Here is a 53,871-nt window from a genome sequence, read left to right as displayed (position 1 = left end):
TCGTTGTCATCGCGCTCGACACGAACCAAGCGGGCCCGCTCGTCAGCACCTGGGACACGATCATGGGACGCAGCGCCGGCAGCCTGGGACATATCCGCGCCGATCAGCTCCGTGCCGTCGCACCGTGGATCAGAGAAGCCGTCACGCAGGGCGACATCGTCGTGTTCGCTGGCCACCACAACTGGCAGTCGCTCGAATTGCAGACACGGTTGCTGATGTACGGGATGATGTCCGACGTTCGTAACCCGCTCGTCTACCTTTCCGGCCATACGCATCGTGGCTTCTGGGCGGAACACCGGCTGCCCGGGCTGCGTCCCGTGCTCGAACTCAACGTAAGCTCGCTGTCGGACTGGCCGATCGCCTACCGGCGCGTCAGCTTCGCCTACGACGACCGCGCGAACCGCCTGCTGGTCCGGGGCGACTTGATGCCCACGGCCGGGAGTGCGGTCCGTAGCGACGACGAATTGCTCGCAGCCTGGGTAGGTCAGGCCTGCAGGCAGTCGCTCATCGACGTGGACGAGATCATGGCGCACGATAATGCCATCGTCAGACAGCAGAGGAACTCTCGAGGCAGCCTCTTCGGGTGGCTGATGCAGTCGATCAGGCCGGATTGCGACACCTGCGATCTTCCACTGTTCCAGCAGGCGCAGCTCTACATGGACGAGATGCTCCGCGCCCTTGTGCAGGCTAGCTCATACACGCCGGCGGACGTTCGGGCGCACAACCGCGCAAGATTGCCGGCGTGGTGCGGCGGCGAAGATTTTGCGCAATGCACAACCCGACTCCTCTCCCAACAGAACAATACGTATGAAGGTCAGCTGAGCCTTTTCCGGCGCAAGGCGGAGATGGTGGAAATTGTCCAGCGATACATGGACGAGATAGAGACACCCGCGACGAAGGCATACATGACGTGCCGCGCCGTCATTGCTGCGAAAATTGACTTCGATGCGATATCCGAAGGCAGAAATGACTTTCGCAGCGAAGAGAATCGACGAACCGAGCACTTCTTCCGAAATGAAGCGAGCATTGGAATGTCTTGATACGTCGAGTTCCGTGGCCGCGTCATGCCGCGGACGCCGACACTGCAACTCCGCTCGATCGCGTCGCCTACGGAAGCGGGAAAGCAGGCGGCCTCACGACGGAGACGGGCAGAAGGCGCTGCCCCTGAATCGCGCGACGCCGCCGTCCAGCGTGACACGAGAGGCCTGCCATGAGCCCGACTGATCCCGACTTCGAGGACCGCATCGCTTCCCGCTTCCTCGAAGTGCTGATTCGAGCCGGCCTGATCCTGGCCATGGTCATGCTGTGCTATCAGGTGTTCTCGCCCTTCCTGGCGCTTATGGCCTGGGCGCTGATCCTGGCGGTGACGCTGTATCCCTTGCAGCAGGCCATCGCCGGCAGGATCGGTGGGAGGAAGGGGCTGGCATCGACCCTGCTGGTCCTCCTCGCCATCTTGCTGATCGTCGCGCCGACGGCACTGCTGATGAGCTCGCTCGGCGATTCGGTGCAGCACGTGATCACCGGCGTGCAGACCAACTCGCTCGCGATACCGCCGCCGCCTGATTCCCTGGCGACCTGGCCGGTCGTCGGCAGCCGCGCGCATGCTGTCTGGGCCCAGGCATACGCAGATCTGCCCGCGCTGGTGCGGACCCTGCAGCCCAAGATCGGCGAATTGGCGGCGGCCGCGCTAGGCTTCATCGCGAGCATCGGCGGCGGCATGCTGCAACTGCTGGCATCCTTCGCCATTGCCGGCGTCATCATGGCGTTCGGCGAGGCAGGCGGCCGCGCCAGCCAGGCGATCTTCGCGCGGCTTGCCGGCGAAGCGCGCGGACCGGCACTCGTCGCGCTGTCGGTCGCCACCATTCGCGCCGTCGCCCTCGGCGTCGTCGGCGTCGCCTTCATCCAGGCCATCATCGTCGGCCTTTGTATGCTGGTTGCCGGCGTTCCCCTGGCCGGCGTGCTCGCCCTGATCGTACTCGTGCTTGGTATCGCGCAGGTCCCCGCCGTCATCGTCACCCTACCGGCCATCGCCTACATCTGGCTGAGCGGCGCGTATGAAAGCGTGCCGGCGATTGCCTATACCGTACTGCTGCTGGTCGCCGGCATGACCGACAACGTGCTCAAGCCGCTGCTGCTTGGCCGTGGTGTCGATGCACCGATGCCGATCATCCTGCTGGGCGCGCTCGGCGGGATGGCGACGGGCGGGATTCTCGGGATGTTCGTCGGGGCCACGCTGCTGGCGTTGGGCTACCAGATATTCATGGGCTGGGTGGCGGGCGCGCGCGCCAGGGTGTCGGCGCACGACTTCGATTCCCGACCGGGAGCGCCGCGTTGACGTTGCTTGCCGTGACACGCGCAGGGTCTTCGCCGACCAGGCCGTAACTGCGCTATGGAACTCGCTGACGCCTACGCCTTCTCCACCTGTCCCAGCGCCGTCAGCACCGCCGCGTGCAGCCTCTCATCCTTCTCGATATCGAAATGCGTCAGGCCGAGCGCGTCCACTTCCACATTCTCGATCTGCCCTGCAAAGCCCGGCGTAGCGGCGAGTGCATGGCCCCACGCCCCTGAGGCCAGGTAGAAGTTCAGCACCCGCCGCGGACCCGGCCGCACGTCATGCACCCACACCGGATCGAAGGTGACGAGCAGGTCTAATGCCAGCCCTGCCTCGCCTGTCGCGTCCGCCAGGCGGATTGCGTCGTCAGCGCCCAGCGAATGGCCAACTGCCGCAACCGGCCGTTGCAATTCGCCGCTCCGCTCGGCCGCCATCAGCCGCGCGGCGGCATCCGACCACTCCAGATGGTTGCCGAGTTCGACCCCGTACCCCGCTGTGACCAGCCTTGCCGCCAGCCGGTCCATCCCGGTCGAGAAGACGTTGGCCAGCCCGCGCAGCAGCACGACATGGCCGCGTCCGGGCTGCTTCCTGTCCGGTCCAGGCACCGCACAGCCCACGAGCCCGAGTGCCAGGGCCGCGGCAGCCGGGCCCAAGGCGCGTCGTCGCATGGCCCGCCACCTCCTGGCCTAATGAAGGAAGGGCACCACGCGCCACGTGCGCGCGGCATAGGCGTCCCAATCCGCCCCGAAGGTCGCACGCATCAGGGACTCCTCGCGGCCGATGCGGAAGGCGTAGAGCGTGCCGAAGCCGATCAGCCCCGCCGGTCCCGCCACCCAGTTCTGCAGCAGCAGCGCCTGTGCCACCGCCCAGAGCCAGAACGCCGCGTACATGGGATGGCGGAGGTAACGATAGACTCCCTGCGTAACAAGCGCGTGCCCCTCGCGCACGACGAGCGTGACCGACCAGTTGCGGCCGAGCGTCTTGTGCGTCACCTGGAACAGGGCCAGCGCGGCTGCGAACACCACCGCCCCCACCCAGGCCCGCACCGGCGAGAAGGCCTGATTGGCGAAGGCCGGAAAACCCGTCAGCACGTAGGACAAGGGGATCAGCCCGAGTCCGGTCGTGGAGATCGACAGCAAGGCCCATTCGCGGGCGTCGCGGGCGTTGCGCGCCAGCGCGATGCGCCGCGTCTTGCGCGCGAAGGGTCGGCGGATGATCCACCAGCCCACCATGCAGCCGAGGTGCAGGAGCTTGGCGACGAGCGGCGTCACGCGGCCGCCTTCGCGATCGCCGCGGCGCCGAGCGCCCCGCTGGGCCCGAGCCCGCGGTCCGGCCAGACCACGCCGACCGGCAGCGGCCCGCAGACGGCCAGCCCGAAATCCCAGAAGTACCGCCGCCCGTTGCCCATGACGTATTGCCGGTGGATCCGCAGGAAGCGCCAGCGTGTGCGCCGCCAGGTCGCGTCATCCAGCATGTCGCGGGGATGCACGCTTTCCAGGACCGGCCCTCGCCCCGTGATGCCCAGCGGGCCAAGCGGCCCTGTTCGCTCGAAGGACAGCACGTCCCGACGGGAGGCGAACTCGATCCAGTCGAAGCCCTCGCTGCGCGCGAGCAGCGCCAGATCCGCCCGCAGCGCCGTGGCACCGCGCATCAGCGCCACCTTCAGCACCGAGGAGCCGAGCCCCACCAGCACCAGCCGCGGCATCCGCCGCAGCAAGCCCGGATCGTGCCGCAGCGCCTGTGCCAGCGCCTGGACAGCGAAGACGCTGCCGAGGCTGTGGCCGGCCAGCAGCACTTCGTCCACCGCCTCGCCGCGGGTGGCGAGGATGGCGCGCGCGAAGCACGCGATGCGAGCCTGCTGCGCGGGGTCGCAGCCGCCGGCGAGGTCGCGGGCCAGCGCCCAATCCGCGAGCAACACCGGAAACGACAGCCGCCATGCAGCAAGCGCCGCGAGCAGAAGCGACAGCGTGGCGGGCAGCAGCGACCAGGGAGCCCCTGCACCCACACCGAATCCCGCGAACAGCAGCGCGGCGGCGATGCCTAGGAACGGCAGCAAGGCCGCGAGCGCGAAGAGAGCGTAGCGCCAATGTGCAGCGGCGTAGCGCGCGACGGTCCCATCCAGCAGCACCGCCGCGACCGCCGCGCCGCCTCGCCTGACGAGGGCAGGCCAGCCGCGTGCGAGTTCTCCCGCGATCAGGTCATCCCAGGCCAGCAGGCGGATCTCCGCCGCGCAGCGCCAGTCCGCACCCCGCGCGCTTGCCGCGAAGGACGGCATGGTATCGGCCCCACCCGGCGCAAGCGGCCCGACCGCGGCCTCCAGCGACCAGAGCCCGGCCGTGCGGGCAAGCGTCCGGGCGAACCGGTCGCGCTGCGCGACGGTCGGCAGTGGCTCGAAGCCTGGAACGAACAGGACGATCCGGCTGCGGACCGGGGTCCTTTCAACCATGCCGCGGATGAAAGCATACTTCCGCCAGATGGTGAGTCACGGACGACGGCGCTGGCATCGCGCCAGACGCGGCTTCCCGTGGCAAATCCCGTGCATCTCTGTCTATGCGGCCGATTGCGGGAGGCTTGGGGTACACATCGATTGCAAGACGCGCCCGAGGTTCGGTACGACACTGGCGAGCCGTGATCATTCATGGCCGGGTGAGCGGCGACGACCGCTTTCCGCACCCAAAGCCGATGCTCAGCACGCGTGGATGTGTTGTCGCCCTCTGCAGGGCCGGTGACGTCGTACCGGTCAGCCTGCCCGCGCCGCTCGCATCACCAAGGCCGCCAAGGCCATGACCGGAATCAGCAGCGCCCAGAACCCGAGCGCCGCATAGCCGAGCGCACCGAGGATCGCCCCGGCCGCGAAGCTGCCGACCGCCGGCAGCATCCGGCGCAGCCGGGCGCCGGCCGCGGCTTGCGCATCGGCGGACGCGCCGGGCAGGTCCGTGAGGTCGATCACCACCTGTGTCGTGTTGCCTGTCATGATGGTCGTCGGCGGAGCGGTCGGCATCAGGATGCGGGCGCCGGCGTTCTGGATGCCCATGGCGACGACCCCGGCCATGCCGGCCAGGATCGCAAGCGGCGCATCGGCGTCGCGCACCGGGCTGGCCAGTAGGCCGAGGAGGAGGAACAGCACGAGGAAGGCGATCTCCGCGACAAGCAGGTGCCGCAGGCTGCCGGACGCGCGCCCGCGCAGCATCAGGCGCGTGCAGGCGACGGCGGCCGCGAAGACCGGCAGCGCCAGCAGCTTGCCGACGACGCCGCCGGCCGAAAGGCCGGCCGCCTCGGCACCGATCAGCACGAAGTTGCCCGTGACATGCGCCGTGAACAGGCCCTGCAGCGCGACGAAGCCCACCACGTCCACGAAGCCCGCCGCGAAGGACAGCATCGCCCCAGGCAGGGCATCCAGCCGCGGCGGCGCCGCGCCGCTCACGGCTCCGTTCGCCGCAGGAAGAGCCGCGCGACGAGCAGGAAGCCGCCAACCAGGCCCAGATGCTCGAAGAACGCATTCGCGGTCATGAAGCGCTCCATGCCCGGCGGCAGCACCCAGAAGCGGTTGGCGACGAAGGTGGCGGCGAGGGTGAAGGCCGCCAGCGCCAGCGCCAGCGCGCCCGCCCAGCGCAGCCGCCCCGAGAGGATGAGGGCGGAGGCGCCGAGCTCGACCGCGATCGTCAGCGCCGCGGTCACCGGCGGGACGGGCAGGCCGAAATGCGCGGCCTCCGCGATCGCGCCGGGGAAGTCCAGCAGCTTGTTGAGCCCGCCCTGGATATAGGCCGCGCAGAGGCAGAGCAGCGCGAGCCAGCCGAGGATCCGGCTCTCGGCGATGCGGCGCATCAGACGGCCCAGCAGGCGCAGCCGAGCGCGCCCCAGAAGGCACCCTGTTCGCGCACCGGCGCGCCGCGTGCCCAGGCATGCGCATGGCCGTGCACGCCGCAGGCGGTGCCGCAGCCGCAGTCGGCCGCGAAGCGCGCGGGGTCCACCGCCTCCGCCCGCCTCTGGTAGCCGCCGAAGCTGCGCACCGGCGACCATTCGGGCAGCACCGGCGGCGGCGGCGGGGCGAGCCCGGCGAAGTCGCCCGCGCCGAAGACGGGCTTGCCGCCGAGCAGCGTCAGCACGCTCTCGATGTCCTGGATCGCGTCCTCCGGCACGCTGAAGTAGTCGGCCGAGAGGACGGCAAGGTCGGCGAGCTGCCCGACCACGATCTGGCCCTTCTTGCCCTGCTCGGTGGAGAACCAGGTGTTGGCTTCCGTCCAGAGCCGCAGCGCCTGCTCGCGGTCGAGCCTGTTGCGCTCGGGGTAGAGGCGGAGCCCGCCGAGGGTGCGGCCGGTGACGAGCCAGGACAGGCTGACCCAGGGGTTGTAGCTCGCGACGCGGGTCGCATCCGTGCCGGCGCCGACGGGCACGCCGGCCTCCAGCATGCGGCGGATCGGCGGGGTGCGCTCCGCCGCGGCCGCGCCGTAGCGCTCCACGAAGTATTCGCCCTGGTAGGCCATGCGGTGCTGCACGGCGATGCCGCCGCCGAGTGCCGCAATGCGATCGATGTTGCGGTCGCTGATGGTCTCGCAGTGGTCGAACATCCAGTGCAGCCCGCCGAAGGGTTTCGCGCCGTTCACCTTCTCGAAGACATCCAGCGCGCGCGAGATCGTCTCGTCATAGGTCGCGTGCAGCCGCCAGGGCCACCGGTTCTCGACCAGCCGGGTCACGACGGCCTCGAGCTGTCCTTCCATGGCCGGCGGCATCTCCGGCCGCGGCTCGCGGAAATCCTCGAAGTCGGCGGCGGAGAAGACGAGCATCTCGCCGGCGCCGTTGTGGCGGTAGGTGTCGTCGCCCTCGCCGGGCCGGACCAGGCGGCCCCAGCGGGTGAAATCCTCCAGCTCCTCGCCGGCCTTCTGGGTGAAGAGGTTGTAGGCGATGCGCAGCGTCAGCTCGCCATCCGCGTGCAGCTTGCGGATAATCTCGTAGTCGTCGGGGTAGGCCTGGAAGCCGCCGCCCGCGTCGATGACGCCGGTGACGCCGAGGCGGTTCATCTCCCGCATGAAGTGGCGCGTGGAATTGAGCTGCTGCTCCTCCGGCAGCTTCGGGCCGCGCGCAAGGGTGGCGTAGAGGATCAGCGCGTTCGGCTTGGCCAGCAGCAGCCCAATGGGATTGCCCGAGGCGTCACGCACGATCTCGCCGCCAGGCGGGTTCGGCGTGTTCCTGGTGTAGCCCACGGCGCGCAGCGCCGCGGCGTTCAGCAGGGCGCGGTCGTAGAGGTGGAGGATGAACACCGGCGTGTCCGGCGCGGCCGCGTTCAGCTCCTCGATGGTGGGCAGGCGCTTCTCGGCGAACTGGTGCTCGGTGAAGCCGCCGACGACGCGCACCCATTGCGGCGGCGGCGTGACCTGCGCCTGGCGGCGCAGCATCGCCATCGCGTCGGCCAGGCTGCGCACGCCGTCCCAGCGCAGCTCCATGTTGTAGTTCAGTCCGCCGCGGATGATGTGCATGTGGCTGTCGATCAGCCCGGGGATGGCGCGCCGGCCGCACAGGTCGATCACCTGCGTGGTCGGCCCGGCCGTCGGCATGATCTCCCGCGCCGGCCCGACGGCGGAGAAACGTCCGGCGGTGATCGCCACCGCCTCCGGGTCCGGGTTGCCGCGATCGAGCGTGGTGAAGCGGCCGTTGGTCAGGATGATGTCGGGCGCGCTCTGCGCCATCGCGGGGGCTCCCGTGAATGAGGAGAGGGCGGCGGCGCCGAGCGCGGCAGCCGCCTGGCGGCGCGTGGGCGCGATCATGCGCGCGGTTCGTTTGCGGCGTCACGCGCCGCCTGGTGCGAGGGCAGCTGCGCGAACATGTGCTTCGCGCACTCCGCCCGCACGGCGGAGACGGCGATGCCCTCTCCGGCCAGCAGGCGGCGCACGACGGGGACGAGCTGCTCGCCGGCCAGCATGCCGAGCAGCCCGAGCAGCGCAATCACCGGGGGCGCCGGCGAGCGCACGTTGAGCAGGCCGTAGATCGCGCCGACCAGCAGCCCGACGGCGACGGCGAGGAGATAGGCCTTCATGCCGGCCTCCACCGCCTCAGCCCTCGACCAGGCGCTTCAGCACCTCCTCGTACATGATGCGCTGGATCGCCGCGCCGGTCGGGCTCGCCCAGTCCGTCGCGAGCTCCGCCATCACCTGGTTGGTCGAGGTGATCGTGACGCCGTGGCTTCGCATGCGTTCGACCGCCGCGGCGTCGGCGGCGCTGGTCGGCGAGCCGCCGGCATCCACCACGACCTGCACGGCGAAGCCGTCCTCCGTCGCGCTGATCGCGGGATAGACGATGCAGACGTCGTTGGTGAGCCCGGCCATGATCAGCTTCTTCCTCCCCGTCGCGAGGACCGCGTCGCGGAAGGGCGCGTAGGTCCAGCAATCCACGACGCCGGGGCGCTTGACGCGCGCCGCGTAGGCGTCGGGCGCGATCTCCTCGAGGTCGGCGAAGAGCCGGCCCTGGAATCGGTCCTCCTGGCTCGAGGTGAGGACCAGCGGCATACCGGTCTCCACCGCCGTGCGGGCCAGCGCCCGCGTGTTCCTGACGATCTCGTCGTGAGGCGTGCTGACGGCGAGCTTCACCGTGCCGACCTGGTGGTCGATCAGCAGCATCGCCGCATCGGCGGGCGTGAACAGCGCCTTCACCGCTCAGTGCCCTTCGCCGCCGCCGAACATGGTCTTGGCGTAGATCAGGCCGAGCCCGTAGCCGCCGCCATGCGCGATCGAGGTCGCGACGGTCTGGTTGTAGGTCTCGCCCCGCGCCCAGTCGCGCTGCAACTCGAGCAGGTACTGAAGGCTCGTCATCGGGCGCGCACCGGCCTGGATCATGCGCTGCATCGCGCGCTCATGCGCCTCGTCCGTCACGTCGCCGCAGGCATCCGCGATCACATAGGCCTCGAAACCCTGGTCGAGCGCCGACAGCACCGGGCCGACGATGCAGACGCTGGTCCAGAGGCCCGCGAAGACGATCTGGCCCTTGCCGATCGCGTTCACGCGCTCCGCGATGCGCGGATCCTCCCAGGTGTTCATCGTGGTGCGGTCGATCGCGTCGGCGCCGGGGAAAGCGTCCTTGATCTCGGTGAAGATCGGGCCGGAGAAGCTCTTCTCCGCCACGGTGGTCAGGATGGTGGAGACCTTGAACTCGGCCGCGGCCTTGGCGACCAGCGCAGCGTTGTTCCGGAGCAGCACCGCGTCGATGGACTTGGTCGCGAAGGCCATCTGCGACTGGTGGTCGATCAGGATGAGGGTATGGTCGGCGGGCGACAGCAGCGTGGCGCCGGGCCTGGCGACGGCGGTGGGCATCGGGTCTCTCCTCGTGCTGGCCGCGGGGCGTGCCACGGCACCGCGATCGATGTAGAGTGCAGACGCGATACGCGTCCAATATCGTTTGGGCAGCGACCGATACCCAGGAAGCATCATGGAACTGTGGCAGGCGCGTTACGCCCTGGCGGTGGCGGAGACGCTCTCCTTCCGGCGGGCGGCGGAACTGCTCGGCATCTCGCAGCCGCCTCTGAGCCGCGCGATTGCAGCGCTGGAGGCGGAGCTGGGCGTCGCGCTTTTCACCCGCGGCCCGCGCGGCGTTGCCGTCACGCCGGCGGGCGAAACCTTCCGGCGCGAGGCCACGGTGCTCGTCGCACAGGGGGCGCGGACGGTGGCGGCCGTGCGCAGCACCGGGCCGGCGCCGGTCAGCCTGCGGATCGGCTTCGAAGGATCCTCGGCGCATGCGGTCCTGCCACGGGCGCTGCTCCGCCTGCGCGCGAGGCACCCCGACGCATCGATCACGCTGCGGGAGATGTCCACCACCGCCCAGGTGCGCGCGCTGAAAGCGGAGGAGATCGATGTCGGCCTCGTGGTTGCGCCGTTGAAGGATCCCGCGCTGCTGCTGTCCGAGGTCTGGCGGGAGCCGCTCGTGCTGGCCACGTCGACCGATCACCCCTTGGCACGCGGGGAGCTGGCTGCGGTGAATGCGCTGGCGACGGAACGCTTCGTCATCGCCACGCAGCACGAGGGATGCGGCTTGCAGTTGGCGATCGACGCTCTCTGCCGGGCGGCGGGGTTCGTCCCGAAGCGCGCGCTGGAAACCAGCGACACGATGATGCTGCTGGACCTCGTCGCCGCGGGCGTGGGCGTGGCGATCCTGCCCTGGGCGGTCGCCTCTCGTGCCGGTGACTGTATCGCCACCCTGCCGCTTCGGCCCGCGGCGACCGTCGCTCTCGTCCTGGCGCAACGCCGAGGCTCTGGCCGGCGCGGAATCCGGACCGATTTCCAGAAGGAGCTCGCCGGCGTGGCGGCGGAAGCCACCCGAGAGAGAGGCAAAGATAGACTAACCGCAGCGTGACCTGCGGATTTCCCCGCTATGCTATTCGGCCGGCGTGGGGGTCTGCAATCGGCCCAAGTGCGCGGTAGCCCCGCCCGCCGCAGGGTCTACCGCCGAGTCCGACCCGAAGCGGACTCTCCTGTGCGATGACGGGCGTTCGTGGATCAGATATCCCACCACGCGCCGTCTGGGCGGGGCACCTGATGATGGCCGCCGTGGTCCCGCGCCAGCAGCTTGCACGGCATGAACACCACGCGGCAGCCGCACCGCAGCTCGATCGACCAGTCCTCGAGCTCGGCCAAGGTGGTGGTCGATGTCGGAAGCGCCGCCATGCCGCATCGTAGCCCAGGTGCGGCGAGCGCGGCGCCTGTCAACCAGTGGAATCGCCTCGGCTGTCACCCTGACCAGACCGTCAACATGCCCCTGCCACTGTCTCAGCGCGGCGAGGACCTCCGACCCGCAGTCGTGCTGAGCTCGTCCTCGGATCCTTCAGGTGTAGGCCCGCGCGCTCCCCTCAGCCCCGCTGACCTTAGCCTGGTCAGCGGCGCGTTTTTTGCAGCGCAAAGCAGAAGCCTGGTCAACTCGGCGCCGGGCTGCAAACGGTAGACGGCCAAAGGGTGCAGCGGGTCTATCATTGGTAGGCTCTGCGGTCAGGTTAGCGATGCGCCGCTCTATGTCGCGATAGATGCGGGGCGAACGGGTCGGAAGATCCGCCAGCCCGGTCCCGAGGCCATCGGCCGGGATCACCACATTACGCCCGGCAGCAAGCGCCGCCTCCATCTGCTGAAACGCCGTGAAAATGGCGTCGCGCACCTGGAACAGGTCGGCGTCTGCATCGGTGAAGTAGGCATCTTGCCCGCGCTCCGGCTTCCACTTCGTCGGCACGCCGATGGCGTTCGGCTCGCCGCGCATCGCAGCGGCCTGCCCGCCAAAGCCGCGCCGCTCCATGTTGTCTCCGAACACGAACAGCCTATCCGGCTGCTCCCGCACCATCTCGCGGGTAACGCGCGCCTCACGGATCACCCGACCACGGGTCGACTTGTCCTCAGTCACGGCAGAGCCTCTAGTCAGACTTGCTCATGCGCCTCGACGCTCTGCCAGCGCTACCACCGGCGCCGCTGCGCCGACCAGGCCGGCGACGTGCCCTTGCCATAGGCTTAAGGCGGCCAGGACCTCTGGCCCATAATCGTCCCGGGCATAGGTCCGCTCGAGCTTCGTCCGGTGCGAGACGTGGTTTATCGCGGCCTCGGCGTGGTCGGGCGAGACGCCGAGCCGCGCCAGGCCGGTGCGCACCGTGCGCCGCAGATCGTGCCAGCGCCAGGCCGGGATCTTCGCCGCAAGGTCCATGCGCGCCTTCAGGCGGCCGAAGCCCTTGAAGCCGCTGCCTCCGTCACGGCCGAGCAGACGGATGCTCCGCATCCGGCGTCTCGTTCGGCCACACCGCGCGCAGCTCCACGAGCGCGAGTGGCGACAGCGGCAGCACGTAGCCGATCCCGTTCTTCGTCCGGTGGCCAGGGATGGCCCAGCGCCCGTCCCCGAGGTCGAGCTCGCCGGCGGCGATGTCGGCGACCTCGGCCTCGCGCGCGCCCGTGAGGATCAGCAGCCGCACGAAGGCACTGAGCTTCGGCGGCTCGCGATCGGCGGCGCGCCAGACCAGCTCGGCTTCGCTGAGCGCGCGCGCGCGCGCCGCCAGCGGCGGCGCGATGACGCCAGCACCCTTCCGGGGCAGCAGCGGCGCCGGGATCCAGCCCTGCATCTCGGCGAAGTTCAGGAAGGCCGAGACCATCCGGTAGAGGAATGCCGCGGCGCCGGCGCCGTCGCGGCCTGGCGCGCCGCTCTTGCCCTTCTCGCCCGGTTTCGGCTTCGCCTTCGGCCGAGCAGCTGCCGCACGCCAGCCGGCTATGAGCCGGGTCCAGTCCTCGCGCGTGGTCTCCGCCAGGACGCGATCGCCGAGCTTGGGCACGACGGCCTGGTCGCAGACGCGCTTCACTCGGCCGCGTACTTCAGGGACCACGGCCCGGCCGGATCCGCCTTCCTCGCGGCCTGCCACTCCGCCAGGCGGCTGGCGACCGTGCCGGCGCCGCGCCGCTCGGCCTGCTCGCGTCGCCGCGCCTCCCGCGCCTGGCGCTTCTCGGCGACCGGGTCGCCGCCGCTCTGCACCGCGGCGATCGCCGCCTTCGCTTCCTTCCGGGCCTTCGCAATGCCCATCGCCGGCCAGGTGCCCAGCTTCGGCCGGGTGTGCTTGCCGTCCGTCCTGCGCGTCCGGACGCTCCAGGTGGCGGCGCCGGTGGACGTCATGCGCAGCACGAGGCCGGGCTATCGGGCATCCCGCACCTCGAGCCTGCCATCCTGCGGCGGCTGCAGCGTGCGCAGCCAGGCGTCGGTGATGTCCCGCTTCATCGCTTCCCGGGCCGCGCGGAGGGGGCCCATGTGCCCCCGTCCAGCTTGGCCGTGCCCCCAATTCCGCCCCCATTTTCGCCGGGGGCACAAGGGCAGCGCTACTGGGTGATATGGCCAGATACGCTGGGAGCCGCTAAGACACTGTTCTGGTGAGGGACCGCGTCGACCCGCGCGCGCAAACCGGCTTCCGAGGCTGCCAGGAAGCCGCTTCCCAAGCTGAATGTCGTGGGTTCGATTCCCATCGCCCGCTCCATCCCCGGCTTGCCGGGGGCGCAGGATACCCCGCCTATGGCCCAGACCCCCGACATCGTCATCCTCTCGGCCGTCCGCACCGCCATCGGCGATTTCGGCGGCGCGTTGCGCGGGCACCCGCCGACGAAGCTCGGCGCCCTCGTCGCGGCCGAGGCAATCCGCCGCGCCGGCGTAGCACCCGACGCCATCGAACACGCGGTCTTCGGCACCGTGCTGCATACCGAACCCGCGGACATGTACCTGGCCCGCGTCGCTGCCATCGGCGCGGGCGTGCCCGTCGCCACTCCCGCACTGACCGTCAACCGGCTCTGCGGCAGCGGCCTGCAGGCGATCGTCAGCGCCGCCCAGATGGTCGCGCTGGGCGAGGCGCGGACGGCGCTCGCCGGCGGGGCGGAGTGCATGAGCCGCGCGGGCCACCTGCTCTCTTCCGCCCGCTGGGGCCAGAAGATGGGCGAGGCCACGGCGACGGACATGCTGCTCGGCGCGCTGAACGATCCCTTCGGCAACGGCCATATGGGCATCACGGCCGAGAACGTCGCCGCCCGGCATGGCATCGGGCGCGAGGCGCAGGACCGCTTCGCCGCGGAGAGCCACCGCCGTGCCGCGCGCGCCATCGCCGAGGGCCGCTTCCGCGACCAGATCCTCCCTGTCGAGGTCGCCGACCGCAGAAGCACGCGGGTCTTCGACACCGACGAGCATGTCCGCGCCGATGTCGACGAGGCCTTGCTGGCCTCGCTGCGGCCGGCCTTCCGGCGCGACGGCAGCGTCACCGCCGGCAATGCGTCCGGCATCAACGACGGCGCCGCGGCGCTGGTGCTGATGGCGGGCGAGGAGGCCGCGCAGCGCGGGCTCAAGCCCATGGCGCGCATCGTCGCCTGGGGCCATGCCGGCGTTGATCCCGGCGTGATGGGCATCGGGCCCGTGCCTGCGACCCGCTGCGCGCTGGATCGCGCCAGGCTCTCTGTGGCCGACCTCGACGTCGTCGAATCCAACGAGGCCTTCGCGGCCCAGGCCTGCGCGGTCTCGGCCGAGCTCGGCCTGGCCGCGGACAAGGTCAATCCCAACGGCGGCGCAATCGCGCTCGGCCATCCCGTCGGCGCGTCGGGCGCGATCATTGCCACGAAGCTGGTGCACGAGTTGCAGAGGACCGGCGGGCGCTATGGCCTGGCGACCATGTGCATCGGCGGCGGCCAGGGCATCGCGCTGATCGTCGAGCGGCTGTAGAGCGGCGGCCGACGGCGCTTCGCCGGGCCGCCGCGCCAAAGCGCCTGGTCAGGCGTCGAGCCGGATGCCGAGATCGCGGATCAGCGGCCGCCAGACCGCGTTCTCCGCCCGGATCAGCTCGGCGCATTGCGCGACGGTGAGCGCTTCGGTCTCGGCACCCGTGCTGGCGAGCTGGCGCTGGACCTCGGGGGTCGCCATCGCGCCGCGGATAGCGGCGTTGATGCGTGCCACCGTCTCCGCGCTGGCCGCGCGCGGCACGGCCACACCCTGCCAGCCATCGGCGACGCAATTGGCGATGCCGGCCTCGGTGGCGGTGCGGATGGCGGGATGTGCCTCGGCGCGCTTCGCGCCGAAGGTGATGAGCGCCCGCGCGCGGTTGGTGCTCAGCAGCGGCGTCGCGTTGGTCACGTCGGCGACCGCGCAGTCCACGCGGCCCGCAATCAGGTCCTGCAGCACGGCGGGCATGCCGCGATAGGGCACGTGTTCCAGCTGCAGCCCCGCGCGAACGCGCAGCAGCTCCATCGCCATGTGGTGGGGGCTGGCGACCGCCGGCGTCGCATAGGTCAGCTGCCGCGCCTTGGCCGCCTCCAGGAACTGCTCGAAGCTCTGGATCGGGCTTTCCGGGCGCACCAGGATGAAGAAGGGGAAGCGCGCGATGAAGCCGGCCATGACCAGGTCGCGGTCGGGATCGAAGGGCAGGCGCGCATAGAGCGCGGGGTTGTAGATCATCATCCCGTTGTCCACGTGCAGCACGTTGCTGCCGTCGGCGGGGCCGGAGAGCACGGCCTCGGTCGCGACGATCCCGCCGCCGCTCGGCCGGTTCTCCACCACGATGGCCGGCGTGTTCGGACCTGACAGCGTGCGCGCGATGAGGCGCGCAAACAGGTCGGACGCGCCGCCCGCGCCATAGGCCACCATCCATCGCGTCGGCCGGTCAGGCCAGGGGGCCTGCGCGCCGGCGGGCAACGCTGCCAGCGCCAGCGGGCTCGCAATCAGGCTGCGGCGAAGCATGGGTGTCTCCCTTCCCGTGGCGCCTATCGTTGCGGGAGAACCGGCGGCCGCGCCAGCCCTTCCTGCCGCAGCCGCGCGACCAGTTCCGCCAGGCGCCGGCGCTTGTGCGCCGCGACGTCCATGCGGTCCCAGGGCAGGAAGCCGCTGCTGGTCTGCATGCCGATCTTGCCCTCCGCCATGTGCCGCCCGACGATCGCCGGCGCGCGGTAGCGCGCATCGCCGAGCGCGCCTTCGAGGTAGCGGCTGGCGTGATGCAGGATGTCCACGCCGCCCCAGTCGATGAATTCCAGCATCCCCAGCACGCCGAAGCGGAAGGAGAAGCCGTAGCGCAGCGCGCGGTCCACGTCCTTCGCGGTGGCGACGCCTTCCTCGACGATGCGCGCGGCCTCGTTCATGGCCAGCGCCTGGATGCGCGGGATGATGAAGCCGGGCGAGGGCGCGCAGCGCACCGGCACCTTGCCGACGGACTCCAGCAGCGCCATCAGCCGCGCCGTGACGTCTTCGTCGGTGTGCCGCCCCGGCGAGACCTCGACCAGCGGCACGAGATAGGCCGGGTTCAGCCAATGCGCGTTGAGGAAGCGCTCGGGGTTCGGGACGGCGGGCGACAGGTCGTCCACCATGATGGTGGAGGTGGTGGAGGCGAGGATCGCATCGCGCGCCATGTGCTGCGCGGCCTGGGCCAGCGCCTCGCGCTTGAGGTCCGGGATCTCCGGCACGCCCTCGAAGACGACGGGCATGTCGCGCAGCACATCGGTGTCGGCGGCCGGCACGACGCGGACGCGCGACGCGATCGCGTCCACCTGCACGGCCTCGCCGAGTCCGAGATCCGCCAGCATCGCCAACGTGTCCCGCACTTCCCCGATCGCGGCGCCTGCCAGCCGCGCGAAATCCTCCGCCGAGCGCGGCTTCAGATCCAGCAGCACGACGTCATGGCCAGCATAGGCGAAGGACACCGCGATGCCGCGGCCCATGCGCCCGGCGCCGAGGCAGGCGACGGGCGGGCGCTCAGAAGCCATGCGCCAGCACCTTCGCGCGCTCGGCCGCGTCGTCCGGCAGGCCGCAGGACGAGAGTGGGCGGGCGCGCGAGAAATCGTCGCCGCAGACCGCGCCGCCGATGGCCAGAAACGCCGCGGCGAGTGGCGTCGGCACATCAGCCGCGCGCCCGGCGTCGCAGAGCAGCGACAGGCCGAGGGCCACGTCCTCTCGCATGTAGCGGTGGTTCGCCAGCACGATGCGCTCGCGCCAGTCGCCGCTGTCGGTGAGCCTGTCATGGCTGCCGCGGCCGTACATCCATTCCGGCCCTTCCTTGGCGTAGTGGTCCGCCAGCGGGAAATGCGGCGCGCCATAGCCCAGCGCCTCGCGGATTGCGATGCGCTCCGCGTCCAGCGCGTCGGTCACGCGCCGGATGGCGGGCTGGGTGCCCTCCTTGTGGATGTCCCACTTTTCGAAGTGTTCGAGCGGCCCGGCATTCATCGTGATCAGCGGCGGATGGATGATCGGGCCCGCGTTCATCAGCGCGCCCGACAGCGCGTCGCCGCAGTTCTCGATCACGCCGGGGAAGGCGGCGCCGATGACGTTCAGCGCACGCTCGCTGAGATCCAGCGGGAACACGCCGACCGGCAGGCGCTTCGCGCGCACCGTGATCGCGACCTTGTCCGGCCCGTGCTTGCGCGCGAGCCAGGGCAGGGTCCCGGTCTCGGCGAAGGCGACGCGGGCGTCGCGGCGATGCGCGTGCAGGGCGCGGGCCAGCATCACCGTGCCCAGCGTGCCCGGCGTGACGAAGACGACCTGCCGGTCCGCCAGATGCGGCGCGAGCCGCGGCCCGAGCGCCGGATGCGTCGTCGCCGGCGCGGGGCAGAGGATCAGCGTCGCTCCGCGCACGGCCTCGCCGAGATCGGCCGTGATCAGCGCGGGCCTGACCTCGCGCTCCCCGCGCACGTCCTTCAGCAGGATCGCGCCGCCCGCCGCGTTCTGGCGCGCGGCCTCGGCGGCATCGGTGCGCCACAGCCGGACCTCGTGGCCGGCCTCCGCGAAATCCGCGGCGGCGGCGAAGCCGCCATTGCCGCCGCCGAGGACGGCGATGCGCATCACGGCCATGCCGCGGGTCCCTCATGCGTCACGGCGCCGCCCGGCGCCTGGCCCACCAGCCTCGCGTATTTCGCCAGCAGCCCCGCGCGATGCTTCGGCGCCGGCGGCGTCCAGGCCGCGCGGCGGGACGCAAGTTCGGCGTCGCTCACCAGCACATCCATCCGCCGCGCCGTGCAGTCGATCCGCACGCGGTCGCCGTCGCGCAGCTGCGCGAGCGGGCCGCCCACCGCGGCCTCCGGCGCGACATAGCCGATGCACATGCCGCGCGTCGCGCCGCTGAAGCGGCCATCGGTGACGAGGGCCACCTGCTCTCCCATGCCCTGCCCGTAGATCAGCGCGGTGACGCCGAGCATCTCCCGCATGCCCGGGCCGCCGACGGGCCCCTCGTTGCGGATCACCAGCACCTGGCCGGCTTCGTAGGCCCGCGCGCGCACGGCCTCGACGCAGGCTTCCTCGTTCTCGAAGACGCGGGCGGCGCCTTCGAAGACCAGCGATCTCAGCCCCGCGACCTTGATTACCGCGCCGTCGGGGCAGAGGTTCCCGCGCAGGATGGCGACGCCGCCGTCGCGCGCGATCGGCGTTGCGGGATCGCGTACGACCTGGCCGTCAGGCGCCTCCGCGCCCGCGTATTCCTCGGCCATCGTCCGGCCCGTCACGGTCAGGCAGTCGCCATGGATGTGGCCGCTGCGGATCAGCGCGCCGATGATCACCGCGGCACCCCCGGCGTCGTGGACGTCCTTCGCGGTGAAGCGCCCGCCGGGGCGGAGATCGCCGATCAGCGGCGTGCGCGCGAAGACCTCGGCGACGTCCTCCATGGTGAAGCGGATGCCGGCCTCGTTGGCGATGGCTGGCAGGTGCAGCGCGGCGTTGGTGGACCCGCCGGTCGCGGCGACGATCGCCGCGCCGTTCTCCAGCGCCTTGCGCGTGACGATGTCACGCGGCAGCGGCCCGCCGGCGGCGAGCATCGCCAGCAGCCGCTTGCCCGCATCCTGCGCGACCGCACCGCGCACGGAATAGACGCCGGGGATCATGGAGGTGTTGGGCAGCGACAGGCCGATCGCCTCGCCCACCATCGCCATGGTGTTCGCCGTGAACTGCCCGCCGCAGGCGCCGACCGTGGGCAGGCAGGCATGTTCGATCGCCGCCGCCTCAGCCGCATCCATCGTGCCGGCCATCACGGCGCCCACGGCTTCATAGGCATCGAGCGCCGTCAGGTCGCGCCCCCTGTGCCGACCCGGCAGCGCCGAGCCGCCATAGAGGAACACGCCCGGCACGTTCACCCGAAGCATGCCCATCATCACGCCGGGCAGCGTCTTGTCGCAGCCGCCGAAGCCGAGCAGCGCGTCATAGGCCATGCCATGCACCGTCGCCTCGATCGTGTCGGCGACGAGCTCGCGGCTGACCAGCGAGAACTTCATGCCCTCGTGGTTCATGCTGATCCCGTCCGAGACCGACGGCGCCGCAAACGCCCGCCCCACCCCGCCGGCTGCGGCGATGCCGAGCCGCGCGGCCTCCACCTGGAAGCCATGCGTCTGGTTGCAGGGCGTCTGGTCGCCGCCGAAGTGCACGATGCCGACCAGAGGCTTCGCCAGGTCGTCCTCGCTCAGCCCCATCGCGCGATAGAAGGCGCGGTGTGGCGCGCGGTCGAGGCCCTCGGTCGTGATGCGGGAACGGTTGCGCATGACGGGCAGGCTAGGCGGAATCGCGCGGCTTGCCAGCCCGGCGCGTGACGGCGAAGGTTGCGGCAACGACCGACGGAGACGTCCCATGCTCAGCCGCCGCACGCTCGGCCTCGCCGCGCTCGCCCTGCCGGCCGTTGCGCAGGCGCAGAATTTCGAGCGCCAGATCCGCTGGATCGTGCCCTATGGCGCGGGCGGTCCGACCGACACCTTCGCGCGCCTGATCGGGCGGCAGATGCAGGCCAGGCTCGGCCAGGCCGTCCTGGTGGACAACCGCCCCGGCGGCGGCGGCGTGCTCGCGACCGAGACGCTGCTGCAGCAGCCTGCCGACGGGCACACCCTGCTGCTGGTGGACAACGGCATGGTCGTCTACTCGCCCGCGCTCTATGCCCGCCTGCCCTATGATCCCGACCGGCAGCTCACCGGCGTCGGGCTGATCGCGCGCTTCCCGCTGATCCTGATCGTGCGCAACGAAAGCCCGATCCGCGACTGGGCGCAGTTCCTGGCCGCGGCGCGGGCGAAGGCGCCGACCTTCGGATCGGGCGCGGTCGCCAGCCCGCAGCATCTCGGCATGGAGTATCTCGCGCGCCGCGCGCGCTTCGACGCGATGCATGTGCCCTACCGCGCTTCGCCCGCCGCGGTGCAGGACCTGGTGGCGGGGCAGATCGACTGCATGCTGACGGACAGCGCGACCTCGATGGGCGCGATCCGCCAGGGCCAGGCCCGGGCGCTGGCGGTGCTGACGCCGGCGCGCCTGCCCGCGCTGCCCGACGTTCCGACCTTCCGCGAGCTCGGCGTGGACATCGACCCGGCTTACGCCTGGATGGCGCTGTGCGTCGCCGCGGCCACGCCCGCGCCGATGGTCGCGCGCCTCAACGCCGTGCTGAACGAGGCGATCGCGACGGAGGAGGTGATGCAGGTCGTGCGCAACCTCTCGGCCGAGCCGGTGCCCGGCGACGCGGCCGCCTTCAACGCGCAGATATCAGCGGAATCCGCGCTGTGGCGGCCGCTGATCCGCGAGCTTGGGATCAAGCTGGACTGAGGTCCTTTCGCTTCTTCTTCGCCGCCTTCCCCGTCGGCAGCCCCGCCGCGTCCAGCGCGGCCAGGCGCGGCGGCAGGGCGGCGCGGACCACTGGCCGCTCCGCCTTGTCCTTCTTCCATCGCTTCTTCTCGGGCTTTGTCATGCCGCACCCCAGGCACCAGCCCGTGGCCTCGTCATAGCGGCAGACGTCGATGCAGGGGCTCGCCATGCCCCCGCAACGCCGCCCGGCGCCGCTCGTCTCAGGGCAGGAAGCGACAGGCGACGGTCAGGTCGACGATGCCCTGCGTCGTCCTGCGGCGGGGAGGGCGGCTCGCATCGGAACAGCGGTTCCCGGCGGTTTGCCCGCAGGTGGACGGCACACCAGCGGATTGCAACCGCTTTACCTTTCGCGCGTGCCCGGATAAGCGCCCCGGGGACGACCAGCACCGGGGGGACACACCGCGCCATGCCGACCGACCTCGAGATCGCGCGTGCCGCGACCCTCCGCCCGATCACCGAGATCGCCGCCCGCGCCGGCATCCCCGCCGACGCCCTTGAGCCCTATGGCAAGTACAAGGCGAAGCTCGACCAGCGCTTCGTGGCGGAGGCCTCCGCCCGCCCGCCCGGCAAGATCGTGCTCGTCACCGGCATCAGCCCGACGCCGGCCGGCGAGGGCAAGACGACCACGACGGTCGGCCTCGGCGACGCGCTGAACGCCATTGGCACGACGACGATGATCGCGCTGCGCGAGCCCTCCCTCGGCCCCTGCTTCGGCGTGAAGGGGGGTGCTACGGGCGGCGGCTACGCCCAGGTGCTGCCGATGGAGGACATCAACCTCCACTTCACCGGTGATTTCCACGCCATCACCGCGGCGAACAACCTGCTCGCGGCGATGATCGACAATCACATGTACTGGGGCAACGAGCTCGGCCTGGATCCGCGCCGCGTGACCTGGCGCCGGGCGATGGACATGAACGACCGCAACCTCAGGGACTGCGTCGTGGGCCTCGGCGGCGCGTCCCAGGGCGTCGTGCGGGAGGACGCCTTCGACATCACCGTCGCGTCGGAGGTCATGGCCGTCTTCTGCCTGGCGCGCGACATGGCGGATCTGCAGGTGCGGCTCGGGCGCATGATCGTCGGCCGCACGCGGGACGGGAAGGCGATCACGGCCGCCGACATCAAGGCCGACGGCGCAATGGCGGTGCTGCTGCGCGACGCGCTGTCCCCGAACCTGGTGCAGACGCTCGAAGGCTCCCCCGCGCTGGTCCATGGCGGGCCCTTCGCCAACATCGCGCATGGCTGCAACAGCGTGGTCGCGACGCGGCTCGCGCTGGGGCTGGCCGATGTCGTGGTGACGGAAGCCGGCTTCGGCGCCGACCTCGGCGCGGAGAAGTTCCTCGACATCAAGTGCCGCCTGGCGGGGCTCGAGCCCGGCGCCTGCGTGATCGTGGCGACCATTCGAGCGCTGAAGATGCATGGTGGCGTCGCCAAGTCGGAACTGGGCAGGGAGGACGTGGCCGCGGTCGAGCGCGGCGTCGTCAACCTCGCCCGCCATGTCGAGAACATGCACAAGTTCGGCCTGCCCGTGGTGGTGGCGCTGAACAGGTTCACCTCCGACACGCCGGCGGAGATCGCCGCCGTCCAGCAGGCCATGGCGCGGCTGGATACCGAGGCGATCCTCTGCACCCATTGGGGAGATGGGGCGGCGGGCGCGACGGCGCTCGCCCACGCGGTCAAGGCGCGGCTCGACCGCGGCGCCGCTCGCTTCGCGCCGCTCTATCCCGATGCGATGCCGCTGGCCGACAAGGTCCGGACTGTCGCGAAGGAGGTCTACCGCGCCGCCGACGTCTCGATCCCCGCGCCGGTCGCCCAGAAGCTCTCCCGCTGGGAGGCCGAGGGCTTCGGCAACCTGCCGGTCTGCATCGCGAAGACCCAGTATTCCTTCAGCGCCGATCCCACTGCGCTCGGCGCTCCAACCGGCCATATCCTGCCGCTGCGCGACGCCAGGCTCTCCGCCGGCGCCGGTTTCGTCGTCGCGATCTGCGCGGAGATCATGACCATGCCCGGCCTGCCGCGGAAGCCGGCGGCCGAAGCCATCCGTCTCGATGGCCAGGGACGGATCGAGGGGCTGTTCTAGCTACTTCTTCCCAGGCAGGAGCAGGCGCGCAAGCTCATCGGGCACCGGCTCGGACAGGGTCGTGTCGTAGAGCCGCGCGAGCTCCTGCCGCAGCCAGCAGTCGAAGGCGACCTCGCCGGGGTCGCTGTCCTGGCCCGCCTGCCGGGCGGGCGCCGCCCGCGGAGGCGGCGCGCCATGGGGGTGAAGCTGCGCGCTCATGGCCCTGCAGCGCCCGGCACGGCTGCCAGTTCCTGGCCGTTCCCCCTCCGGCATCGTTTCGTGATCGTTGTTGCCGATCGGCAACAGTCGCCTTCGGATGGACGCATCGGCGCGCGATGCCTATCAATCCGCGCGCGTGGCTCCCGGTGCCCGGCCCGCCCGGCGGGCGCGTTGCGGCCCTGCACCGCTGCGCCATGGAAGGACCCCTTTATGGCGGAGGACGCCGACCAACTGCTGAGCGAGGGCGCGGCGCGGCATGCACGCGGCGACCTCGACGGCGCGGCGCGGCTCTACCGAAAGGTGCTGGCCCGGCAGAAGGACGACCCCAACGCGCTGAACCTTCTCGGCGTGATCGCGCGGCAGCGCGGCGAACTGGTGCGCGCGTTGGACCTGTCCGCGCGCGCGGTCGCGCTGCGGCCGGACAGCTTCGTGTTCCTGGCCAATCACGGCGCCGCGCTGGCCGAGGCCGGGCACCTGCCGCAGGCGATCCGCGCGCTGCGCGCCGCGCTGGCCCGCCGGCCTGACGAGGTGCAGACCCTACGCAACCTCGGCCAGGCCCTGACCGCGGCGGGGGAGGCCGGGGCGGCGCTCGCGCCGCTGGCGCGCGCGACCGAGCTCGCCCCCGCCATGGCGGAGGCCTGGCTGGCGCTGGCCCATGCCCGCCGCGAGGCCGGCGCCGAGGGCGCCGCCGAGGCCGCCCGGCATGCGATCGACCAGGCCGGCAGGGACGGCGCCATCGCGGAGCAGGCGCGCTTCCTGCTTGCCGCGCTGGGCGAGGAAGCCGCCCCCGATCGCGCCCCGGCCACCTATGTGCGGGAGCTCTTCGACCGCTACGCCCCCCGCTTCGACCAGGATCTGGAAGGGCGCCTGGCCTATCGCACCCCGGCGCTGCTGGCGGCGCTGCTGGAGGGTGCGGGCGTGCTGCCGGACGGCGCGCGGCGCGTGCTCGACCTCGGCTGCGGGACGGGGCTGTCGGGCGTGGCGCTGAAGCCCTTCGCGAAGCGGATGACGGGCCTCGACCTCTCGCCGCGCATGCTGGAGGTGGCGCGCGGCCGGGGCCTGTATGACCGGCTGGAGGAAGCCGACCTGCTGGCCTGGCTGCCGCGCCAGCGCGCGGGCTTCGAGCTGGTGGTGGCGGCCGACGTACTGAACTACCTCGGCGACCTCGCCCCGGCGCTGGCCGGCATCCGGGGCGTGCTGGTCCCGGGCGGGATCGCCGCCTTCAGCGTCGAGACCGGCGAGGCGCCGGTCGCGTTGGGCAGCGGGCTGCGCTACCGCCACGACCCCGCGCATGTCGCGGCCCTGGCGGCCGCGGCCGGCTTCGAGGCATTGGCCCGCCGCGACGCCACGCTGCGCGAGGAGAAGGGCGCGCCGGTCGCGGGCACGCTCTTCGTCCTGCGCCGGCGCTGATCACCCCGGCCCGCGCGCGATCCCCACGACCTTCGCCGCCGCCCTTCTCCCTCCCCCGCAGTTGCGGGGGAGGGGAGGGATGGGGGCCTTGCGCGCGCCGTCACCCCAGCCCGCGCGCGATCGCCGCGACCTCTGCCGCCGCCACGCTGGTGGGGTGCCGCGTCAGCAGCGGCATCTGCGCGCGGATCGCGTCCACCACCTTCGCGTCCCGCCGGATCACCCCTGCCAGCGGTATCCCGCGCCCCAGGAACTTTCCCGCCGCCGCGTCCAGCGCGGCATGCACGCGCTGCCCGGCGCCGGCGCTGCCCGCCAGGTTCACCACCAGACGCGCTGCCGCCGCCGGCGCGTCGCGCGCCAGCAGCTTCAGCACGGCATAGGCGTCGGTCAGGCTGGTCGGCTCCTCCGTCGCAAGCAGCAGCGGCACGCCGGCCCGCGCCAGCATCGCGCGCTGTGCCCCACCGATCCCGGCGCCGAGGTCCAGCACGACCTCGTCGAAGCCGGCCGCGAGCTGGGCCGGCAGATCGAGCGCGGCGTCCAGCGCGCCATCCCGCGCCTCCGCCAGCGACGCCGCGCCGGACCGGCCGGCCAGCAGCGCGAAGCCCGCCTCATGCGCGATCAACGCGTCGGCGATCGTCGCCCTGCCCGCCAGCACATGCGCGAGATCCACCCGCGGCGACAGCCCGAGCTGCACATCGGCATTCGCCAGCCCGAGATCGGCATCCAGCAGCACCACGCGCCGCCCGCGCTGCGCCAGCGCCTGGGCCAGCGTGATCCCGAACCAGGTCTTGCCCACGCCGCCCTTGCCCGAGGCGATGGCGATGATCCGTCCGCTCACGCGCGTCCTTCCCCCTGCAGCCGCGCCGCGAGCCAGGCGGGCGTGAGCCTCACCAGGTCCGCCGCGACATCCGCCCCGATCCCGGCCTCCGTCAGCGCGAGATCGGCCTCCGCCGCCGCCGCCAGGATCCCGCCGAGCCGCCGTGCCGCATCCAGCCGCGTCGGCAGCAGCAGCCGGCAGCCCAGCAGGTGGAAGGCGCGCGCGGTTTCCGCCGCTTCCTCGGCGTCGAGACCCGCCGGCAGCACCAGCACGGAGGCAGCCCCCGCCGCTTCCGCCAGCGCTGCCTGGCGCCGCGCGGCCGCGGCGTCGAACGGATCGCAGGCCGGCAGGTCCACCAGCGCGAGTTGGCCCGCCGCGCGCCGGGCCAGCGCCTTGCCCAGCGCCACTGGCGTCGTCGCGACGGCGAGCGGCAGGTTCAGCACCCGCGCGAAGGCCGCGAGCTGTTCCGCCGCGCCGGCGCGCCGCCCATCGGCCGAGACCAGCAGCGGCGGCGCGTTCGCCAGCACCAGCCGCGTCGCGAGCTTCGCGCAGCTGAGCGTCTTGCCTGCGCCCGCCGGGCCGCCCAACAGCACGGCGCCGTCCTCGGGCAGCGTCGCGAAGCGCAGCACGCGCGACAGCGCCTGGTCGAGCGACGCGCCGGCCAGCCGCGTCGCCAGCGCCGCCGGCACGTTGTGCCGCCGAAGCGCCGCCGGCATTGCAACGCTCGGCGCGGCATCCGGCGCGATCACCAGCGGCTCGTCGTCCTGCGCCATCGCGGCCGTGATCTCGACCCCGCCCGCGATGCGCCGCGTGCCGAGGATCACGGCCTCCTCGCCGAGCTCCGCCCGCATCGTCGCCAGCGCGTCGGTCATCCGCGCCGCCTGGATCGTGCGCAACCGCACTACGTGGATGCGACGTGCTGGCGCACGTCGCCCTCAAGCGCCGGCGGGCCTGCGGCCCTTGGCTCGCCGGACTTCCGGCGGGCCGCCTTCGTCGGCCGCACGTCGGTGCGTATGGGCAAGGAGGTCATCCGCCGACCGTGCCGAGCGAACGGATGCGCGCGCGCGGATGGATCTCGCCATGCGCCAGCACCGCGGTCTGCGGTCGGAAGCGCTCCACCACCGCGCGGACATGCGCGCGGATCGCGCCGGAGCAGACCAGCACCGCGGGCTCGCCGGCCGAGCTTGCGGCGTCAAAGGCGTCCTTCAGCCCGCCCATGAAGGCCGAGAGCCGCGAGGGCGCCATCGCGAGCTGCTTCTCCTCACCGGGGCCGACCAGCGATTCCGCGAAGTCTCGCTCCCATTCCGCCGAGAGCGAGAGGACGGGGATGATTCCGTTCGGCCCGCGTGCCGCATCGCTGATCTGCCGCGCCAGGCGCAGCCGCACGGCCGCGACGATCCCCGGCACGCTGCGCGTTCCGGCGAGCGCGGCTTCCTGGATGCCTTCCAGGATCGTCGGCAGGTCGCGGATGGACACGCGCTCCGTCAGCAGCATCTGCAGCACGCGCTGTACCGTGCCGAGCGACGCCTGCGACGGGATGAGGTCGCTGACAAGGCGCTTGTGCTCCGGCGCGATCTCATCCAGCAGCTTCTGCGTCTCCGCGAAGGAGAGCAGCTCGGCCATGTTCTCGTTCACGACCTCGGTCAGGTGCGTCGCCAGCACGCCGGCGGAATCGACGACGGTGCAGCCCAGGGCCAGCGCCTCCTCGCGGCGCGATTCCTCGATCCAGGTCGCGGGCAGGCCGAAGCTCGGCTCCTGCACGCGCTCGCCCGGCAGCGGGGGCGGGTTGCCTGACGGGTCGATCGCGAGGTGAAGCGGCGGCTTCAGCACGCCGCGCGCGGCCTCGATCTCCTTCACGCGCAGGACATAGGTGTCGGCGGGCAATTGCAGGTTGTCCTGGATGCGCACGCTCGGCAGGACGAAGCCCATCTCCTGCGCCGTCGTGCGCCGCAGCGCGCGGATCTGCTCCGACAGCCGTGGCGCATCGCCGGCGGCCAGGCTCAGCAGGCCATAGCCCAGTTCGAGCCGGAGCAGGTCCATCTTCAGCGTCTCGCTGACCGGCGGCTCGCCCGGGGCGGGCGGCGGCGCCGCGGCGGCGATGGCCTTCGCGCGATCGGCGCGCCACTGCGCCCGCGCGAGCCAGGCCGCGCCGCCGGCCAGCGCCAGGAAGGGCAGCATCGGCATGCCCGGCATCAAGGCCATGACCACCGCCGCGCCGCCGGCCAGCGCCAGCGGCTTCGTCCCGCCGAGCTGGATCGCGAGCGCCTTGTCCGCGCGCCCCTCCACGCCGCCCTTGGTGACCACGATGCCGGCCGCGATGGACACCAGCAGCGCCGGGATCTGGCCGACCAGCCCGTCGCCGACCGTCAGCAGCGAGAAGGTGCCGATCGCCTGACCGAAGGGTAGCCCGTGCCGCAGCGTGCCGATCGCGATGCCGGCCAGCAGGTTGATCGCGGTCGTCACCAGCCCCGCGATCGCGTCGCCGCGCACGAACTTCGCGGCACCGTCCATCGCGCCGTAGAAGGCGCTCTCCTCCTCCAGCTCCTTGCGGCGCGTGCGCGCCTCGGCCTCGGTCAGCAGCCCGGCCGAGAGGTCGGCGTCGATCGCCATCTGTTTGCCCGGCATGGCGTCCAGGCTGAAGCGCGCCGCGACCTCCGCGATGCGGCCCGATCCCTTCGTGACCACGACGAAGTTCACCACCAGCAGGATCGCGAAGACGATCAGTCCCACCAGGACGTCGCCGCCCATGAGGAAGCCGCCGAAGGCCGAGATCACATGGCCTGCCGCGCCCGGCCCCTCGTGCCCCGAGGTCAGGATCGTCCGCGTCGTCGCGACGTTCAGCGCCAGCCGCAGCAGCGTCGTCAGCAGCAGCACGGTCGGGAAGGCCGTGAAATCCAGCGGCCGCTGCATGAAGAGCGCGACCATCAGCACCAGCACGGAGGAGGTGATGGACAGCGCAAGCCCCGCATCCAACAGCCAGGCCGGCAGCGGCACCACCAGCACCGCGACGAGCAGAACGACGCCCAGGCCCAGCGCGACGTCGCCCGAGGGCTTCGCCGCGCCGACCCAATGCGGGAGCGTGATCGTCGGCATATCGGCGTGTCAGCCCATCGGCAGCACGATGCCGGCCTGGCCCGGCGCCGGCGGCACCGGCAGCCCCGCGGCGCGGTATTCCTGCAGCTTGTTGCGCAGCGTGCGGATCGAGATGCCGAGCAGCTCCGCCGCGCGCGTCCGGTTGCCCAGGCAGTGCGAGAGCGTCTCCAGGATCAGGTCGCGCTCGACCTCCTCCACCTTGCGCCCGACCAGCGGCGTCACGCCCGGCGGCCTCGGCGCAGGTGCGTCGGCCGTCGCCGGCGCTTCCGGCATGCGGGGCGCCGAAAGCTCGATCGCCGCCGGCCCGATCTCGTGGCCCTCGGCCAGCAGCACCGCGCGATGGATGCAGTTCTCGAGCTCCCGGACATTGCCCGGCCAGGGATGCGCCAGCAGCATCGCCTGCGCGGCCGCCGACAGCGCGCGCAGCGGCACCCCGTTCGCGCGCGCATAGCGTTCCGCGAAATAGGCGGCGAGCGGCACGATGTCCGCGCGCCTGTCGCGCAGCGGTGGGATGTGCAGCGTCAGGACCGACAGGCGAAAGAACAGGTCGCCACGAAAATTGCCGCGCCCGACCTCCGCCGCCAGGTCGCGATTGGTCGCGGCCAGCAGGCGCACATCCACCTTCACCGGCGCGCCGCCCCCGAGACGATCGACCTCCTTCTCCTGGATCACGCGCAGCAGCTTGGCCTGCAGGCGGGGATCCATCTCGCCGATCTCGTCCAGCAGCAGCGTCCCGCCATCGGCCTGCTCGAACTTGCCCTTGCGCGTCGCGATGGCGCCGCTGAAGGCGCCCTTCTCGTGCCCGAAGAGCTCGGATTCCAGCAGCGTCTCCGGCAGCGCGGCGCAGTTCAGCGCGATGAAGGGGCCTCGCGCGCGCTTCGACGTCGCGTGGATGTGCCGCGCCAGCACCTCCTTGCCCGTCCCGCTCTCGCCAGTGACCAGGATCGACGCCTCGGCGCGGGCCAGCTGCGACGCGCGCGCCAGCAGCAGCGTCATCGCGGGGTCGCTCGCCAGCGGGCCCTCGTTCGCGGGCTCGGCGCCGGCGGCTTCCAGCATCGCCAGGATCAGGTCGGGGTCGGGCGGCAGCGGCAGGAATTCCCGCGCGCCTGCCTCGATCGCGCGCACCGCGGCATCCGCGTCCTCGGCGCGGCCGCAGGCGACGACGGGGCAGGCGATGCGCTCGGCCTCCAGCATGCCGACCAGCCAGGCGACGTCGTGGCGGAGGTCGACGAGCGCGAGGTCCGCGCCGGCCTCGCGCAGCCGCGCCAGCCCCGCCGCCACGCCTTCGGCATGAGCGAGCCGCGCTCCGCGCGCGATCGCTACGCGCGCCGCCGCGCCGAGCTCGCCTTCGAGCGACCCGATGATCAGCAGTCGCGCCATCACGGGGTGCCCCGATCCGCCTTGACGATCTCCGTCATGGTCACGCCGAGCCGGTTGTCGTCCACCATCACGACCTCGCCGCGGGCAACGAGCCGGTTGTTGACGTAGATGTCCACGGCCTCGCCAAGCTTGCGATCCAGCTCCACCACCGCGCCGCGGCCGAGCTTCAGCAATTGCGACACCTGCATCGTCGCGCGCCCCAGCACCGCGCTGACCTGCACGGGGATGTCGTAGACCGCGTCCAGGTCGCGCTGGACCGGCGCGGCGGCGGCTTCCTGCGCCTCCGTCGCCGGCACCGGCTCGAAGCCTTGCTCGCTCCTCATGCGTCCTCGCCTCCAAATCCCGCCGCCGCCAGCGCCGCCCGCACCGCCTCGCGCCGCGCCGCCGCCGAGACGATGCGCGCGCCATCCGGCCACTCGAGTCGCGCCTCGCCCGGCGCGAGCGCTGCGTCGGCCTTGACCGTCACGCAGCCCGGCAGCCGCGCAACGATCACCTCGGCCAACGCGGGGGCCACGCGCAGCGTCGCCTCGCGCGGCGGGGTCAGCGCGGGCAGCAGCGCGGTGACCGTTGCCTCCACCAGCCCGTCGCGTTCGATCCGTGCCGCGAAGGCCGCATCCGCCGCGGCGAAGAGCGTGCCGGCCAGCGCCTCCGCGCAGCGCACCGCGACGGCCTCGGCGTGATCCATCGCCTGCTCCAGCGCCGTCGCCAGGGCGGCGAGGCTCATGCCGATCGCCGCCTCCTGCGCCGCGCGCTGCTGCGCGATCCCTTCCGCCAGCCCCTGCGCGTAGCCCCGCGCATGCCCCTCCGCCTCGCCTTCCGCGCGCGCGGCCTCGAGCAGCGCGGGATCTGGCGGCGGCGCGTCAGGCAGGGGCGGCGGCGCCGACAGATCGGGAAGCGCGAAGCCGAGCCTCATGAGATCATCTCGTCCTCTCTCCCGTCGGCGAGCTGGATCTGGCCCTGCGCCGCGAGCTCCTTGGCCTGCGCGACGATGGTGCCCTGCGCCTCGTCCACGTCGCGCAGCTTGACGGGACCGAGCGCCGACAGGTCGTCCTTCAGCAGCTTCGACGCGCGTTCCGAGAGGTTGCGGAAGAACAGCTCGCGCAGCGGCTCGGAGGCCCCCTTCAGGGCGAGGACCAGCTTGTCCTTCGGCACCGCGCGCAGCAGCACCTGGATGCCCTGCCCGTCCAGCCGCTGCAGGTCGTCGAAGGTGAACATCAGCGCCCGGATCCTCTCCGCGCTCTCGCGGTTGCGCTCCTCGAGCGCGGCCAGGATGCGCGTCTCCGCGGCGCGGTCGAGGTTGTTGAAGATCTCCGCCATCACCTCATGCGCGTCGCGGCGCGACCCGCGGGCGAGGTTGGACATGAACTCCGACCGCAAGGTCCGCTCCAGCCCCTCCAGCGCCTCCTTCTGGACGGTCTCCATGCGCAGCATGCGCATCACGACCTCCATCGCGAAGCCTTCGGGCAGCAGCGCCAGCACCCGGGCGGCGTGGTCGGGCTTCACCTTGGACAGCACCACCGCGACGGTCTGCGGGTATTCGTTCTTGAGGTAGTTCGCCAGCACCGCCTCGTTCACGTTGCCCAGCTTGTCCCACATGGTGCGGCCCGCAGGGCCGCGGATCTCCTCCATGATCTGGGCGACGCGCTCCTTCGGCAGCGTCTTCAGCAGCAGCCGCTCCGTCACCTCGTAGCTGCCGACGAGATGCCCGGTCTGACCGAGTGCCGCGCGGAACTCCCGCGTCACCTCCTCCACCTGGCCCGAGGAGACGGTGCCGAGCGCGGCCATGGTCAGCGATAGGTCGCGGATCTCGTCCTCGTGCAGGCGCAGGAAGATCTTGGCCGCCTGCTCCTCGCCGAGTGCGAGCATCAGCGTCGCCGCCTTCTGCGGTCCGCTCATTCCGCGCCCGCTCACTTCATGCCCTCAGGCGCTGGGCGCGGCCTCCAGCCGCTTGGCTTCGCGGCATTGGCCGCGGCGCGCCTTCGCGCGCTCGGCCCTGCGGGCCGCAGGTTCGTGCAGCACGCCCGCCCGCTCATGCCGCCGCCTCCTCCGGCGTCAGCCAGCGCCGCAGCACCGCCGCGGCCTGGTCGGGATTCTCGTCCACGATCGCCGCCAGCGCGGCGAGCGCCGAGGCGCGCAGCTGCCCCTCAACCCGCGCGACGTTCACCATCTCCTCCTCGGCGGCGGCGCCCTCCGCGGCGGGCAGCGCGGCCTGAGCCTCGTTCGCCGGCAGCGCCGCCGCGCCCGGCGGCGTGCCGCCGGCCAGCATCGGCTCCGCCACGCCCGGCGGCAGCGCGCCGGCGACGCCCGCGGCGGCCAGCGCCGGGGCGGGCGCCAGCACGACGCCGAGCCGCCCGACCAGCGGCCGTCCGACCAGCAGGATGGCGAGCAGCGCGACCAGCGCGAGGATGGCGCTCTCGACGATGCGGCCCATCAGCGCCGGCGGCACGGTCTGGCCGAGGATCACGAAGCCGTCCGGCGCCGCATCGGCCGGCGGCGGCTCCGCGAAGCGCAGGCTGACCACGTCCACGCGGTCGCCGCGCCGTTCGTCGAAGCCGACGGCGGAGCGCGCCAGTGCGGTGATGCGCTGCATCTCCTCCGCGTTGCGCTCCCGCCAGCGCGGGGCGCCGCCCGGCACGGGCTCCCACACGCCGTCCACCAGCACCGCGACGGTCAGGCGCCGCATCGCCGGCTGTTCCCGCGTCGTGTTGCGCGTGACGCGGCCGATCTCGAAATTCGTCGTCTCCTCCTGCCGCGACTGCTCGCTGCGCGGCGTGGGTCCGTCGCTTCCGCCGCCCGGCAGCTGGTTCTGGACCGAGACGTTGCCCGGCTCCGTCGTGCGGCTCGTCTCGGTGGTGGATTGCGTGCTGCGCGGCACCTGGTTCTCGGCGTCGAAGCGCTCCTCCACGGTCTGCACGCGGTCGAAATCCATCTCGACCGAGGCCTCGGCCCGCACGCGGCCGGGTCCCAGGATGCGCTCCAGCAGGTCCTCCACCGCGCGCGCCAGGCGCAGTTCCTGCGTGCGACGCAGCTCGTCCGCGCCCTGCGCCGCGGCGGGTCCGGCCAGCGCCTGGCCGCCGCGCGCCAGCAGCTCGCCCCGGCTGTCCACGATCGAGACGTTCTGCGGCCGCAGCCCGGGCACGGCGGTCGAGACGAGGTGCAGCACGGCCTGCACGCCTTCCCGGTCCAGCCGCTGCGCGCCCTGCATGGACAGCACCACGCTGGCCTGCGCCTCGCCGCGCTCGCGCGAGAACGGCTCGCGCCGCGGCAGCACGAGATGCACGCGCGCCGCGCGCACGCCCGTCAGGCCACGGATGGTGCGGCTCAGCTCGCCTTCCAGCGCGCGCAGGCGGTTGATGTCCTGCTGGAAGGGCGTGGTGGTCAGGCTCTCGCCGCGGTCGAAGATCTCGTAGCCGACGGACCCGCCGGCCGGCAGGCCCTCCCGCGCCAGCAGCAGGCGGATGCGCGGCACCTCGGCTTCCGGCACCAGCACCTGGCTTCCCGCCCCGGCGATCCGGTGCGGGATGCGCTGGCGTTCCAGCGAGGCGACGATCCCCGAGGCGTCGCGCTGGTCGAGCTCTCCGTAGAGCAGCGCCATCGGCGGTTCCGCCGCGCGCATCGCGAGGAACCCCAGCAGCCCGAGCATGGCGAGCCCGACGCCCGCCATGGCGGCGAGCCGCAGCGGTCCGAAGCCGCGCAGCTGCGCGATCAGACCGCCCATGGTGCCCTCGCGCGTCCTGCGCCTGGCTTCATGCCCGCTCCCCGATCGCCGGCATCAGGCCGGCACGGCAGCTTTTGCCGGGCGAGGAGTAAGGGCGCGGTTAATGCGCGTTGGGGAGTTCGCGCACCTTGTCGAAGCCGATCGTCGCCGTGCCGAATCGCAGCATCAGGTTGCCGTCCACCCGCGCCGCGCCGGTGACGGTGCCGGTGACCGCCGGCGTCAGCGCGACCGTCGCGCCGCCCTCGGCCTCGCCGGTCAGCACGACGCGGTAGCTGCCGTCGGGGCGCTGGTTGCCGCGCCCGTCGAGCCCGTCCCACGGCCAGCGCGTGGGCTGCGGCCCGAGCGTCACGGGCTGGCGCAGGATCGCGCTGCCCGCGGCGTCGCGGATCTCGACCGTCGCGCGCGTGGCGCGGCCTGCCGCGGGTAGCACGATCTCGGCCTGGCCGCCCTGCAGGGGCAGCGTGTCGGATTCCACCGTGACGCGCCTGCCGACCATCGCCGCGCTGTTGGCGAGCTGCCCGGCCTGCTGCAGCGCGAGCAGCTGCGACAGGGTCTGGTTGCCCTGGATCTGCTGCTCGACCGTCGCGAACAGCGTCAGCTGCTGGGTCAGCTGTTCCGTGTCCATCGGCTTGGTCGGGTCCTGGTTCTGCAACTGCGTCGTCAGCAGCTTGAGGAAGGTACCGAGGTCGGCCGACAGCCGCGGCGAGCTGTTGCTGCCGGCGACGGTGGATTGCAGGCCGGCGATGGAGCCGCTCATGCGTCGTTCTCCCTGGTCAGATCGCGAGGTCGAGGATCCCGCACGCCGTCTGGGCGGCGGGCGTGGTCGGCGCGTCGGCCTGCGCGGCGCGGGGCGCGGGCTGGCCGGCGCGCTGGCGCGGATCCCGCGCGCCGCCCTCGCCGCCGAGCGAGAAGGACAGCGAGGGCGAGCGGCCTTCCGCGCCGGCGCCAAAGCCCGCGGAGGACAGCGCGCGTTCGAGCTCCGCGCGGTCGCGCTGCAGCAGCGCGAGCGTCTCGGCGCGTTCGGCGCGCAGGCTGACATGGGATTCGGCGCCACGGCGTTCGATCTCGACCTCGACGCGGCCGAGCTCGGCGGGATCGAGAATGAGGCTGATGCGATCCTCGCCGCCGAGCGCCAGCGACACCGCGAAGGGCGCGACTTGGCGTGCGGGCCAGGCGACGGGCACGGCGCGGGGTTCAGGCGGCGGCGCGGGCGCGTCGGGCGGCGGCGCGAGGGCGGCGGTGGCGAAGGCCGCGGGCGCGGGGATGTCGGCCGCGGCGGGCGGGCGCGGCGCCGGCGCGTCCTTCGTGCCGCGGGCCGGGGCGGGAGCGGCCGCGCCGATCCGCGCGGCGGATTCGGCCGGGGGCGCGTCGGAGGGCGCGAGGGACGGCGTGCCGGTCGGCAGGGCGGCGATCGCCGGCGCGGGCGCGACGGGCGCATCCGCCGTCTCGCGCGCGCGGGCGGGCGCGGTGGCGTCCGTCTTTCGGGGACTCGCTGCACTGGCGCGTGCCGGCGCGGCGGCAGGCGGCGTTGCCGGCTGCGGCTGCGGCTGCATCGGCGTCGCCGGCTCCTCGGCTGGCCTCGCGACAGGCTCCGGGCGCGGTGCGACGCCGGGGCTGGATGCCGGCTCTGTGGTCGTCGTGGCTTGGGCCGGCGCGCTCGTCTTCTGCGGCGGCCGGGCGGGTTCGGTCGCCGGCGGCATCGCCGGGTCGCACGGCGCCGCGTGTGCGGCCTCCGTCCCGGCCGTCGCCGCAGCCTCGGATGGCGCTGCGGCCTTCGCCGTCGCGCCGGCTCCGGGCGTCAGGCCCGTCATCCGCGGCGGCGCCGTCCCGGCCTGCAGCATCGTCGTGACCGGTGTCGTCGTTACCGTCGTCGTCGCGACGGGCGGCGGCGCCACGGGCATCGCCATGGCCGGCAGCGTCGCGACGAGCGGCAGGACGGGAACGTCCTTCTCCACCGGCGCGGCCTCCGGCGCCGGCGCGTCCGGCGTTGCGCCCGTGTCCGGCGAGGCCGCGGCCTTCGCATCCCGCGCCTCGCCCGCCACGGCGGCGACCAGCCCGGCCAGCAACGCGGCGAATCCATCGGCGGGCGGCGCCTCGCCCGGCGCGTTCGGGGCCGCCATCACGGCGGCGGTCGGCAGCAATTCCATGCGCCGCGCCACGCAACGCCCGTGCCGCGTCGCGGCGCGCAGTACCCGGCAATGCCGCGTCGTCCGCCGGCAGAATCTTCCGCCGCCCGGCAAGCCTCGCCGCGCCGCGCGGGCCGGTTTCCTGGCACGCCCGTTGCGCTGCCCCCGCCGAACACACGCCAGGAGGCTCCATGTCGCTGCTCGGCTCGATGACCACCGCGATCAGCGGGCTGACCGCGCAGGCCCGCGCGCTCGGCCACATCTCGGACAACGTTGCCAACAGCCAGACCGTCGGCTTCAAGCGCGTGGACACCAACTTCACGTCCTGGCTGACGCGCTCGACGCTCAACCTGCATATGCCCGGCTCGGTCGAGGCGCGGCCCGACTACACCAACACCGTGCAGGGGACGATCCAGCAGGTGGAGAACCCGATGGCCATGGCGCTCGCCGGCCAGGGCTTCTTCTCCGTCGCGCAGGCGCGCGGCGGCCAGGGCTCCAACGTCGTGTTCGACGACCGCCAATTCTACACCCGCGCCGGCGACTTCGCGATGGACCGAGATGGCTACATGGTGAATGGCGCGGGCTACTACCTCCAGGGCTGGCAGATGCTGCAGAGCGGCCAGCCCGACCGCACCACGCTGGCGCCGATCCGCATCAGCCAGCTGGTGTACAACCCCGTCCCGACCAGCGAGATCAACCTCTCGGCCAACCTGCCGGCGAACGCGACGCCGGTCGCGACCGTCCCCGCCGCCGCGCCCTGGGCGCCGGCCGAGCAGCCGGTCTCCTCCGTCATCCAGGTCTTCGACGCGCTCGGCAACCAGCGCCAGGTGACGCTGGACTGGTGGCGGCTCGACACCGATACCTGGCGACTGCGCATCACGCCGGCCGGCGACACGCTGAACCCCGCGGCGGGCCGCTTCGTGGACGTGGATTTCGGGGGCCAGATCGCCGCCGGCCCGCCGCCGGTGAACGCGCCGCCCGGCACCATCTCCGCCATCACGCCGCTGGCCAATGCGACGGGCCCCGCCACCGCGCCGCAGGCGATCGGCGATCCCGCCGATCTCGGCTTCACCGCCGACTACGGCTTCGGCCCGCAATCCATCAACCTGCGCTTCGGCGGCTTCGGCCAGCCCAGCGGCCTGACGATGTATGCTGGCACCGAGTACAGCGTGCGCGACCTCAGCCAGGACGGCGTGCCGCCCGGCGCCTTCTCCGGCGTCGCGATCCGGGAGAACGGCGACGTCGCCATCAACTACGACAACGGCCAGACCCGCATCATCGCCCGCGTTCCCGTCGTGGCCTTCAACGACCCGGACAAGCTGCAGCGCCTGGACGGCCAGGCCTTCCTGCGGACGGTGGAAAGCGGCGAGGCGCGCGTCACCGATGCGTCGTCGAACGGCGTCGGCAAGCTCGTCACGGGATCGGTCGAACGGTCGAACGTCGACATCGCGAGCGAGTTCTCGAAGCTCATCCTCGCGCAGCGCGCCTACACCGCGAACACGAGGATCGTGACCGCGTCGGACGAGCTGCTCCAGGACACCATCAACATGAAGAGGTGAGGGAAAAGAAGCCCCCTCCCCCTCTCATGGGGGAGAGGGTTGGGTGACGGGGACGCTCCAGCAGACTGACGACAGCGGGATGCGGCACGCCCCCCTCACCCATCCCTCTCCCCCCTGCGGGTGGAGAGGGCTCTTCCGCCCGGCCTGGGAAACACGCGCATGACCCTCGACCTCGCCCTCTCCGTCGCGACCAGCGGCCTCAGGCTGCTCGATCGCCAGATGGCGCGCGGCGCCGACGACATCGCCAACGCCGCGACGGCCGGGCACACGCGCAAGGCCGTCGCCGGCACCGCGCTGTCGGCCGCGGGCACCGGCATCGGCGTGCGCACCGGCATCGCCACGCGCGACGTGGACTTCGCGCTGCAATCCAGCGCGATGCGCGCGTCCGGCGACGGCGCCGCGGCGGCGTTGCGGCTGCGCCTGCTCTCCTCGGTCGAGACCGCCCATGGCGATCCCGCCGCGGGCGATTCGCTAAGCGGCCTGATGTCGTCGCTCCGCGCCAGCCTGGTCTCGCTGCGCGAAGCGCCATCGGATGCGATCCGGCGCAGCGCGGTGGTGACCGCCGCGTCCGACCTCGCCGCGCGCTTCAACGGGGTCGCGCAGGCCGTCGGCGCGGCGCGCCAGCAGGCGCACGATGCGCTGGTGCAGGAAGCGCAATCCGCCAATGCAGCGTTGTCCGAGATCGGCAGCCTCACCGCCGACATCAGGCGGGAGGTCGCCGCCGGCCGCAGCGCCGCCGACCTCGAGGACAAGCGCGACCTCGCCATCGGCCGCCTCGCGCAGTCCTTCGACCTGTCGGTGCTGCGCGGGCAGGGCGGCGAGATCACCATCGTCGCGCGCGGCGGGATGGTCCTGCCGCTCGACGGCTCGCCCGCCTTCTCCGTAGCGTCGGCGACGGTCGGCGCGTCGGCGTATCACGGCGGCGCCGGCACGCTGCCCGGCATCATGCTGGGCGGCCAGGACGTGACGCGCCGGATCCTCGGCGGGCGGATGGGCGCGGCGGCGGAGCTGCGCGACATGACCCTGCCGCGCATGACGGCCGAGCTGGACCTCGCGGCGTCGCAGACCGCCGCGCGCTTCAACGCACAGGGCCTGGCGCTCTTCACCGACGCCGCCGGCAACGTGCCCGACGTCGCGCAGCCCTATGCCACCAGCGCGATGCTCGGCTTCGCCGCGGTGATCCAGGTGAACCCCGCCGTCGCCGGCAACCCGGCTCTGGTGCGCGACGGCACGCAGGCGGTGGCGGCGACGCCGGGCGGCCCGACTGCCTTCACCCCGAACCCGCCGGGCGGGCCGGCGGGCTTCGCGACGCTGCTCGACCGGCTGCTCGACTTCACCTTCGGCGACGAGGTCGCGACAGGCGTGCCGCAACCCGCCGTCGCGTCCTCGGGCCTCGGGCCCGACGGCACGCTAGCCTCCTCGCTGACGGGGTACGCAACGCTGGAATCCTACGGCGCGGCGTTGGTGTCGGACCAGGCGAATGTCGCGGGCGGCGCGCGCGCGGCGGGCGACCGCGCCGAGACGCTGGGGAAGCTGCTGGACCAGCGCATGCAGGCACGCTCCGGCGTGGACGTGGACGAGGAGGTCTCCCTCATGGTGCAGCTGCAGAACGCCTACACCATCAACGCCCGCGTCATCTCGACGGTGCAGGCGATGTGGGACGCGCTCTTCGGCGCCGTGAGGTAGGGCGATGTCCACCATCTCGACCATCGGCACCTCCGCCTTCGACCAGGCGCGGCTGCGCATCCGCCTCGAGGAGCTGACCCGCCAGGTCTCCACGGGCCAGAAGGGCCCGACCTTTGGCGCGCTGGGGACGGAGGCGAAGCGCGGCATCGACCTCCGCGGCGACATCGCCCGGCGCGAGGCCTATCTCGCCGCCGCTGATGCCGCGCTCGGGCGGATGGGCGCGGTGCAGTCCGTGCTGTCGCGGCTGCAGGACATCGCGGGCTCCGTCGCGGCGGAGGCCAGCCGCGCGCGCACGCTCGGCACCACCGGCGTGGACGCGCTGGGCCAGACCGCGCGCGGCGCGCTCGAGGAAGTGGCCGCGCTGCTCAACACGCAGTCCGGCGGCGAGTACCTCTTCGCGGGGTCCGACATCGCATCGGCCCCGGTGCCGAACGCCGCCGCGGTCGCGACCGGCCCCTTCGCCGCCGCAGTCGCGACGCAGGTGGGGTCGCTGACGCCGCTGAATGCCGCGACGGTGCTCGCCAACACCGCGGGCATCGCCACCGTGACCTCGCCCTTCAACGCCTTCCTGGAAGGCGCGGGGCTGACGGAGCCGCGCCGCGCGCTGCAGGCCGCGGACGGGGAGCGCATCGCCTGGGGCGTGATCCCGACGCAGGATTCCGGCGGCAATGTCGCGACATCCTGGGCGCGGGAGCTGATGCGGGGCCTGGCGACGCTCGCCGCGGTCACGACCGCGACCGCGCTGCAGGGGCAGGGCTATGACGACCTGCTGGCCGGCGTCGCGCAGGGGCTGACGGATGCGGCCCGCGGCGCGGCGTCGGAGCAGGGCGCGCTGGGCGCGGCGGAGAAGCGGCTGCAGGACCTGCAGGAACGCCACAGGGACATGCTGGGGGTAATGCGCGCCCAGGTGATCTCGGTGGAGCAGGTGGACCTGGCGGACGCTTCCGCCTCGCTCAAGGCGCTGCAGCTCCGGCTGGAGGCGAGCTACGAGACCACCTCCGGCGTCGCGCGGCTGTCGCTGGCCGCGCTGCTTCGGTGATCGTCTTCAACACCGGTTAAGCCGAACGGCCCCAGGATGCCGCCGCGCAACCCGCCGCACGCTCTCGTGGCGAGGTTGCGCGAACACCCGAGGATCGGGCGCGCGGGCTCCCGCGTGGCGGCGAAGATCGCGCGTTTGCCGGCTGGTGCCGGCTGCCGGCGTCACGGCCCCCGCCGGGGCGCCGACAGGTGGGGAGAGTGGCATGTCCACGTTGGTGCTCGAGATGCGGGCGGGCGACCTGATGGTGGTGAACGGCGCGTCGCTGCGCTTCCGCGGCCGCACCCGCGTCGAGCTGGTGGCGCGGGCGCGGTTCCTCTTCGGCAAGCAGGTGATGACGGCGGAGACGGCGACCACGCCGGCGCGGCGCATCTACTTTGCCCTGCAGAACGCCTATGTCGGCCCGGAGGAGGAGCGCGAGCAGGCGATGGCCGACGCGCACTGTCTGATCGCCGAGTTCCAGGAGGCCACGACCTCCAACATGGCGAAGCAACTGCTGGAGCGCGCGCTGACGCTCGCCGAGCAGGACGAATGGTACCAGGCGCTGCGCCTGGTCCGCCACGTCATGCGGCACGAGGCGGCGGTGCTCGGCCTCGATCCCGTGAGCGGCGCGCCGCTGCCCCCGGGTGCCACGGCCGCGATCAGCGCGGCGATGCAGTCCTCTTCACCGTCCCTTCATCAGGCCCAGGCAGGATGAGGCATTCCCGGCCCGCCGAGGCGGCGGGCCGGATCCACGCGCGTGGGCCATGATGGCCCGGGCGCCGTGCCCGCGGCGGGTGGCAAGACGCACCGGCCCCCGCGGAATCGACCGACCAGGAGATGGGGACCATGTCCTCGATCAACACCAACGTCGCCGCGATGGCCGCGGTGCGCTCGCTCAACACCATCGGCACCGACATGGGCCGGACCCAGCAGCGCATCGAGACCGGGCTGCGCATCAGCAAGGCCAATGACGACCCCGCGGTCTTCGCCATCGCGCAGAACATGCGCGCCGACCTCAAGGGCATGGCCGCGGTGAAGGACAGCCTGTCCTTCGGCATGTCCGCGCTGACGGTCGCGCGCGACGCCGCGACGCAGATCTCGAACGAGCTCGGCCAGCTCAAGCAGACCATCACCCAGGGCCAGCAGCAGGGCCTGGACGTCACGCAGATCAACAACCAGATCACCAACGCGCTGGCCAACATCGACGCCTATGCGCGGTCCGCCACCTTCAACGGCGTGAACCTGCTGACGGCCGGCGTCGGCGGCGTGCCGGGCGTCACCGGCACGAACCTCAATGTCGTGCGCGACATCAACGGCACGACGACCAACGTCACCGGCACCAACAGCACCGCCGCGGGCCTCGGCATCGCGGCGCTGACCGCCTCGACCGGCGCGCGCAAGCTGACCTTCGACAACAGCCTCGCTCCCGCGCTGGGCGAGCAGGTGTCGATCACGATCGGTGGCCGCACCAAGATATTCGAGTTCAACGACGGCTCCGCCGCGGTGACCGCCCAGCCCAACGCGACGACCGATGTCTACGACGTGCAGTTCACAGCGACCGACAGCCCGCTGACGATGATCTCGAACCTGATCACGAAGATGCAGCAGAACGGCGTCAGCGCCACGCTGTCCGGCCAGGGCGAGCTGATCGTCCAGGGCGGCGCGACGGCGCTGACCACGACCGTCACCGGCGCGACCGCCGGCACCGTCGCCGGCGGCGCCGGGCCGATCACCGCGGTCGAAGGCGCGATCGACCTGATGGGCACGCGGCTGTCGAACCTTGGTGCCAATCTCCGCCAGGTCGAGGGGCTGCAGAGCTTCACCAACCAGCTCAACGATTCCATCAAGGAAGGCCTGGGCGCGCTGGTGGATGCCGACCTTGCCGAGGAATCAGCGCGGCTGACGGCGCTGCAGACCCGCCAGCAGCTCGCGACGCAGTCGCTCTCCATCGCGAACCAGCAGAGCCAGACGCTGCTCAGCCTGTTCCGCTGATCCGTGAAAAGGCCGGGGCGCGGCATGCGCCCCGGCCGCTTGCCCAGGAAGGCCAGGAACCGCATGGCGCTCGCCCGCTACGCCGCCCAGCAGAACGCCGCCGCCGGCCCGCATGAGATCGAGCTGCGCGCCTTCCGCTACGTCAACGGGCTGCTCGCCGCGGCCGCCGGCACGCCGTCCCGCGCGACGGCGCTGCACAAGACGCACCAGCTATGGTCGCTGCTGATGGCCGACCTGACCTTGCCCGGCAACGCGCTGCCGCCGGCGCTGAAGGGCCAGCTCGTCTCGCTTGGCCTCTGGGCGCAGCGGGAATCTATGGCGCGGCTGTCGGATCGCGGCAGCCTGGAGCCGCTGATGGCGCTGCATCGCGACATGATCGCGGGGCTCGAGGCCCAGGCGGATATGCGCAGCGTCGCGCCGACCCCGCCCGGCGCGATCGCCGGCACGGCCTGACATGCTCGACGGCCTCGGCGCATCGGCCGCGATGGCGGTAGTGGACCGGCAGGGCCAGGTGCTGCGCGACCGCTTCGCCGCACGCCGCGACGTCGGCGCCGACATGGCCGCCTTCCGCCAACGCGCGTCGAAGATCACCGACGCCGACGCGCTGCTGAAGGACCGCCGCACGCTGCAGGTGGTGCTCGAGGCCTTCCAGCTGGAATCCGAGATCGACAAGCGCGGCATCCTTCGCCGCGCGCTGTCCGAGGACCCGGCCGGGCAGGACGCGCTGGTCAACCGCCTGACCGACCGCCGCTGGCGCCAGTTCGCCGCGGACTTTGCGGCGCGCCAGGGTCAGCCGCCGCTCGCCGACGCCGCGCTTGTCGAGCGGATCGTGCAGAACGCGACGACCAACCGCTACGAGAAGGCGATGGGCGCGTCCAACCCCGGCATGCGGGAGGCGCTGTATTTCCGCCGCATGGCGTCGCAGGTGACGACCGTCCCGCAGCTCATGGCCGACAGCGCGCTGACCGAGGTGTTGCGCGGCGCGCTCGGCTTGCCCACCCAGTTCGGCCTGCTCGATTTCGATCAGCAGCGCGACCTGCTGAACCGGCGCCTCGATGTCTCGCAGCTCAAGGATCCGAAGGCAGTGTCGCGGATGACCGCGCGCTACCTCGCCCTGCGGGAGAACGCGGCCCGGCCCGCCACCGGCGCCGCCGCGCTGTTCGAGGCGTCGGGCGACGCCTCTTCCATCGCCGCGCTGGCGGCGAAGCGGATCTCCTTCAGCGCGTGACGTCGAGCCTCGGCGTCGTGCCCGGCGGCTCGGCCTGGCCGGTGCGGTAGGCCTGCATCTCTCGCGCGGTCGGGAGGCTGTGCAGGCCGCCCTCGGAATCGCGGAACTCGACCACCACGATGTTCAGCAAGGGGTCGAGCCGCAGGCGCGGATTGGGGACCGGCGGGGCGACCTCCTTCGGCGGGGCCTCGGCCGCGGGCGCGGCGGTCTGCGCGACGGGGCGCACCGCCTCCGGCGGCGGGGTGGTGGACAGGCTGGCGTCGCGGATCATGGGGGCTTGTCCCGATGGCGCGCCATCCTGGCGGTCGAAGCCTGGCCCTCTTCAGCCCGGCCCCTCGTCGCAATCTCGCGCATAATGGTTGCGCGAAGATGAAGTCCAGGGCGGCGCGGACGCCGAGGGCAGGGCAGCCCTGCCCCGCCGCGGTTTGACGCGGTCCGGGCCAGGGCCGATGTTGCGGCGCGAAAGATCCTTCCCGATTGCCGCTTCACCCCGCCCTCTCCCGCGCGCTGCCGCCACTCGTGACCGCCGCCGCCGCCGCCGGAGGCGGTGCGGCACTGAGCCTGCTGCATGTCCCGCTGCCCTGGATGCTGGGTGCGATGGCCGCGACGGCGGCGCTGGCCTGGCACGAGCGGGCGGCGGTGTCGGCGCCGGTCAGGCCCGTGGCGCTGGTGCTGCTCGGGCTCGGGCTCGGCCAGACCTTCACGCCGTCGGTCATGAAGGCGGTCGCGCTCACGCTGCCCTGGCTGCTGCTGGCCGCGATGGCGTCAATCGCGACTGGGCTGCTGCTGACCCGTTTCTTCTCGCGCCTGGCGCATACCGACAGCCGGACCGGCTTCTACGCGACCGTCCCCGGCGGCGTGCTGGTGATGGCGGTGCTGGCGCAGCGGGCGGGGTTGCCGGCGCAGGTCGTGACCCTCGCCCAGACCGTGCGGATCATGCTGGTGGTGGTGATCGTCCCGCCGCTGGTCACGCTCTTCGTGCCGCATGGCAACGTGGCGGAGTTCCTTGCGGAGCGGCCGGAGTTCGACCCGCCCGGCCTGGTCGTCCTGCTGGCCGCGGGCTTCGCGGTGGCGCTTGTGGTGCGCAGGCTGGGGCTGGCCAATCCCTGGATGCTCGGGCCCTGCGCGATGGTGATGGCGCTGTCGGCCCAGGGGCTGCTGCCGTCGGGCGTGCCGATGTGGATGGTCAACGCGGCGCAGATCGGCATGGGCATGTCGCTCGGCCAACGGGTCAGCAAGCGCTTCCTCCTGTCGTCCCGCCGCCTGGCGCTGGCCTCGCTCGTCACGACGCTGCTGCTGATCCTGATCACGGCACTGGCCGGCGGGCTGCTGGCCTGGGCGTCGGGGCTGCCGCTAGCGGCCAGCCTGCTCGGCCTGGCGCCGGGCGGCATGCCGGAGATGACGATCACCGCCAAGACGCTGGAGGTCGGCGTGCCGCTGGTGCTGGGCTTCCACCTCGTGCGGACGCTGCTGATCAACGTCTTCGTCGAGCCGATCTGGAAGCTCGCGGCGAAGCTGGGGGTTTAGCCGGCCTGATACCCGAGCCGCTGTCTCAGCCACTGCCGGTAGGCCAGCATGGCCTCCGGCGCGGGGCAGAGCGTCGCCAGAAGCTCCGCGGCCTCCTCCGGCGCCAGGCGCCTGGCGCCGGTCTCGGGCGCCTCGGCCTCCTCCGCGCCCCAGCGCCGCGCCGCCGCCCGCCACAGCGCCACCTGGTCCGAGGAGGTCAGCGCCGGCAGCACCAGCACGCCGCGCGCCCGCAGCGCCGCGCCGGCCGCGCGCACGGCCGCCACCAGCGCCGGCCGGGCGGGGCCCACGGTCTCGCCGAAGCCCGGCACCGCCGGCGCCGCGGGATCCCGCGTGCCGTCGCGGCCGTCCAGGCTGAACCAGGGGGTGAGGCCGAGCGCCTCGGCCCGCACCAGCACGGCGCGCCCGGTCAGCACCACGGCATCCGCCGCCCCGGCCAGCACCGCGGCTTCCGGCGCCACGCCGCCCGAGAGGAAGACCGGCGTCGTGGCGCGACCCTGCATCTCCAGCGCGAGCAGCGCGGCGGCTTCCGGCGAGGCCGGGCCGGGGAGCGCGACGCGCAGCGCGGGCGCGCCGCGCGGCCCCGCCCGGCCGGCGACGATCGCGGGCGCCGCGCTGCCCGTCACGGCGGGCCAGGGGCCGGGGTCGAAGCGCGCGCGGCTGTCGCCGATCATGCGGGCCTGGCAGGCCGCGCCGGGGAGGACCAGCAGCAACCGCCCGTCGGGGGCGGTGGAGGCGGCGAAGCGGTTGGCCGCGGTCACGCCGTCCGGCCCGCCCAGCACATGCACGCGCAGCGCCGAGGCCTGCACCAGCCCCCGTGCCAGCCCCCGTGCCGCGCGCGCCGCGAACCCCGCCGCCAGGCCCTCGTCGGGGCCGGGCGCCATGAGTTCGGCCGCCTCGGGCACCGCGGTCTGGGCACGCGCCGCCAACCCCGGCACCGCCAGGGCGGCGCCGAGCAGGCAGCGGCGGGTCACGGGATCGGCATCCATCCCCCTCCCTAAGCCCAGCGAATGAGGCGAAAAAGGGGCGGGGGTCGCGAGGTCATCCCCCGCCCGCGGCAACCGACGCGGCGCGCGACAGCGCGTGCAGCGTCCGGTCCACGAGCCGGGGCAGCGACCCCACGATCGCCGCGACCTCCCCCGCGCTGCCCGCGGCGGCGGCGCGTTCCAGCGCCGTCCCGGCCTCCCGCAGGGCCGCCGCACCGAAGGTGCCGGCGGCGGATTGCAGGGCATGCGCCTCGGCCTCCACCGCGGGCAGGGAAGGGTCTTCGTTCAGTCGCCCGATGCGGGCCAGCGTCTCTGCCGCGAAGACGCCGACGAGGTCGGGCAGGCGCCCGGGCCCGACGGCCGCACGCAGCTCCTCCAGCGTCTCGCGCACCAGCACGACATGCGCGGGCCCGGGCTCGGCGATCGGCGCCGGGGCGCGCGGCCGCGCGGGGACCGAGGCCAGCAGCGCCGCCACCGCGCCGAGCAGCCCCGCCCGGTCCACGGGCTTTGCGAGATGCGCGTCCATCCCGGCCGCGAGGCAGCGCTGCACGTCGCCCGGCATGGCGGAGGCCGTCAGCGCCAGGATCCGCACCCGCCCGGCATGGCCCGGCAGCGCCCGGATCCGCCGCGTCGCCTCGTAGCCGTCGAGGCCGGGCATGCGGACATCCATCAGCACGGCGTCGTAGGACCCGCCGGACGCCGCCTCCACCGCGCCCTCGCCGTCGCGGACCAGGTCCACCTCGTAGCCGGCCTTGCGGAGCATGGCGGCGCCGACGAGCTGGCTCGCCTCGCTGTCCTCGGCCAGCAGCAGGCGAGCGAAGGGGGCCTCGCCGGCCGGGCGCCGCGCTGGCTCGACGACGGGCGCGCGCGGCGCTTCGGCCGAGCCTTCGGCGGGACGCAGCGGCAGGTCGAAGCGGAAGACGCTGCCCTCGCCGGGCTCGGACTCCACGCCGATCTGGCCGCCCATCAGCCCGACCAGCCGCCGGCAGATCATCAGCCCGAGCCCGGACCCGCCATGCCGCCGGGCGGTGCCCGCATCGGCCTGCTGGAAGCGGCGGAACAGCCGTCGGCGCAGCCCGGGCGGGATGCCGGAGCCGGTGTCACGGACCTCGAAGACGATGCGCTCGCCCTCGACGGCGGCGGTGACCTCCACCGCGCCGGCGGCGGTGAAGCGGATGGCGTTGTCCACGAGGTTCATCACGACCTGCCGCAGCCGCCGCGGATCGCCCATCACTCGCGCCGGCAGCGCGGGGTCGAGTGTCGCGGTCAGCCGCAGGCCCTTGTCGGCGGCGACCGCGGCCTGGGCGGCGATCACCTCCCGCACGGGCTCGCCGGGGTCGAAGGCGATGTCCTCGAGCTCGAGCCGGCCAGCCTCGATGCGGGAGAGGTCGAGCAGCTCGTTCACCGTCCAGTGCAGCGTCTCGGCCGACCGCCGCGCCGTCTCGGCATAGGCGCGCTGCTCCGCATCCAGCGGCGTGTCGAGCAGCAGCGACAGCGTCCCCAGCACGCCGTTCAGCGGCGTGCGCACCTCGTGGCTAACGAAGGCGAGGAAGTCGGATTTCTCGGCCGACGCCTTCTCAGCCGCGCGGCGGGCGCGGCGGGCGGCGTCCTCGGCCTTCACGCGCTCCGTCACGTCATGCTGGATGCCCATGAAGTAGACGAGCCGGCCGGCGGCGTCGCGCACCGGGGAGATGTGGAGCTCGTTCACGAAGCGCCTGCCGTCGCGGCGGTAGTTGACGAGCCGGACGTCCACCGCCCCACCGGCCGCCAGCGCCTCGCGGATTCCCTGCACCGCGGCAGGGTCGGTGCCCGAGCCCTGGAGGAAGCGGCAGTTCCGCCCGATGACCTCCTCCGGCGGGTAGCCCGTGATCCGGTGGAAAGCGGGGTTGGCGAAGACGATCGGGCAGTCCGGCTGGTTCGGGTCGCTGATGACGACGCCGGTCGGCGCCGCCGCGACCGAGGCGGCCAGCGCCTCGGCATAGAGCGCTGCCTCGTTCGCCGCGGTGCGGGCCTCCGCGGCGCCGGGCGCGCTATTCGTCGTAGGCGACGAGCGCTTCGAACGGGACATCGAGACGCTCCCGGCCCCCAAGGAAGGTCAGCTCGATCAGGCAGGCGGCGCAGGGCACGATCGCCCCGGCCTGGCGCAGCAGGGAGATGCCGGCCGCCATGGTGCCGCCGGTGGCCAGCAGGTCGTCGAGCACGACGACGCGGCTGCCCTTCTGCACGGCGTCCGCCTGCATCTCGATCCGGTCCGTGCCGTATTCCAGCGCGTAGTTCAGCCCGATGGTCAGACCGGGGAGCTTGCGCGGCTTGCGCAGCATCACGAAGCCCAGGCCGAGCTCCAGCGCGAGCGGGGCGGCGACGAGGAAGCCGCGGCTCTCGATCCCGGCCAGCACGTCGGGCCGGTGGGGGGCGATCCGGTCGGCCATGCGCGCCATGGCGGTGCGCCAGGCCTTGCCGTGCCGGAGCAGGGTGGAGATGTCGTAGAACAGGATCCCTGGCTTCGGGAAATCCGGGATGCCGCGGATATGGTCCTTGAGGTCGATCGTCGGATCGGCCTCCAGGCGGGACGGCGTGGTCTCGGTCATCGTGCTGGTCGCGCGGCTCCCCGGGCGGCGACGCAACAGGGTTGCCCCGCGCCGCATGGGGCGCGGGGCAGGCCTGGTGCTTGCCTTCCTTGGGCCGAAGCTACGCTGCCAGCCCGGCTGCCGCAACAGCGGCCGGACTTGGCGGGGTGGGCCGGGCGGTGCACATCGGCGCCATGCCGCGCTCCCTGATCGCCCTGCTCGTCGGAACCCTGGGGTTCCTGCTCTATGTCGGGGCGGTGGTGGCGCTGGCGGATGTCGTGCTGGGCCTGCCCTGGTTCGTCGAGGTCGCCTATTTCACCCTCGCCGGCATCGCCTGGGTCTGGCCCGCCCGCGCGCTGATGTTCTGGGCGGCGCGGGCGGGGTAGGGGCGCGATGGCCCTCTCCCCCCTGCGGGTGGAGAGGGCAGGTGACGTGACGCCTCAAATCTCCCGCTTCGACGGATCGAACTTCCGCACGAGCTTCGCGCCATAGCCTTCGTAGCTGCGCTCGCGTTCCGGCAGTTCGGCCGCATACCGCGTGACCCGCTGCGGGAAGCGCGTCTCGAACATGAAGGCCATGGTGTTCTCCAGCTTGCGCGGCCGGAGTTCCGCCCGCGACGCGCCCTCGAACGCATCCACGTCCGGCCCGTGCGGCAGCATCTGGTTGTGGAGCGAAATCCCGCCGGGCCGGAAGCCTTCGGGCTTGGCGTCGTACTGGCCGTGGATCAGCCCCATGAACTCGCTCATGACGTTCATGTGGTACCAGGGCGGGCGGAAGGTGTCCTCGGCCACCATCCAGCGATCGGGGAAGATGACGAAGTCGATGTTGGCGGTGCCCGGCGTCTCGCTCGGCGCGGTCAGCACGGTGAAGATGCTGGGATCGGCGTGGTCGAAGAGCAGCGGCCCGACCGGCGAGAAGCGCCTGAGGTCGTACTTGTAGGGCGCGTAGTTGCCGTGCCAGGCGACGACGTCGAGCGGGCTCCAGCCGAGCTCCGTCTCCCAGAGCGTCCCGCCCCATTTCACGACCAGGCGCGTCGGCACCTCCCGGTCCTCATAGGCCGCGACGGGGGTGAGGAAGTCGCGCGGATTGGCCAGGCAGTTCGCGCCGATCGGGCCGCGTTCGGGCAGGGTGAAGGCGCCGCCGTAGTTCTCGCAGAGATAGCCGCGCACCGGACCGCTGACGGGGTCGAGCGCGAATTTCACCCCGCGCGGCACCACGGCGATCTCGCCCGGGATCAGCTCGATCGCGCCGAACTCGGTGCGCAGCCTTATCGCGCCCTGCTGCGGCACGAAGAGCATCTCGGCGTCGGCATTCCAGAACACCTCGTCCTGCATCGGCTTCGTCGCGAAGAAAAGGCTCGCCGCCATGCCCGCCATGGCGCTGGCGTCGCCCGCGGTGGTGATGGTGCGCACGCCGTCAAGGAAGGAGAACGACCCCTCCGGCACCGCGACCGGCGCCCAGCGCATCGGCGCCGGCGGCAGCTCGACCTCGCTGCACGGCGCGGAGCGCCAATGCCCCATCGCCGCCGGGCGCATGCTGCCCCAATGAGCGATGGTCGGGCGGATGCGATAGAGCCAGCTCCGCTCATTCGATGCCCGCGGCGCGGTGAAGGGAGAGCCGCTGAGCTGCTCGGCATAGAGCCCGTAGGCGCAGCGCTGCGGGCTGTTGCGCCCGACCGGCAGCGCGCCCGGCAGGGCCTCGGTCTCGAAGCCGTTGCCGAAGCCCGACATGTAGCCCGGGCTCAGCGTCGTGGACTGCGCGATCTGCGACTGGACGAGGGTCATCGCTGCCTCCCCTTCAGCGCGCGATCTCGGCGGATTTCATCGCCGTGCCGTGCTCGAGCGACTGCCACATCTCGACGTCGCGCTCGGCGGTCCAGATGCGCGGGCGGTCCAGGCCCTTCGCCTCGTCATAGGCGCGGGAGACGTTGAACGGCATGCAATGCTCGAAGATCACCCATTGCCCGTATTTCGGCCGCATCGCGCCCATCGCCTCATCGTACACTTGCTTGAGAGTCGCACCCTTCGCGACACCCGCCCTGGCGATGGCGAACAGGTCCGAGGTGAAGGACGCGGTGCCGGCGAGCCCTTCCTCGATCTCGGCCTTCGTGACCAGGCTGCGCCCGCGGCCGGGCACCAGCTTCTCCGCCCCCAGCGCGCGCACGGCGGCCAGCGTCGCGGGCCAGTCCGTGAAATGCGCGTCGCCGCAATAGGGCGTTGCGCCGAACTCCACGACGTCGCCGGCGAAGCAGACCTTCTCCTTCGGCAGCCAGACCACGGTGTCGCCCGCGGTGTGGCTGCGGCCGACATGAATGATCTGCACCTCACGGCTGCCCATCCAGAGCGTCATCTTCTTGTGGAACACCACGTGCGGCCAGGTCAGGCCGGGAATGCTCTCCTTGCCGCGGAAGAGGCGCGGGAAGCGCTCGATCTCGCTCTCCATGTCCTGCTGCCCGCGCTCCACGATCAGCTCGCGCGTGACGTCGGAGGCGATGATCGCCGCCCCGGGATAGCCCGACGCCCCGAGCACGCGGACCGCGTGGTAATGACTGAGCACGATGTGGGTGACGGGCAAGCCAGTCACCGTGCGGATGCGCGCGATGACCTCCTGCGCCATGCGCGGCGTCGCCTGCGCGTCCACCACCAGCACGCCCTCGTCGCCGACGACGATGCCGGAATTCGGATCGCCTTCCGCGGTGTAGCCGTAGAGCCCCGGGCCGAGCTCGTCGAAGGAGACGGTCTTCTCCGCGAGGTCCTTGGTGCTGGCGAAGCCTGACATTGGGGGCGTCCTTCCTGCGGTCTTGCCGCAGTCTAGCAGGAGAGGGGCGGCCGCGCCGCCCCTCCTGCCCCCTGTACCCTCAGAACGGACGCGTGATGGCCGCGTAGATCCGGTTGTCGCAGATCTTCTGCCCGCCGAAGCACTCGTTCTGGCTGATGTTGGTGAAGCTTGCGCCCAGCGTGCCGATGAAGCCGAAGGCGATCTCGCGCGACACCGCGATCGAGCCCGTCCAGTAGTCCGGCGCCCCCCAGTAGCCGTCGTTGGGCCGGTTCACGCTGGCGAAGTTGCGGTCGATCCACTGGCGGCCGACGCGGCCGGACAGCGTGAAGTCGAAGGGCAGGGAGATGTCCACGCCGCCCTCGAGGTAGAAGCCGTTGCCGGACTGGAAGTTGAAGTCCGGCGACCACGCGAAGAAGCCGAGCAGCTTCACGGAATCGATCTCGTAGCTCGCCCGCAGCTGGGTCTCCCACCAGGCCGCCTGGAAGCCGCCCGGCGGCTCGGTGTAGCCGGGGTAGCCGATGTAGATGGCCGATGCGTCGAGCTTCACGCCGGCCACGGTGAAGCGGTAGCCGACGATGCCGTCCACCTCCTGGCGGATGTTGGTCCCGGCGAAATAGGCGTTGGAGGCGAAGACGCCGACATAGAGCCCGCTGGAATGCTCGACATCGAGGGTGATCTGCGCAGCCGGCCGGTCGCGGGTCTGGCTGATGCCGCGGAACAGGTAGTCGCTGACGACGCCCGGCGTGGTGGTGACGGTCAGGCCGAGGCTTTCGATCTGCTGCTGCGCGGAGGCCGGGGTGGCGGCGGCGGCAATGCCCGCGGCCAGGGCGAACGAGCCCAGAATCTGTGCAATCTTCATGACAACCCCTCGTGGTTTCACCGGACGTGGTCGCTGCACTGCAGCGCGCGACAGCGGGTGAAAGCACGTCCCGGGCCAAGGCGATCGAAAGGGGCCATGTGCAATCCGGCATGGCCGCGCAAAGCACGCGCAAGGCGCGTCGCCGGGCCGGAACCGCGGCACGAAAAACCCCGCCAGGCTGCCCTGGCGGGGTTCTTTCGATGCGCGACCCTCGGGCCGGGTCTTCTGGTCGGAGTGAGAGGATTCGAACCTCCGGCCCCTGCGTCCCGAACACAGTGCTCTACCAGGCTGAGCTACACTCCGGCATCACGCCGCTTCTTTGCCCTGAGGGTTCGGATCGCGGCGAGGCGCGCCCTATAGCGGGGGGCGCGCGGGGCGGCAAGCCGGACACGAGCCGCGCGGCGCCGCGAGCCCCGGCGCCGCGCGGCGAGCCGATTCCCTCCCATGGCGTCACAGTTCGTCACCCACCTCGCGGTTGACCCTGCTGTTACGCCCGCTTCATCTGGCGGCCGCCCATGCGGGCCAGAGGGGAAGCCACAGGAATGAAGCCTTGGATGATGGCCGCGGCGCTCGCGGCGAGCCTGGGGGCGGCCGGCACCGCGCTTGCGCAGACCAATCTCGTGGTCCAGCGCAAGGAAGGCATGCGGGAGATGGGGCGCCATCTCGAGGCCATCCAGGGCATCATGCAGACCGGCGGCAGCCAGGCCGCGATCGCCGAGCGCGCCGATCGCATCATCGCCTTCTACGGCAACCTCGATGCGCTCTATCCCTCGCCGACCCTGACGCCGCCGCTGCCCGAGGGACGGGCCGAGGGCCAGACCCGCGCGCTGGCGGCGATCCAGCCCAACCGGGCCGCCTTCGACCGGCTCGCCGACAGCATGGTCGCCCAGCTCACCAGCATGAAGACCGCCGCCGCGAATGGCGGCGCCACGCCGGACATGCTGCGCGCCGCCGGCCAGATCTGCGCGAACTGCCATAACCAGTTCCGCGCGCGCTGACCGCGCGACCAGTTCCGCGCGCGCTGAGCGCCTCTTTTCCCTCGCCCGCTCACGGGGGGTCGCGGCACTGCCGCGACGCCCAGGGACTGTCGGCGAACGCCGCCGGGACCGCCGGCTGGTCGGGGTGGGGGCGCTCTCCAGCCCCCCACCTTCAATCGAACAGCGACGCCGGCTTCAGCGTGCTGATCCACCACACCAGCCCACCCGCCGCCGCCAGCAGCGCCACCGCCAGCGCCGGGTTGCCCATCCGCGGCGCCCTTGCCTGCATACCCGGCGGGACCTCCATGCTGCCGGTCACCATCGGCGCCACCAGGTTCCGCCCAAGCACCTTCCGATAGGCCAGCACCGCGAGGACGTGCAGCACCGCGCAGGCCGCGATCACCCAGAACACCCGCACATGCACCGCCGTCGCGCGGTCGTTCCAGGCGCCGCCGACGAGATGCGCGAGCGGCCCCCGGGTCAGCACGCCGTCATCGGCGAAGAGCCCTGTCACCGCCTGAGTGAGCAGCAGCAGCAGCAGCGCCAGGACCATCCAGCCGCCCGCCGCGTTGTGCCCGACATCGACCGGCGCCTCGCGCCGCCCGACATGCCGGAGATGCTCGAGCGCCGCCGCCGGGCTCCGCAGGAAATGCGAGAAGCGCGCGGTGTCCGACCCCACGACGCCCCAGGCGATCCGGAAGGCGACCAGCGCCAGCATTGCGTAGCCGAAGGCGACATGCAGGTCGAAGCGCGCGGTCTTCGCGCTCCAGAACTGCAGCGGCAGCAGCAGCACGATCGCCCAGTGCACCAGGCGCACCCAGGGATCCCAGACCTTCAGCCTGTGCCGCCCGTCCATCTCACCCCCGGCGATGCTCCCGCCCACTGTGCGGGACGTCGCGCCGAAGGCAAGCCGGATTGCGGCGGCGCGGCGCGCCGGGGCAGGAAGGCGCGATGGAGCGATTAGCGTCCCTGACCGCGCCCCTCGTCGCCGCGCTGCACCGCTGGGAGGCGGCGGCCCTGGCGCTCGCCGTCGCGCTCGGCGTCGCGCTGGCCGCGCGCGCGCTGCGCCGGCCGGGGCTGGCCGCCGTGGCGGCCGCGACCGGCATCCTCGCGGGCTGGTGGTTTGCCTTCGGCGTGCTGTCGGGCTCGCCGCGCCAGGTGCCGGAACGGCTGCCCGCGCTCATGCTGGCGCTCGCGCTGATCGTGCCGGCCGGGGTGGTGGCGGCACGCCGCTGGGGGTGGGCGTCCTGGCCTGCCGCCGCCGCCGCCGCGCTCTGGGCGGGGTGGTGGATGTCGGGCGCGGCACGCTGGCTGCCCGACCTCTGGCGCAGCGCGCCGGTCCTCGCCGGCGTCGCGGCAGGGACGCTGCTGCTGGCCGCGCGCGGCGGGCCGCGCTGGGCGATGCCGCTCGCCTCCCTCTCCCTGCTGGCGGGCTTCGCCGCGCTCCAGCAGGAAGGCATGGCCGCGCGCAGGCTTCACGCCCGGCGAGACGAAGAGC

The 53,871-nt window shown here is 72.4% G+C and carries 56 protein-coding genes and 1 tRNA gene (1 of these 57 only partly in view); 18 read left to right on the top strand and 39 right to left on the bottom strand.

Features of this window, described 5'->3' with window-relative positions; genetic code table 11:
- A protein-coding gene (locus ACLF3M_RS02170) for a hypothetical protein (RefSeq protein WP_430655201.1) crosses the window boundary here: on the top strand, positions 1–1,040 show its 3' portion. The gene continues 808 nt to the left of window position 1, outside the view; only the last 1,040 of its 1,848 coding nucleotides appear in the window; the start codon falls outside the window, past its left edge; the stop codon is at positions 1,038–1,040.
- A 170-nt stretch (positions 1,041–1,210) separates the two neighbouring features.
- The gene (locus tag ACLF3M_RS02165; protein ID WP_430655200.1) at positions 1,211–2,335 is read left to right on the top strand and encodes an AI-2E family transporter; all 1,125 of its coding nucleotides are present in this window, start codon (positions 1,211–1,213) and stop codon (positions 2,333–2,335) included.
- A 71-nt stretch (positions 2,336–2,406) separates the two neighbouring features.
- Here ACLF3M_RS02165 and ACLF3M_RS02160 read toward each other — a convergent pair whose 3' ends face one another.
- From ACLF3M_RS02160 to ACLF3M_RS02120, 9 genes are all read right to left on the bottom strand, one after another.
- A complete protein-coding gene (locus tag ACLF3M_RS02160; RefSeq protein ID WP_430655199.1) occupies positions 2,407–3,000 on the bottom strand; it encodes a hypothetical protein in 594 nt (197 codons plus the stop codon).
- 18 nt (positions 3,001–3,018) lie between these two features.
- A complete protein-coding gene (locus ACLF3M_RS02155; protein ID WP_430655198.1) occupies positions 3,019–3,603 on the bottom strand; it encodes a protein-S-isoprenylcysteine O-methyltransferase in 585 nt (194 codons plus the stop codon).
- The gene (locus ACLF3M_RS02150; RefSeq protein ID WP_430655197.1) at positions 3,600–4,778 is read right to left on the bottom strand and encodes a hypothetical protein; all 1,179 of its coding nucleotides are present in this window, start codon (positions 4,776–4,778) and stop codon (positions 3,600–3,602) included. The genes ACLF3M_RS02155 and ACLF3M_RS02150 overlap by 4 nt, the downstream gene beginning before the upstream one ends.
- Positions 4,779–5,072: 294 nt before the next feature.
- Positions 5,073–5,756: a YoaK family protein gene (locus ACLF3M_RS02145; RefSeq protein ID WP_430655196.1), complete on the bottom strand. Its 684-nt coding sequence runs from the start codon at positions 5,754–5,756 to the stop codon at positions 5,073–5,075.
- A complete protein-coding gene (locus ACLF3M_RS02140) occupies positions 5,753–6,157 on the bottom strand; it encodes a DoxX family protein (protein WP_430655195.1) in 405 nt (134 codons plus the stop codon). The genes ACLF3M_RS02145 and ACLF3M_RS02140 overlap by 4 nt, the downstream gene beginning before the upstream one ends.
- On the bottom strand, positions 6,157–8,094 hold the full coding sequence (locus tag ACLF3M_RS02135; protein WP_430655194.1) for an amidohydrolase: 1,938 nt from the start codon (positions 8,092–8,094) through the stop codon (positions 6,157–6,159). Before ACLF3M_RS02135 ends, ACLF3M_RS02140 begins: the two co-directional genes overlap by 1 nt.
- Entirely contained in the window at positions 8,091–8,363 is a 273-nt protein-coding gene (locus ACLF3M_RS02130; RefSeq protein WP_430655193.1) for a DUF1427 family protein, read from the bottom strand. Before ACLF3M_RS02130 ends, ACLF3M_RS02135 begins: the two co-directional genes overlap by 4 nt.
- 16 nt (positions 8,364–8,379) lie before the next feature.
- Entirely contained in the window at positions 8,380–8,976 is a 597-nt protein-coding gene (locus ACLF3M_RS02125) for an isochorismatase family protein (protein WP_430655192.1), read from the bottom strand.
- 3 nt (positions 8,977–8,979) lie between these two features.
- A complete protein-coding gene (locus tag ACLF3M_RS02120; RefSeq protein WP_430655191.1) occupies positions 8,980–9,633 on the bottom strand; it encodes a hydrolase in 654 nt (217 codons plus the stop codon).
- A 115-nt stretch (positions 9,634–9,748) separates the two neighbouring features.
- Between ACLF3M_RS02120 and ACLF3M_RS02115 the strand changes: the two genes are divergently transcribed.
- The gene (locus tag ACLF3M_RS02115; protein ID WP_430655190.1) at positions 9,749–10,669 is read left to right on the top strand and encodes a LysR family transcriptional regulator; all 921 of its coding nucleotides are present in this window, start codon (positions 9,749–9,751) and stop codon (positions 10,667–10,669) included.
- A 143-nt stretch (positions 10,670–10,812) separates the two neighbouring features.
- Here the strand turns inward: ACLF3M_RS02115 and ACLF3M_RS02110 are convergent, their stop codons facing one another.
- From ACLF3M_RS02110 to ACLF3M_RS02090, 5 genes are all read right to left on the bottom strand, one after another.
- On the bottom strand, positions 10,813–10,980 hold the full coding sequence (locus ACLF3M_RS02110) for a hypothetical protein (protein ID WP_430655189.1): 168 nt from the start codon (positions 10,978–10,980) through the stop codon (positions 10,813–10,815).
- A gap of 157 nt (positions 10,981–11,137) precedes the next feature.
- Positions 11,138–11,701, bottom strand: coding sequence for a hypothetical protein (locus tag ACLF3M_RS02105; RefSeq protein WP_430655188.1), 564 nt, complete (start codon positions 11,699–11,701; stop codon positions 11,138–11,140).
- Between the two features lie 24 nt (positions 11,702–11,725).
- Entirely contained in the window at positions 11,726–12,067 is a 342-nt protein-coding gene (locus ACLF3M_RS02100) for a hypothetical protein (RefSeq protein WP_430655187.1), read from the bottom strand.
- On the bottom strand, positions 12,039–12,638 hold the full coding sequence (locus ACLF3M_RS02095; RefSeq protein WP_430655186.1) for a hypothetical protein: 600 nt from the start codon (positions 12,636–12,638) through the stop codon (positions 12,039–12,041). Before ACLF3M_RS02095 ends, ACLF3M_RS02100 begins: the two co-directional genes overlap by 29 nt.
- Positions 12,635–12,955 carry an integrase arm-type DNA-binding domain-containing protein gene (locus tag ACLF3M_RS02090; RefSeq protein WP_430655185.1) on the bottom strand — a complete coding sequence of 107 codons (321 nt, stop codon included), beginning with the start codon at positions 12,953–12,955 and terminating at the stop codon, positions 12,635–12,637. The genes ACLF3M_RS02095 and ACLF3M_RS02090 overlap by 4 nt, the downstream gene beginning before the upstream one ends.
- 381 nt (positions 12,956–13,336) lie before the next feature.
- On the opposite strand from ACLF3M_RS02090, the gene bktB reads away from it, so the two are divergent.
- Positions 13,337–14,524: a beta-ketothiolase BktB gene (bktB, locus tag ACLF3M_RS02085; protein WP_430655184.1), complete on the top strand. Its 1,188-nt coding sequence runs from the start codon at positions 13,337–13,339 to the stop codon at positions 14,522–14,524.
- A 48-nt stretch (positions 14,525–14,572) separates the two neighbouring features.
- Here bktB and ACLF3M_RS02080 read toward each other — a convergent pair whose 3' ends face one another.
- Genes ACLF3M_RS02080 through ilvD form a run of 4 tightly spaced genes read right to left on the bottom strand, consistent with a single transcriptional unit; the run spans position 14,573 to position 19,305 of the window.
- Positions 14,573–15,535 (bottom strand): Bug family tripartite tricarboxylate transporter substrate binding protein, encoded by a 963-nt coding sequence (locus tag ACLF3M_RS02080; protein ID WP_430655183.1) that lies wholly within the window; start codon positions 15,533–15,535, stop codon positions 14,573–14,575.
- Positions 15,536–15,558: 23 nt separating this feature from the next.
- Complete coding sequence (locus ACLF3M_RS02075) at positions 15,559–16,551, bottom strand: 3-hydroxybutyryl-CoA dehydrogenase (protein WP_430655182.1); 993 nt, start codon at positions 16,549–16,551, stop codon at positions 15,559–15,561.
- Positions 16,541–17,632, bottom strand: coding sequence for an NAD/NADP octopine/nopaline dehydrogenase family protein (locus ACLF3M_RS02070; RefSeq protein ID WP_430655181.1), 1,092 nt, complete (start codon positions 17,630–17,632; stop codon positions 16,541–16,543). The genes ACLF3M_RS02075 and ACLF3M_RS02070 overlap by 11 nt, the downstream gene beginning before the upstream one ends.
- The gene (ilvD, locus tag ACLF3M_RS02065) at positions 17,623–19,305 is read right to left on the bottom strand and encodes a dihydroxy-acid dehydratase (protein WP_430655180.1); all 1,683 of its coding nucleotides are present in this window, start codon (positions 19,303–19,305) and stop codon (positions 17,623–17,625) included. The genes ACLF3M_RS02070 and ilvD overlap by 10 nt, the downstream gene beginning before the upstream one ends.
- A gap of 85 nt (positions 19,306–19,390) precedes the next feature.
- Here ilvD and ACLF3M_RS02060 point away from each other — a divergent pair, with 85 nt between their 5' ends.
- Positions 19,391–20,344 carry a Bug family tripartite tricarboxylate transporter substrate binding protein gene (locus tag ACLF3M_RS02060; protein ID WP_430655179.1) on the top strand — a complete coding sequence of 318 codons (954 nt, stop codon included), beginning with the start codon at positions 19,391–19,393 and terminating at the stop codon, positions 20,342–20,344.
- Here ACLF3M_RS02060 and ACLF3M_RS02055 read toward each other — a convergent pair.
- Positions 20,331–20,552 (bottom strand): DUF1289 domain-containing protein, encoded by a 222-nt coding sequence (locus ACLF3M_RS02055; RefSeq protein ID WP_430655178.1) that lies wholly within the window; start codon positions 20,550–20,552, stop codon positions 20,331–20,333. The two genes, ACLF3M_RS02060 and ACLF3M_RS02055, sit on opposite strands and share 14 nt — an antisense overlap.
- 237 nt (positions 20,553–20,789) lie before the next feature.
- Here ACLF3M_RS02055 and ACLF3M_RS02050 point away from each other — a divergent pair, with 237 nt between their 5' ends.
- The gene (locus ACLF3M_RS02050; protein ID WP_430655177.1) at positions 20,790–22,460 is read left to right on the top strand and encodes a formate--tetrahydrofolate ligase; all 1,671 of its coding nucleotides are present in this window, start codon (positions 20,790–20,792) and stop codon (positions 22,458–22,460) included.
- Here ACLF3M_RS02050 and ACLF3M_RS02045 read toward each other — a convergent pair whose 3' ends face one another.
- Positions 22,461–22,658 carry a hypothetical protein gene (locus ACLF3M_RS02045; RefSeq protein WP_430655176.1) on the bottom strand — a complete coding sequence of 66 codons (198 nt, stop codon included), beginning with the start codon at positions 22,656–22,658 and terminating at the stop codon, positions 22,461–22,463.
- Positions 22,659–22,868: 210 nt separating this feature from the next.
- Between ACLF3M_RS02045 and ACLF3M_RS02040 the strand changes: the two genes are divergently transcribed.
- Positions 22,869–24,068, top strand: coding sequence for a methyltransferase domain-containing protein (locus ACLF3M_RS02040; protein ID WP_430655175.1), 1,200 nt, complete (start codon positions 22,869–22,871; stop codon positions 24,066–24,068).
- Between the two features lie 100 nt (positions 24,069–24,168).
- Here the strand turns inward: ACLF3M_RS02040 and ACLF3M_RS02035 are convergent, their stop codons facing one another.
- From ACLF3M_RS02035 to ACLF3M_RS01990, 10 genes are all read right to left on the bottom strand, one after another.
- Positions 24,169–24,903 (bottom strand): AAA family ATPase, encoded by a 735-nt coding sequence (locus ACLF3M_RS02035; RefSeq protein ID WP_430655174.1) that lies wholly within the window; start codon positions 24,901–24,903, stop codon positions 24,169–24,171.
- The gene (locus ACLF3M_RS02030; RefSeq protein WP_430655173.1) at positions 24,900–25,754 is read right to left on the bottom strand and encodes a GTP-binding protein; all 855 of its coding nucleotides are present in this window, start codon (positions 25,752–25,754) and stop codon (positions 24,900–24,902) included. Before ACLF3M_RS02030 ends, ACLF3M_RS02035 begins: the two co-directional genes overlap by 4 nt.
- A 154-nt stretch (positions 25,755–25,908) precedes the next feature.
- On the bottom strand, positions 25,909–27,975 hold the full coding sequence (gene flhA / locus ACLF3M_RS02025) for a flagellar biosynthesis protein FlhA (RefSeq protein WP_430655172.1): 2,067 nt from the start codon (positions 27,973–27,975) through the stop codon (positions 25,909–25,911).
- A gap of 9 nt (positions 27,976–27,984) precedes the next feature.
- Positions 27,985–29,355 (bottom strand): sigma-54-dependent transcriptional regulator, encoded by a 1,371-nt coding sequence (locus ACLF3M_RS02020; RefSeq protein ID WP_430655171.1) that lies wholly within the window; start codon positions 29,353–29,355, stop codon positions 27,985–27,987.
- Positions 29,355–29,678: a flagellar motor switch protein FliN gene (gene fliN, locus ACLF3M_RS02015; RefSeq protein WP_430655170.1), complete on the bottom strand. Its 324-nt coding sequence runs from the start codon at positions 29,676–29,678 to the stop codon at positions 29,355–29,357. Before fliN ends, ACLF3M_RS02020 begins: the two co-directional genes overlap by 1 nt.
- The gene (locus ACLF3M_RS02010) at positions 29,675–30,268 is read right to left on the bottom strand and encodes a hypothetical protein (RefSeq protein WP_430655169.1); all 594 of its coding nucleotides are present in this window, start codon (positions 30,266–30,268) and stop codon (positions 29,675–29,677) included. Before ACLF3M_RS02010 ends, fliN begins: the two co-directional genes overlap by 4 nt.
- Entirely contained in the window at positions 30,265–31,251 is a 987-nt protein-coding gene (gene fliG / locus ACLF3M_RS02005; RefSeq protein WP_430655168.1) for a flagellar motor switch protein FliG, read from the bottom strand. The genes ACLF3M_RS02010 and fliG overlap by 4 nt, the downstream gene beginning before the upstream one ends.
- Before the next feature lie 133 nt (positions 31,252–31,384).
- Positions 31,385–33,073, bottom strand: a complete 1,689-nt coding sequence (fliF, locus tag ACLF3M_RS02000; protein WP_430655167.1) for a flagellar basal-body MS-ring/collar protein FliF — start codon at positions 33,071–33,073, stop codon at positions 31,385–31,387.
- 100 nt (positions 33,074–33,173) lie between these two features.
- Positions 33,174–33,830 (bottom strand): flagellar hook assembly protein FlgD, encoded by a 657-nt coding sequence (locus ACLF3M_RS01995; protein ID WP_430655166.1) that lies wholly within the window; start codon positions 33,828–33,830, stop codon positions 33,174–33,176.
- A gap of 16 nt (positions 33,831–33,846) precedes the next feature.
- A complete protein-coding gene (locus ACLF3M_RS01990; RefSeq protein ID WP_430655165.1) occupies positions 33,847–35,220 on the bottom strand; it encodes a flagellar hook-length control protein FliK in 1,374 nt (457 codons plus the stop codon).
- 170 nt (positions 35,221–35,390) lie between these two features.
- On the opposite strand from ACLF3M_RS01990, the gene ACLF3M_RS01985 reads away from it, so the two are divergent.
- From ACLF3M_RS01985 to ACLF3M_RS01955, 7 genes are all read left to right on the top strand, one after another.
- On the top strand, positions 35,391–36,758 hold the full coding sequence (locus ACLF3M_RS01985) for a flagellar hook protein FlgE (protein ID WP_430655164.1): 1,368 nt from the start codon (positions 35,391–35,393) through the stop codon (positions 36,756–36,758).
- A gap of 159 nt (positions 36,759–36,917) precedes the next feature.
- Positions 36,918–38,444, top strand: coding sequence for a flagellar hook-associated protein FlgK (locus ACLF3M_RS01980; RefSeq protein ID WP_430655163.1), 1,527 nt, complete (start codon positions 36,918–36,920; stop codon positions 38,442–38,444).
- Positions 38,445–38,448: 4 nt separating this feature from the next.
- On the top strand, positions 38,449–39,483 hold the full coding sequence (locus ACLF3M_RS01975; protein WP_430655162.1) for a flagellin: 1,035 nt from the start codon (positions 38,449–38,451) through the stop codon (positions 39,481–39,483).
- Between the two features lie 202 nt (positions 39,484–39,685).
- Positions 39,686–40,177 carry a flagellar biosynthesis repressor FlbT gene (locus tag ACLF3M_RS01970; RefSeq protein ID WP_430655161.1) on the top strand — a complete coding sequence of 164 codons (492 nt, stop codon included), beginning with the start codon at positions 39,686–39,688 and terminating at the stop codon, positions 40,175–40,177.
- A 131-nt stretch (positions 40,178–40,308) separates the two neighbouring features.
- Entirely contained in the window at positions 40,309–41,454 is a 1,146-nt protein-coding gene (locus ACLF3M_RS01965) for a flagellin (RefSeq protein ID WP_430655160.1), read from the top strand.
- 63 nt (positions 41,455–41,517) lie between these two features.
- Positions 41,518–41,907, top strand: coding sequence for a flagellar biosynthesis regulator FlaF (locus ACLF3M_RS01960; protein ID WP_430655159.1), 390 nt, complete (start codon positions 41,518–41,520; stop codon positions 41,905–41,907).
- A gap of 1 nt (position 41,908) precedes the next feature.
- A complete protein-coding gene (locus ACLF3M_RS01955; protein WP_430655158.1) occupies positions 41,909–42,682 on the top strand; it encodes a DUF1217 domain-containing protein in 774 nt (257 codons plus the stop codon).
- On the opposite strand, the gene ACLF3M_RS01950 is transcribed toward ACLF3M_RS01955, so the two are convergent.
- Entirely contained in the window at positions 42,672–42,953 is a 282-nt protein-coding gene (locus ACLF3M_RS01950; protein ID WP_430655157.1) for a hypothetical protein, read from the bottom strand. The two genes, ACLF3M_RS01955 and ACLF3M_RS01950, sit on opposite strands and share 11 nt — an antisense overlap.
- Before the next feature lie 206 nt (positions 42,954–43,159).
- Here ACLF3M_RS01950 and ACLF3M_RS01945 point away from each other — a divergent pair, with 206 nt between their 5' ends.
- On the top strand, positions 43,160–44,209 hold the full coding sequence (locus ACLF3M_RS01945; protein ID WP_430655156.1) for an AbrB family transcriptional regulator: 1,050 nt from the start codon (positions 43,160–43,162) through the stop codon (positions 44,207–44,209).
- Here ACLF3M_RS01945 and ACLF3M_RS01940 read toward each other — a convergent pair.
- From ACLF3M_RS01940 to ACLF3M_RS01930, 3 genes are read right to left on the bottom strand one after another with little or no spacing between them, the layout of a single operon-like run.
- Positions 44,206–45,195, bottom strand: a complete 990-nt coding sequence (locus ACLF3M_RS01940) for a hypothetical protein (RefSeq protein ID WP_430655155.1) — start codon at positions 45,193–45,195, stop codon at positions 44,206–44,208. The genes ACLF3M_RS01945 and ACLF3M_RS01940 overlap by 4 nt on opposite strands.
- Before the next feature lie 52 nt (positions 45,196–45,247).
- The gene (locus tag ACLF3M_RS01935) at positions 45,248–47,260 is read right to left on the bottom strand and encodes an ATP-binding protein (RefSeq protein WP_430655154.1); all 2,013 of its coding nucleotides are present in this window, start codon (positions 47,258–47,260) and stop codon (positions 45,248–45,250) included.
- Positions 47,223–47,738 carry an adenine phosphoribosyltransferase gene (locus tag ACLF3M_RS01930; RefSeq protein ID WP_430655470.1) on the bottom strand — a complete coding sequence of 172 codons (516 nt, stop codon included), beginning with the start codon at positions 47,736–47,738 and terminating at the stop codon, positions 47,223–47,225. Before ACLF3M_RS01930 ends, ACLF3M_RS01935 begins: the two co-directional genes overlap by 38 nt.
- Before the next feature lie 215 nt (positions 47,739–47,953).
- Here ACLF3M_RS01930 and ACLF3M_RS01925 point away from each other — a divergent pair, with 215 nt between their 5' ends.
- Positions 47,954–48,145 carry a DUF2842 domain-containing protein gene (locus ACLF3M_RS01925; protein WP_430655153.1) on the top strand — a complete coding sequence of 64 codons (192 nt, stop codon included), beginning with the start codon at positions 47,954–47,956 and terminating at the stop codon, positions 48,143–48,145.
- 54 nt (positions 48,146–48,199) lie between these two features.
- On the opposite strand, the gene hmgA is transcribed toward ACLF3M_RS01925, so the two are convergent.
- From hmgA to ACLF3M_RS01905, 4 genes are all read right to left on the bottom strand, one after another.
- Complete coding sequence (gene hmgA / locus ACLF3M_RS01920) at positions 48,200–49,543, bottom strand: homogentisate 1,2-dioxygenase (protein WP_430655152.1); 1,344 nt, start codon at positions 49,541–49,543, stop codon at positions 48,200–48,202.
- A gap of 13 nt (positions 49,544–49,556) precedes the next feature.
- Positions 49,557–50,537 (bottom strand): MBL fold metallo-hydrolase, encoded by a 981-nt coding sequence (locus ACLF3M_RS01915; protein ID WP_430655151.1) that lies wholly within the window; start codon positions 50,535–50,537, stop codon positions 49,557–49,559.
- Positions 50,538–50,616: 79 nt separating this feature from the next.
- On the bottom strand, positions 50,617–51,396 hold the full coding sequence (locus ACLF3M_RS01910) for a TorF family putative porin (protein ID WP_430655150.1): 780 nt from the start codon (positions 51,394–51,396) through the stop codon (positions 50,617–50,619).
- A gap of 226 nt (positions 51,397–51,622) precedes the next feature.
- Positions 51,623–51,699 (bottom strand) — tRNA-Pro (locus ACLF3M_RS01905).
- Between the two features lie 239 nt (positions 51,700–51,938).
- On the opposite strand from ACLF3M_RS01905, the gene ACLF3M_RS01900 reads away from it, so the two are divergent.
- A complete protein-coding gene (locus ACLF3M_RS01900) occupies positions 51,939–52,394 on the top strand; it encodes a cytochrome c (RefSeq protein ID WP_430655149.1) in 456 nt (151 codons plus the stop codon).
- Between the two features lie 151 nt (positions 52,395–52,545).
- On the opposite strand, the gene ACLF3M_RS01895 is transcribed toward ACLF3M_RS01900, so the two are convergent.
- Positions 52,546–53,229: a cytochrome b/b6 domain-containing protein gene (locus ACLF3M_RS01895; RefSeq protein WP_430655148.1), complete on the bottom strand. Its 684-nt coding sequence runs from the start codon at positions 53,227–53,229 to the stop codon at positions 52,546–52,548.
- Positions 53,230–53,324: 95 nt separating this feature from the next.
- Between ACLF3M_RS01895 and ACLF3M_RS01890 the strand changes: the two genes are divergently transcribed.
- A partial coding sequence (locus ACLF3M_RS01890) for a hypothetical protein (protein ID WP_430655147.1) occupies positions 53,325–53,871 on the top strand: 547 nt, incomplete at its 3' end.

The organism is Falsiroseomonas sp. HW251 (genome assembly GCF_050563545.1).
Classification (GTDB): domain Bacteria; phylum Pseudomonadota; class Alphaproteobacteria; order Acetobacterales; family Acetobacteraceae; genus Falsiroseomonas.
The sequence above is the reverse complement of the archived record's forward strand: the minus strand, read 5'-3'. Positions and strand labels throughout refer to the sequence as shown.

What these genes read in the sequence shown, in the direction of transcription:
- ACLF3M_RS02165 (WP_430655200.1), top strand. Translation starts at nt 1,211, where the DNA reads ATGAGCCCGACTGATCCCGACTTCGAGGACCGCATCGCTTCCCGCTTC.
- ACLF3M_RS02160 (WP_430655199.1), bottom strand. Translation starts at nt 3,000, where the DNA reads ATGCGACGACGCGCCTTGGGCCCGGCTGCCGCGGCCCTGGCACTCGGG.
- ACLF3M_RS02150 (WP_430655197.1), bottom strand. Translation starts at nt 4,778, where the DNA reads ATGGTTGAAAGGACCCCGGTCCGCAGCCGGATCGTCCTGTTCGTTCCA.
- ACLF3M_RS02140 (WP_430655195.1), bottom strand. Translation starts at nt 6,157, where the DNA reads ATGCGCCGCATCGCCGAGAGCCGGATCCTCGGCTGGCTCGCGCTGCTC.
- ACLF3M_RS02135 (WP_430655194.1), bottom strand. Translation starts at nt 8,094, where the DNA reads ATGATCGCGCCCACGCGCCGCCAGGCGGCTGCCGCGCTCGGCGCCGCC.
- ACLF3M_RS02130 (WP_430655193.1), bottom strand. Translation starts at nt 8,363, where the DNA reads ATGAAGGCCTATCTCCTCGCCGTCGCCGTCGGGCTGCTGGTCGGCGCG.
- ACLF3M_RS02120 (WP_430655191.1), bottom strand. Translation starts at nt 9,633, where the DNA reads ATGCCCACCGCCGTCGCCAGGCCCGGCGCCACGCTGCTGTCGCCCGCC.
- ACLF3M_RS02115 (WP_430655190.1), top strand. Translation starts at nt 9,749, where the DNA reads ATGGAACTGTGGCAGGCGCGTTACGCCCTGGCGGTGGCGGAGACGCTC.
- ACLF3M_RS02110 (WP_430655189.1), bottom strand. Translation starts at nt 10,980, where the DNA reads ATGGCGGCGCTTCCGACATCGACCACCACCTTGGCCGAGCTCGAGGAC.
- ACLF3M_RS02100 (WP_430655187.1), bottom strand. Translation starts at nt 12,067, where the DNA reads ATGCGGAGCATCCGTCTGCTCGGCCGTGACGGAGGCAGCGGCTTCAAG.
- bktB (WP_430655184.1), top strand. Translation starts at nt 13,337, where the DNA reads ATGGCCCAGACCCCCGACATCGTCATCCTCTCGGCCGTCCGCACCGCC.
- ACLF3M_RS02080 (WP_430655183.1), bottom strand. Translation starts at nt 15,535, where the DNA reads ATGCTTCGCCGCAGCCTGATTGCGAGCCCGCTGGCGCTGGCAGCGTTG.
- ACLF3M_RS02075 (WP_430655182.1), bottom strand. Translation starts at nt 16,551, where the DNA reads ATGGCTTCTGAGCGCCCGCCCGTCGCCTGCCTCGGCGCCGGGCGCATG.
- ACLF3M_RS02070 (WP_430655181.1), bottom strand. Translation starts at nt 17,632, where the DNA reads ATGGCCGTGATGCGCATCGCCGTCCTCGGCGGCGGCAATGGCGGCTTC.
- ilvD (WP_430655180.1), bottom strand. Translation starts at nt 19,305, where the DNA reads ATGCGCAACCGTTCCCGCATCACGACCGAGGGCCTCGACCGCGCGCCA.
- ACLF3M_RS02060 (WP_430655179.1), top strand. Translation starts at nt 19,391, where the DNA reads ATGCTCAGCCGCCGCACGCTCGGCCTCGCCGCGCTCGCCCTGCCGGCC.
- ACLF3M_RS02055 (WP_430655178.1), bottom strand. Translation starts at nt 20,552, where the DNA reads ATGGCGAGCCCCTGCATCGACGTCTGCCGCTATGACGAGGCCACGGGC.
- ACLF3M_RS02050 (WP_430655177.1), top strand. Translation starts at nt 20,790, where the DNA reads ATGCCGACCGACCTCGAGATCGCGCGTGCCGCGACCCTCCGCCCGATC.
- ACLF3M_RS02045 (WP_430655176.1), bottom strand. Translation starts at nt 22,658, where the DNA reads ATGAGCGCGCAGCTTCACCCCCATGGCGCGCCGCCTCCGCGGGCGGCG.
- ACLF3M_RS02040 (WP_430655175.1), top strand. Translation starts at nt 22,869, where the DNA reads ATGGCGGAGGACGCCGACCAACTGCTGAGCGAGGGCGCGGCGCGGCAT.
- ACLF3M_RS02030 (WP_430655173.1), bottom strand. Translation starts at nt 25,754, where the DNA reads ATGACCGACGCGCTGGCGACGATGCGGGCGGAGCTCGGCGAGGAGGCC.
- flhA (WP_430655172.1), bottom strand. Translation starts at nt 27,975, where the DNA reads ATGCCGACGATCACGCTCCCGCATTGGGTCGGCGCGGCGAAGCCCTCG.
- ACLF3M_RS02020 (WP_430655171.1), bottom strand. Translation starts at nt 29,355, where the DNA reads ATGGCGCGACTGCTGATCATCGGGTCGCTCGAAGGCGAGCTCGGCGCG.
- fliN (WP_430655170.1), bottom strand. Translation starts at nt 29,678, where the DNA reads ATGAGGAGCGAGCAAGGCTTCGAGCCGGTGCCGGCGACGGAGGCGCAG.
- ACLF3M_RS02010 (WP_430655169.1), bottom strand. Translation starts at nt 30,268, where the DNA reads ATGAGGCTCGGCTTCGCGCTTCCCGATCTGTCGGCGCCGCCGCCCCTG.
- fliG (WP_430655168.1), bottom strand. Translation starts at nt 31,251, where the DNA reads ATGAGCGGACCGCAGAAGGCGGCGACGCTGATGCTCGCACTCGGCGAG.
- fliF (WP_430655167.1), bottom strand. Translation starts at nt 33,073, where the DNA reads ATGGGCGGTCTGATCGCGCAGCTGCGCGGCTTCGGACCGCTGCGGCTC.
- ACLF3M_RS01995 (WP_430655166.1), bottom strand. Translation starts at nt 33,830, where the DNA reads ATGAGCGGCTCCATCGCCGGCCTGCAATCCACCGTCGCCGGCAGCAAC.
- ACLF3M_RS01990 (WP_430655165.1), bottom strand. Translation starts at nt 35,220, where the DNA reads ATGGAATTGCTGCCGACCGCCGCCGTGATGGCGGCCCCGAACGCGCCG.
- ACLF3M_RS01985 (WP_430655164.1), top strand. Translation starts at nt 35,391, where the DNA reads ATGTCGCTGCTCGGCTCGATGACCACCGCGATCAGCGGGCTGACCGCG.
- ACLF3M_RS01980 (WP_430655163.1), top strand. Translation starts at nt 36,918, where the DNA reads ATGACCCTCGACCTCGCCCTCTCCGTCGCGACCAGCGGCCTCAGGCTG.
- ACLF3M_RS01975 (WP_430655162.1), top strand. Translation starts at nt 38,449, where the DNA reads ATGTCCACCATCTCGACCATCGGCACCTCCGCCTTCGACCAGGCGCGG.
- ACLF3M_RS01970 (WP_430655161.1), top strand. Translation starts at nt 39,686, where the DNA reads ATGTCCACGTTGGTGCTCGAGATGCGGGCGGGCGACCTGATGGTGGTG.
- ACLF3M_RS01965 (WP_430655160.1), top strand. Translation starts at nt 40,309, where the DNA reads ATGTCCTCGATCAACACCAACGTCGCCGCGATGGCCGCGGTGCGCTCG.
- ACLF3M_RS01960 (WP_430655159.1), top strand. Translation starts at nt 41,518, where the DNA reads ATGGCGCTCGCCCGCTACGCCGCCCAGCAGAACGCCGCCGCCGGCCCG.
- ACLF3M_RS01955 (WP_430655158.1), top strand. Translation starts at nt 41,909, where the DNA reads ATGCTCGACGGCCTCGGCGCATCGGCCGCGATGGCGGTAGTGGACCGG.
- ACLF3M_RS01950 (WP_430655157.1), bottom strand. Translation starts at nt 42,953, where the DNA reads ATGATCCGCGACGCCAGCCTGTCCACCACCCCGCCGCCGGAGGCGGTG.
- ACLF3M_RS01940 (WP_430655155.1), bottom strand. Translation starts at nt 45,195, where the DNA reads ATGGATGCCGATCCCGTGACCCGCCGCTGCCTGCTCGGCGCCGCCCTG.
- ACLF3M_RS01935 (WP_430655154.1), bottom strand. Translation starts at nt 47,260, where the DNA reads ATGTCCCGTTCGAAGCGCTCGTCGCCTACGACGAATAGCGCGCCCGGC.
- ACLF3M_RS01925 (WP_430655153.1), top strand. Translation starts at nt 47,954, where the DNA reads ATGCCGCGCTCCCTGATCGCCCTGCTCGTCGGAACCCTGGGGTTCCTG.
- hmgA (WP_430655152.1), bottom strand. Translation starts at nt 49,543, where the DNA reads ATGACCCTCGTCCAGTCGCAGATCGCGCAGTCCACGACGCTGAGCCCG.
- ACLF3M_RS01915 (WP_430655151.1), bottom strand. Translation starts at nt 50,537, where the DNA reads ATGTCAGGCTTCGCCAGCACCAAGGACCTCGCGGAGAAGACCGTCTCC.
- ACLF3M_RS01910 (WP_430655150.1), bottom strand. Translation starts at nt 51,396, where the DNA reads ATGAAGATTGCACAGATTCTGGGCTCGTTCGCCCTGGCCGCGGGCATT.
- ACLF3M_RS01900 (WP_430655149.1), top strand. Translation starts at nt 51,939, where the DNA reads ATGAAGCCTTGGATGATGGCCGCGGCGCTCGCGGCGAGCCTGGGGGCG.
- ACLF3M_RS01895 (WP_430655148.1), bottom strand. Translation starts at nt 53,229, where the DNA reads ATGGACGGGCGGCACAGGCTGAAGGTCTGGGATCCCTGGGTGCGCCTG.